This window comes from Methylomonas sp. Uni0011, assembly GCF_056850255.1.
Map to the genome: position 1 here is coordinate 1 of NZ_JBVVNO010000022.1, position 57,671 is coordinate 57,671.

Sequence of the window (57,671 nt, forward strand, 5' to 3'; positions counted from 1 at the left end):
GAATGCGCGAAGTCCATCAGGGCCCGAGGTCGTTTAATCCTCAATTACAGGCCGGATATATGGGCGCAATATTTTCTTTATGTTACTGGTGAATTTTTTCTTGCAATACGGGGCGGACCATATATGATCCCGTTCTGTTTAGGGTTGTTTCTCAATGGCGAATTGAAATATCCCGTTGCTATCTTCCGCCAACGACAGATAAAAGCCACTAAATAGGTAACGCGTACCCGGCTGAAAAACGAAACGGTCGCGTCGAGATCGAATGCCGGATACCGCCTCTCGTTCCAGCACGGGCAGACCAGTTGAGGTTATATCGACTATACGAAAACCAAATGTCTCACAAGACTCGCACTCTCTTTTCACGGAATCGAGATGCCTCACAGAAACCGCGTTCGCAGGTTCAAAGCGAACCGCGCCATCTTCTTTAACCTGATCCCCACTCAGCAATGCGTTAGTACGGTAAAGCGCGTTCTGAATCTGACCATGTTCATCAGCGGCAACGTATGAAATAGACCGAAGGTTGGTATCGCAGTTTACAATGCATCCAATAGAGCCCAGGAGAAGCCGTTTCCCGTTGACTGTTATCGTTGCATCGACGGGGATGCGTGTGTGTTGCGAAAATACTTTTCGGCCTACTCCAATGCCCCCAAACATTGTTGTCCTCTGATCGAATTGAAACCATTGTTCCTTAGTAGCAGCCGTATATTCGTATCCTTTCAATATAATTTCTCCCAGCTTGCCTTTTACCATTTTTCCGTCTGGATCCAATTGGGAGTATATTCGGGCGGTATCATTGCTTTCTTTAACAAAGTATGGCGTACCTACGCACCCTGAAAAAAATGATGTAAGGAGAGATAGTGCCACGCTACGCAATCTCATTTGCTAAGTACCTCGGCTTATACAGTTAACGGTGTCCTGGCAATTCTAAGTTATGTTTGATGTAATTGGTAAACCACCAAATCGCAAACATTGAATCAGATTAGCCGATAGACAGCAAGGCCGTAAGGCGCAATAACCAGCGGGCATTGCGCCGTATTTTCAAACTATTCAAACTCATATAAATCTCCGTCATTTCCTGCCCAATTTAAAGGATAAACGCCACGCTCGACCCACCGAGGAAAGGTCGAATAAGACCAATCTTTTACCTGGTTTACCCAACCATGTTTCACAGGGTTGTAGTGGATATAATTCAAGTGTGCTTGAAAATCCGCCTCATCTCTTATCAAGTGTTCCCAATAACGCCGCTGCCAAATACCGCGTTCGCCACGTTTGATTCTGATCGCGGATCTTCGCTCTGTTTTTGGTATTGCCTTGGAAAATCCAATTTTTATCAAACGTATTCTTGTCGCGTAATCGGTATCGTTTTCCGGCAATTCAATCAAACAATGCATATGTTCGGGCAATACCACCCAACCGTGAATTTTAAACGGGTGATTCGCCTTTACCGTTTTGATCGAGTCTCGTAAAAGTTGAATATGCCTTATCAATAAGTCGTTATTTTTTCTTTGTAACAAATTGATCGTAAAAAAATAGGTTCCGCCTGGATGCCAAATTCGCCGGTAATCCATTTTTTAATATCAATATCAGATTGATTAACTGCGGCGCAATGCCCGTTGGTTATTGCGCCCTACGCGGGCTAAAGCCAAGCTCACCCGACCAAAATCGCATCGCGGTTTTTGGTCGGGTGAAGCGATTGGTTAGCCATTAGCCCATTGCATGTAGGTTTCCCAATTTTTTTCAATGGTAGCAATGCACTGCACGTCATGGGAAGGAGCTCCGATTTTTAATTCTTGATGGAAAGATGCAACGTCAATCTCAGGCTTGGTGTAATAAACAAACTCTTTGAACGTGCCAGTTGTGATTGCCAAAGCTTGAACAGCAGAACCTTTTGATTTCAGCATATCTAACGCTTTGTCCTCAATAATACTGACAGTTTTATTCTCTTCCGGATCGGGCATTTCACCGAGGCGAGGATCAATTAACGGAATTGCAATTCCAATTTTCAATACGAGGTCGGATTTACCGGCAAACGGACGAAGATTTGCATTTATTCTGACGACGATGGGGTTGCCATCATATTCACCCTGAGCCACTTGCCAATTGTCATCCGCAAACATCAGCGATGGATCAGGCTTTTTCTTGAATAGTCCAAACATTGTGTATTTTCCTTTTGGCTCTTGATGGCTAACTAATTATTAGATGGTTCCGTATATCTACCGAAAATGCCCCCCGAAGCGATAATTTATCAATCAACATAGGCATTTCCCTTCTGCATATCATCGGAGCCAAGTAAACAAACATCAAATTGCGGTCATTGAATCAGATTGGCCGATAGACCGCAACGGGTCGAACTGCCTATTCGCAGCTGCCCCCAACTCACCTCTCCCCCAACACCGCATAACACACCGGCGTCAAAATCAAACTTGCCGCCATGCCGATCAGCAGGCCGGCGGAGAGGGACAGAGTCATCGGGATCAGGAATTGGGCTTGCGGGCTGGTTTCCAGCAGGGTAGGCAGGAAACCGGCGAAGTTGGTCAGGAAGGCCAGCAAGATGGGCCGGAAGCGGGAACAGCAGGCTTCGGCGATCAGCACGTCCACCGGGCGGTCGGCGCCGTCGTGCTGGCGCAGATAGTCCAGCAACACCAGGCTGTCGTTAACCACCACGCCGCTGGCGGCGATCATGCCGACCAAGGATTCCATCGACAACGGCAGGCCGGCGGCCCAGTGGGCCAGCACCGCGCCGCACCAGGCCACCGGCGCGGCCAGCAGAAAGATCAGTGGTTTGGCGTAGGAGCGGAACGGCACCGCGATCAAGGCGTAGATCACCAACAGCGCGATCAGCGTGTTTTTGCCGAATGCGGCCAGCAGCTCTTTCTGTTCCTGGCGTTGCTGGCCGATTTTGACGTTCAAGCCGGGAAAGCGGTTTTCCAGCGCCGGGAAAACGTCGCGTTCCAGCACCGCGTAAACTTCGTTGGCGTCGGCCAGGGTCGGATCGACCCTGGCCTGGACTTTCAAGACCCGTTGCCGGTCTTCGCGTATGATGCGGGCGTAGCCTTGCAGCACTTCAACGTCGGCCAAGCTGGCCAGCGGTGCGCTGGCGCCGTTGGGCAGGCGCACCGGCTGGGCCTTGAGTTGGTCCAGCGAACGCCGCTCGCGCAGCGGAAAACGCACCATCACCTTGACTTCCTTGCGGCCGCGCATGAAGCGATGCACTTCCTCGCCGTAATAGCCGTTGCGGACCTGCTCGGCCAGTTGTTCCAGGCGCATACCCAGCCTTTCGGCGTCGGGCTTTAGCGTCAAGTGAATTTCCGGCTTGCCGGGTTCGCCGGAATCGATCACGTCGTAGGCGCCGCGAAAGCCCTTGATCTGTTGCTTGAGCTGCTCGACCGCCGGGCCGAGTTGGGCCGGATTGTCGGCGCCGACCGTCAGTTCCAGGTCGTAGGGCTGGTCGCCCTCCTTGAAAATGAAATCGACCTGGCCGATTTGAATGTCGCCGATGCGCTGGCGCCAGTCGCGGATGAAGTCCTCGACCTTGATACGCTGGCGGCCGGCCGCCGACAGTTCCAGCCACAGGCCGGCGCCATGTTCCCAGACGATGGTTTCGACACCAACAATGACGCTGTGCTCGGGGTGTTGGCCGCGCTTGCCGGCGCCGGGCGGCACGCCGTCCAGTTCGTCGCGCAATTCAAACAAGGCATTTTCGACCCGGTTGGCCAAGGCTTGGGTTTCGCTGTACGGCGCGCTTTGCGGCAGCCGGATCGAGACCCAAAAACTGTCCTTGGACACGTCCGGATTGATCGACTGGCGCACCCGGTCGCTAGCCACCAGACCCCAGCAAATAATCAGCAGGGCGGCAAACAGGGCGACGGTCAGATAACGCCAGCGCAACGCGGCTGCCAGCAGCGGCCGGTAGACTCGCTCAACGAAACTATCCAGCCCCCCGTTCAGCCGGGCGCGCAGCCGCTGCAAGCCATTGGCGGCGGACGACGCCGGTACCGGCGCGACCAGATGCGAAGGCAGGATCAGCAGGGCTTCGACCAGCGAGAACACCAGCGTCAGGATCATAATGACGCAGATCGGCCGCATCATTTGCCCGGCCCAGCCCGGCAAATACAAGCCCGGCAGAAACGCCACCAACACAATCAGCACCGACAAGGTCACCGGCAAGGCCACCGCGCGCACACCGTTGACCGCTGCTTGCAGCGGGGTTTCGCCGCCTTCAAGCTGCCGGCTGTGCACGCTTTCGCCGATGATGATCGCATCGTCCACCAGCACGCCCATCGCCAGCAAAAAGCCGAACAAGGACAGCATGTTCAGCGAAATATCCAGCGCCGGCATCAGCCAGAACGCGCCCAGCACCGAAGTAAAAATGCCGACGCCGGCCCACAGCGCCACCCTCACTCGCAGGAACAGCGTCAACACCAGACACACCAGCAAAAAGCCGCTCAAGCCGTCTTCGAGCAAGGTGCCGATGCGTTCGTCGTAGGCCTGGGAATCGTCCCACCAGGTAATCAAACTCAAACCTTCCGGCAGGCCGGCGCGCATGGCCGCGATTTCCGATTTGACTTTGCGCGCCACCGCCACGCTGTCGCGTTCGGTATGCACCTCCCAGCCTTGCGCGGTTTCGCCGTTGTGGCGCCAGTCGTACAAACGTTCTTCCAGGCCGTCGCGGATCGTGGCGATTTGGTCCAGCCGCAGCCGGTTGCCGTCCGGCAAAGTCTTGACGACCAGCGCGCCGACCGCGTCGGCATCCTTGGCCCGGCCGGCCACCCGCAACAATAATTCGCCGTCGGGATTGCGGACCAGACCGCCGGGCAGATCGACCGACGCCGCCCGCACGGCCTGGGTGACATCGTCCAGCGTCAGCTGGTACTTGCGCATTTGTTCCGGCGCGACTTCGATACCGATCTCGTAATTGCGTTCGCCGTAATTGCGCACCCGGCTGACGCCCGGTATCGTCGACAATTGCTGTTGAATCCGGTCGCCGAATTGCTGCAGCTTAAAGGCATCGGTAGCGCCGTGCAGCGCCACCCAGATCACGCCGTCGTCGTCCTTGCGGTCGGCCGGCAATACGTCGATTTTTTCCAGTTGCTTGGGCAGGCGCGGAATGGCTTGCACCCTGGCCCGCAGCAAGGCCATCATTTGCTCGCGGTCCCGGTCGGGCATCATCTCGACCGCCAAGGTGCAGGTGTCGCCCTGGATTTCGCCGTGCAAATGCTTGATGCCGGTCAGATCGTGCACCGCTTCTTCGATTGGGATGCACACCGCTTCCTCGACTTCGGATGGCCCGGCGCCGGGGAAGACGGCGGTAATTTCGATCTGATGCGGACTGAAGCGCGGAAACACTTCCTTGTCGACGTCCAACATGCCGATCACGCCCCCGGCCAGGATCAGCAACATCAACAAATTGGCCGCGACCGGATTGCCGGCAAACCAGGCCAAAATCCCCCCCAGGCGGGCCGTGCCGGGCGCGCTGCTCATGGTTGGCTTGGCGCCGCTTCGACCCGCATGCCGGCCACCGGCAGCGGCAGGTCCGAAACCACCACCCGGTCGCCGGCCTGCAAACCGGACTTGACCACGACCCGGTCCGGCTCGCTGCGCAGGATCTCGACGTCGCGGAACACCAAGCGCTGCTCGGCATCGACCAGTTTGACCTGCTGCAGATTATTCAACGCGCTACGCGGCAAGGCATACAGCCCGGCGCGGGCTACACCCTCGATTTCGGCTTGGACGAACAAGCCGCTCAACAACGGCGCGGCGCCGTCGCGGCTGTGATCGGGTTGCTCGACTTGGGCGACCAGAAACAACTGGCCGCTGCTGCTGTCCAGCTCGGCTTCGCTGCGGACGATGCGCCCGCGCCAGGTTTGCAGTTGGCCGGCCACCTCCGCGCTCAAGGTCACCGCCGGCCAATGCGCCGCGCGGCCGGCTTGGCCCAGCGGCAAATCCAGAAACGCCAATTCGTTGATACCGACCGGCAACCGAATCTCGGCGATGTCGTTGGCGTAAATCCGGGCGATGGTCGCACCGGCCGGCAGAAACTGGCCGCGGCCGACTTGCTTGCTCAACACCCGGCCGGAGAACGGCGCCCGGATCTCGCAGCGGCTGCGGTCGAGTTTGGCCTTGGCCAGATCCGCTGCGGCGGCCTGCAATTTGGCTTCGGCTTCGGCCAGTTGCGGTTTGCGCAAGGCCAGATCGCTGGCTTCGCCCTGGCCCAGTGCCTGCCATTCGCTCAGCGCCTGTTCGGCCTGGGCGCGTTCGTTGATCAGTACCCGTTTGGCTTCGGCAATCTTGGCTTGGGTGGCGACGATGGCGTAATCGTAGTCGCGCGGGTCTATCGTCGCCAACAGTTCGTCGGCCTTGAAAAAACCGCCGGACACCAGCGCCGGATGCATCTGCTCGACTTTGCCGGAGACTTGGGCGATCAGGTCGATCGCTTCGCGCGGCGCAACCACGCCTTGCGAATGCACGTTCAGCTTCAAGGTTTGCGGTTGGGCATTGACGACCTCGACGCGCGGGATTGGCGGCTCGGCCGGCGCCGGCAAACTGCTCGGCCGCAAGGCGATCATGGCCCAGGCCGCACCAACGGCCGCGCTCAACACCGCAGCCGGCAAGATGATTTGTAACCAACGGGATTTTTCGTTCACACCGCGCCGCCCAAGGCTAAGTACAAGTTGATGCGATTGGCTAGTAATTGCCGCCGCACCGCCAGATGCGCGCTTTGCGCGTTCAAGGTGCTGCGGTAGCTGTCCAGCAGGGTCAAGATTTCGATCAAACCCTGCTGGTAGGAATACACCGCCAGTTTGCGGCTGGCTTCGGTTTGCTCGACGGCCTCGCGTAGCGCCTGTTCCTGCTCCCGCAAGCGAGTTTCGGCGGCCAGGGCTTGTTCGACTTCGCGGAACGCGTTCAACGCCACGCTCTGGTATTGTTGGTAGGCCTCGCGAACTCGGGCCTGATTCAAGCGAATCTCGGCTTGCAAACGGTCGCCGGTGAACAAGGGTTGAGCCAGGCCGGCCGCCAAGTTCCAGGCCGCTGCGCGCGGATCGACAATTTCGGCCAGGGCCGGGCTGGCGCTGCCGCCGGCAGCCGTTAACGTCAGCCGCGGCAATAGTGCTTTTTCGGCGCTTTCCAGGCCGGAGTCGGCAGCTTGCAAGCGTTGGAAAGCCGCAGTGATGTCGGGGCGGCGCAGCATCAGCTCGGCCGGCAATCCGGCAGCCAGACCGGGCGGCGGCTCCGGCAAGCTGTGCGGCGTCTGGCCGGCTGGGTCGTTCGCCGCGGTTTGAGCGATCCGGCCGTCCGGATAACGGCCGAGCAGGGTTTGCAGTAGCCGCGCCAACAATTGCACGTCGTTTTCGGCTTGGGCCAGTTGGGCTTGGGCATTCGCCAGATCGGTCAATGCCAGCCGCAAATCCAGACCGCGGGTCAAACCTCTATTAAATCGGCCGCGCACCAGATCGACGATCACGCCGCGGTCGTGGACCGATTGCGCCGCAACATGAGCCTGCAAGCGGGCTTCGGCCAGGGCGAAATAAGCTTGGGCAATCCGCGCCGCCAGCGAGAGCCGGGCCGCCCGATAATCGTCGGCGACCGCAGCGGCATTGAGGACGGCGGCCTGCTGCCCCGCCTTGATCCGGCCCCAGACATCCAGCTCCCAACTCAAGTTGAATAGCGCGGCAAAGCGGCCGGATTCGACGCCGAGATCGCGGCTGCGTTGGTAACCCGGATTGAAATAAGCTTGCGGCCAACGCCCGGCGCCGGCCACCACCGCTTGTTCGCGGGCCGCATCGATACGGGCCGCAGCGACCTGCAGATCGAAATTGCCGGCCAGACCATCGGCCACCAACGCCGTCAATTGCGTGTCGGCAAAGCGATCCAGCCACGCCGAGACCGACTGCTCCGGCGCCATCGGCTGTTCCGACCATTGCGGCGGCGGCGCAAAGGCGAGATCCTGGGGATCGCGGGGCGGTAGCGACTGGCAAGCGCACGCCGCCGCAACCAGCCCAGCGCAGAGCGTTAAAGTCGAGGCCGGTTTGCGGGGTAAGGGCATGCGTCGATGAATGAACGGTTTTGGACGGTGAGGCGGCCCTTTGCTTACAGGGCCTCTTCAGTTAAGACGTTTCAAAAGTCAAAATCCCCACCGACTCGCCAAAAAATTGGGCATATGCCGTATATACCGGGAACTCCAACCGGCCGCCGGCACCGAGTCCGCCCGGTAAAGTCAGGCGCTTGCGGGCGACTTACCTACTCCACGACCACCTTGATTTTGCCGATTTTCGCTTGCCACAGCTTAGGTGCGCTGTTGTGAATAGACTCGCCTCGGCTATCCACCGCCACGGTGACCGGCATATCCTCGACCACGAATTCGTGGATCGCTTCCATGCCCAATTCGGGAAAGGCCACGACCCGCGCCTGTTTGATGGCTTTGGATACCAGATAAGCGGCGCCGCCCACTGCAATCAAATACACCGCTTTGTGTTTGGCGATGGCCTCGATGGCTTGCGGGCCGCGTTCGGATTTGCCGATCATACCCAGCAGGCCGGTCTGTTCCAGCACGGTGTCGGTAAAACTGTCCATCCGCGTCGCGGTGGTCGGTCCGGCCGGACCAACCACTTCGTCGCGCACCGGATCGACCGGACCGACGTAATAAATGAACTTGTCTTTTAAATCGACCCCGTCCGGCAACGCTTCGCCTTTGTTCAGCAAATCGACGATGCGTTTGTGGGCGGCATCGCGGCCGGTCAACAAAGTGCCGCTGAGCAGCAGGGTTTCGCCGGGCTGCCAATCGGCAACATCCTGCTTGGTCAGGCCGTCGATGTTGACGCGACGGGCGGTGCTGGCCGATTGGGTAATGGCCGGCCAATCCGACAGTTTGGGCTGCGTCAAGATGGCCGGCCCGGAACCGTCCAACACGAAATGCGCGTGGCGGGTGGCGGCGCAATTGGGAATCATCGCCACCGGCTTGTTGGCGGCGTGGGTTGGGTAATCCAGGATTTTCACGTCCAGCACGGTGGTCAGGCCGCCCAGGCCCTGGGCGCCGATGCCGAGCGCGTTGACCTTATCGTAGAGTTCCAAACGCAGTTCTTCCAAGGCATTGCTCGGGCCGCGGGCGATCAGATCCTGAATATCGATCGAGCCCATGCAGGCCTGCTTCGCCAAAATCATGGCTTTTTCGGCAGTGCCGCCGATACCGATACCCAGGATACCCGGCGGACACCAGCCGGCACCCATGGTCGGCACGGTTTTCAACACCCAATCGACGATGTTGTCGGCCGGGTTCAACATCACGAACTTGGATTTGGCTTCCGAGCCGCCGCCTTTGGCCGCGACTTCGACGTCCACCTTATCCCCCGGCACCAACTCCATATGTACCACCGCCGGCGTGTTGTCCCTGGTATTGATACGTTTGCCGGCCGGATCGGACAGGATGGATGCCCTCAGCACATTATCCGGATGCAGATAAGCCTGGCGCACGCCGGCATTGACCATCTCGGTCACACTCAATTCGGCGTCCCAGCGCAGGTCCATGCCGATCTTCAAAAACACGGTGACGATGCCGGTATCCTGGCAAATCGGCCGCCGGCCTTCGGCGCACATCCTGGAGTTGATCAGAATCTGCGCCATTGCGTCTTTGGCCGCCGGGCTCTGTTCTTTCTGGTAAGCGGCGTACAGCGCGTCGATGAAGTCTTTAGGGTGGTAATAGGAAATGAACTGCAAGGCATCGGCGATGCTCTGAATGAAGTCGGCTTGGCGGATCGTAGTCATAATGGCTCTCGGCTTGGCGGGCAATCGCCGTTGCGCCTATGGCGTCAGGCGTTCCCGATGGCGGACGATGCGGCACAAGCGGCCGCGGCAATGAAGCCCGGATTGTACTTGAAACCGCGGCGCTACCGATCGGCAAAAATCGCGGCCTGCCGCTAGCCGGAACGGAGCGGCGCAGGCAATATTGGCGATTGGATCGACAATCAGCCGCGTCCAGGTTTGAAATCGAGGCCGCGTCGGCTATGCTCGGGGTTTGACCGGCCGCCGGCTTATCGGACCGGGTCGCCCTTTTCTGGAGGAGAATCGAGTGTTCAACGCCAAACCGTTTCAATTGTTGCGGCTGATATTGGCCTTGGCCTGCTTGCCCGGCCGCGTGCAGGCCGAGGCCATTTCGCCGTTGTACCGCCCGGCGCCGGCCCTAAGCGGCCACGATCTGGCGGTGATCGTCAACGATGCCGATCCGCTGAGCCGGCAGATCGGCGAATACTACAGCCAGCAGCGGCAAATTCCGGCCGAGCAAATCATCCATCTGCAGTTTCCGCCGCGGCAGGCGGTGATGTCGCAACGTACCTTCGAAGCCTTGAAACAGCAGGTCGACGCCAAAACCCCCGCCCACGTGCAGGCGTATGCCTTGACTTGGCTGCTGCCGTTTCGGGTGGACTGCATGTCGATCACGACGGCATTCGCGGCCGGTTACGATCCGGCGTTTTGCGCCAAAGGCTGCCAGACCACGCGCAACAGCCCCTATTTCACTTCCGAAACCGACAAACCGTTTAAGGCCCACGCCTGGCGGCCGACGATGGCGGTGGCCGGCAAAACCTTCGAAGAGGCCAAGAAATTGATCGATACCGGCGTCGCTGCCGATTATTCGCATCCGCAAGGTGCGGCATATTTACTGAAAACTTCGGACAAGGCGCGCAGCTCCCGCGCCCAGAATTTTCCGAAAGTGGCCGAGGCGCTGCAGAATTTTTGGCCGGTGCATTACCTGGAGCAGGACTACATCAGCGGTCGCCAGGACGTGATGTTTTACTTCACCGGCCTGACCCATGTACCGCATCTGGCCGATAACCGGTTTCTACCGGGGGCAATCGCCGATCATTTAACTTCGACCGGCGGAGTGCTATCCGGCGGCGGCCAAATGAGCATCACCGAATGGCTGAGCGCCGGGGCCACGGCCAGCTACGGCGCGGTGGTGGAACCGTGTAATTTTCCGGCCAAGTTTCCGAATCCCGGCGTGGTACTGTATTTTTACCTGCGCGGCAGCAGTTTGATCGAAGCGTACTGGAAGAGCGTGCAGCAGCCGGGACAAGGCATATTTGTCGGCGAACCGCTGGCCAAACCGTTCGCCTACCGGCCGAAGACTTGACCGCCGCTAGCCGGCTACGATCAGCCGGTTACGACCGGCTTCCTTGGCGACATACAGCGCCTGGTCGGCCCGGTTCAGCAGCTCGGTCCGGTTGCTGCCGTGATCCGGAAAAATTGCCACCCCGATCGAGACGCTCAGTTCCGGCAGTTGCTGATTGCCGAACTTGACATGCAGATGCTCCACTTCCATCCGTAAACGCTCCAGCCGGCGCAAAATTTTATCCGGATCCACTTCCGAAGTAACCACGACGAATTCCTCGCCGCCGTAGCGGCAAACGATGTCGCTACCCTCGCGAAAGCCGTTCATCAATTGGCCGGTTTTCGTCAAAACTTCGTCGCCGGCATCGTGGCCGTAGTTGTCGTTGAAAACCTTGAAATGGTCAATGTCGATCATCGCCACGGCCAACATTTTGTTACTACGCCCCATCCGCAAGATTTCCCGATCCAGCACTTCCTCTAGGAAGCGGCGATTGAACAAGCCGGTCAACGGATCGCGGATCGATAATTCGTGCAGTTCTTCGCGCAAGGTCAGATTGGCCAAAGCCAAGCGTGCGCTATCTGCCGCCGCTTCGGCGATAGATAGGGTGCGTTCAATGTCGTCGCCGTTGGGATCGGCGAAACGGGGCTCGATATAGATCAATCCCAGGCCGCGGGTGTGGGCCAACAACGGGATGCATAGATACGGAACGGATTCGGAGCAAACGTGGCCGCAGCTGGGATTGATCGAATTACCGCAACGGGCGATGTGGATACGGCCGCGGCGCATGCCCCAGCATTCGTCAGGGTTGAATACCGCTTCCAGCCGGGTATCGCCCCAAGAGTCTTCCAGTACCAACGAATTGCCGGCGGCGTCCAGCATGTACAGGCCGCCGCTGGATTCCGGGAACAGGCGGACGAACGCTGCCTTCATGATCGGATAGGCTTCGTCCATTTTCTGGCAGCTTTGCAGCAGATCGGTCATTTCCCGGACCAATTGCATGTGCAAGATCGCCGCTTCCAATTCGCGCTGAGCCTTATTCAAGGCCGTAATGTCGCGGGCAGCGGCAAAAATACCGGCGATATTGTCGTCTTCGTCGCGGTAGACCGAGGCGTTGTACAGCACCTCGGTAATCTTGCCGGAAACGTGGCAAATCGCCAGCGGATAATCGGTAACCTTGCCTTGCGAAAACGCCAGACGGTAGCCGTCGCGGGCTTTTTGCGGATCGGTGAAATAGTTGGAGAAATCGCTACCGATCAATTCCTTGCGCGGCACGCCGGTGACTTTTTCGGTGGCGCTGTTGACGTCCATGATTTTACCGTCGGCGCTGATGGTGACCAACGGATCGAGACTGGCCTCGATCAGGCTCCGCGCATACGATGTTTTTGCAGATTTCACCAACATGCCGAACCGCCGGATTGGATGTTAAGAGTACGGATTAGTCGAAGGTTTTGCCCCAGTGTCCGCAATAGAAGCGCTGCTCCAAAGCCGCCCGGCTGCGTTCGCCGCGCTCTCCGGCCTGAAAATCCTCGGGCAGGATCGCGGCGTCCGCCGGATAGCCCACCGCAATCATCGCCATCGGCGTGCAGTCATCCGGCAGACCGAAACTTTGCCGGGCCAGATCGGCATCGAAACCGCCCATTTGGTGAGCCGCCAAACCCAACGCCGTGGCCTGCAAGCAGATGCTCAACGCGGCCGCGCCGGTATCGTAGGCGGCCCAACGGTTCGGCTTACCGTTGTGATTAAAATTATTCATGGCTACTGCCAGCAGCAACACCGGCGCGTTTTGCGCCCATAGCCGGTTCTTTTCGGCAACGACATTCAGCGCGATTTGCCGTGCCGCCCCATCGCCGAATTTGTCGCACACGATAAATCGCCAGGGTTGGTCGTTGAAACAGGACGGCGCCCAGCGCGCCGCCTCCAGTAAAGCGGTCAGATCGCGCCGGCTGACCGGTTGGTCGGCGGCAAACGCGCGCGGGCTCCAGCGTTCGGCGATCAAGCCGCTAATTTCGACCGAGGTTTGGGCTGGTTTTCTATGCATAAGGATCACCCGAAATCAGGAATAAAAAAAGGTTTGCGCGTTCCGGTTTTGTCGCTAACATAATAGCGAATCAAAACTATAACAATAAATTCAACCGGGAGCCGTATCATGCCAAAAAAAAGCTTGTGGTGGTTATTCAGCATTTGCGCACTGGCCGCCGCGGCCGGACCGGGGCGTTCTTGGGCGGCAAACCTGCTGGCATTCGAGACGGTGTCCGCCGCAAGCGCTTCCGAATACGACCACCCGTTGGCGGCAATTGGCGTCAGCCTGCTGATCGGCGCGGTATACGGGCTGTACTGGCTGCGTAACCGGGCCTAAACCGCCGCCATCATCCGCCGCCGAAAATACCGATTCGGCGGCACTGCAAAGCTCTACCCTCGCCATTACGGTTCCCTGCTTCGCGCAGCCGGCGCTTTATAGCGCTTGCCGGTTGGTGCTAGAATCGCGCGTTTACCATTATTAAACCGTTCGGCAAATCGGCGCAAGCGTTCGGCTTCAGCGGCCGGTGTCGGCGATTACGCGCCGGAATGCTACGCAGAAAACACCATGACCATCGATTATAAACAAACCCTGAACCTGCCCAAGACCGAGTTTGCGATGAAAGCCAATCTGGCTCAGCGCGAACCGGAGATGCTGAAACAGTGGAACGAAAACCAACTGTATCAAAAGATTCGCGAGGCTTGCGCCGGCCGGCCTAAATTCATTCTGCACGACGGCCCGCCGTATGCGAACGGCGCGATTCACATCGGCCACGCGGTGAACAAGGTGTTGAAGGACATCATCGTCAAATCCAAAACCCTGGGCGGTTTCGACGCACCCTACGTGCCGGGCTGGGATTGCCACGGCTTGCCGATCGAATTGATGGTGGAAAAGTCGGTCGGCAAGGCCGGCGTCAAAGTATCGCCGGCCGAGTTTCGCAAGGAGTGCCGCGCTTACGCCAAGAAACAGGTCGGCATTCAAAAAGAAGAATTCATCCGCTTGGGCGTATTGGGCGATTGGGACAATCCTTATTTGACGATGGATTTCGCGTTCGAAGCCGACATCGTCCGCGCCCTGGGCCGGATCGCCGCCAAGGGCCATCTCAGCAAGGGCTTCAAGCCGGTGCATTGGTGTACCGATTGCGGCTCGGCGCTGGCCGAAGCGGAAGTGGAATACGAGGACAAGCATTCGCCGGCGATCGACGTGCGCTTTGCCGTCGTCGACGAGCATGCCTTCATGGAAAAGTGCCATCATGCCGGCGATCGCGAAGGCCAAGGCCCGCTGTCGGTGGTGATCTGGACCACCACGCCCTGGACACTGCCGGCCAACCAAGCGGTGGCATTGAATCCGGAACTGGAATATGCGGTGGTGCAATGCGACATCGACGGCCAAACCGAACGTTTGGTGTTAGCCGAGGCGTTATTGAAAGACGCCGTGTTGCGTTACGGCATCGGCGAGCACCACATCGTCGGCTACTGCAAGGGCAACGCGCTGGAAGGCCTGTTGTTGCAGCACCCGTTCTACGACCGACAGGTGCCGATCATCCTCGGCGACCACGTTACCACCGACGCCGGCACCGGCGCCGTGCATACCGCGCCCGGCCACGGCCAGGAAGACTATGTGGTCGGCATGAAATACGACCTGCCGGTCGACAACCCGGTCGGCAGCAATGGCGTGTTCCTGCCCGGTACCGAGTTATTCGCCGGCCTGCACGTATTCAGCGCCAACGACAAGGTCTTGGAAGTGTTACGCGAGCGCGGCCGCTTGCTGCACCACCACGCCTTGCTGCACAGCTATCCGCATTGCTGGCGCCACAAAACCCCGATCATTTTCCGCGCCACGCCGCAGTGGTTTATTTCGATGAACCAAAACGGTTTACGCGACACCGCCTTAAACGAAGTCAAACGCGTCGATTGGGTGCCGGAATGGGGCCAGGCGCGGATCGAGGCGATGATTTCCAACCGCCCGGACTGGTGCATCTCGCGCCAGCGTACCTGGGGCGTGCCGATCGCCTTTTTCGTGCATAAAGAAAGCGGCGAACTGCATCCGCGTAGCGCCGAATTGATCGAGCAAGTCGCGCAGCGCATCGAACAACAAGGCATCGATGCCTGGTTCGAACTGGATGCGGCCGAATTGCTGGGCGCCGACGCCGAGCACTACGAAAAAGTCGCCGACACGCTGGATGTCTGGTTCGACTCCGGCGTCACCCACGCCGCCGTGCTGGAACGCCGCGAGCAACTGCGCTTTCCGGCCGATTTGTATCTGGAAGGCTCGGACCAGCATCGCGGCTGGTTCCAGTCGTCGTTGATGGCGTCGGTGGCGATGAACGACGTCGCGCCGTATAAAGAAGTGCTGACCCACGGCTTCACCGTCGATGCCGAAGGCAAGAAAATGTCCAAATCCAAGGGCAACGTGGTACTGCCGCAGACGGTGATGAAATCGCTGGGTGCCGACGTGTTGCGCTTGTGGGTGGCCAGCACCGACTACCGCTACGAAATGTCGGTGTCCGACGAGATTCTGAAACGCACCTCCGACGCCTACCGCCGCTTGCGCAACACCGCGCGCTTTTTATTGGCGAACCTGGACGGCTTCGACCCGACGCAACATCTGGTCGGCAAGGACGATTTAGTGGCGCTGGACCGCTGGGTCGTCGACAAAGCCTGGCAATTGCAGGAAGAAATCAAGGTGGCTTATAACGAATACCAATTCCAGGTGATCTACCAAAAAGTGCTGAATTTTTGCAGCATCGACTTGGGCGGTTTTTATCTGGACATCGTCAAGGACCGCCAGTACACCGCCAAGGAAGATTGCCTGGCGCGCCGTTCCGGCCAGACCGCGATGTACCATGTCGTCGAGGCACTGGTACGCTGGCTGGCGCCAATCACCAGCTATACCGCCGACGAAATCTGGCACTTCATCCCCGGCCAACGCGGCGAGTCGGTATTCCTGGAAACCTGGTACCAAGGCTTGTTCCCGCTGGAAGCCGATGCCGCGATCAACCGCGACACCTGGGACAGGGTCATGGCGGTGCGCGCGGCGGTGTCGAAGGAACTTGAAGCCTTGCGCAAAGACGGCGCGATCGGCGCATCGTTGAATGCCGAAGTCGATTTGTATTGCAACGAAGTTTACGGCGCCGAATTGAACAAACTGGGCAAAGAGTTGCACTTTATTTTCATCACTTCCAATGCCGGCGTTTCCGATATGCAGTTCTGCCCGGACGATGCGGTTGCGACCGATATCGACGGTTTGAGAATAAAGGTGAGAGTATCCGAGCAGCAAAAATGCGTGCGCTGCTGGCACCAACGTTACGACATCGGCGAGCATCCGGAGCATCCGGAGTTGTGCGGTCGTTGCGTGGAAAACGTAGCCGGCAATGGTGAGACCCGTCGTTATGCTTAAGTGGCTTTGGGTTTCGGCGCTGGTGCTGATATTGGACCAAGCCAGCAAACTGACGGTCGACGCGACGATGCAACTCTATGAATCGATTCCGTTGCTGCCGAATTTCAATCTGACTTACGCCCGCAATACCGGCGCCGCCTTCAGTTTTCTGGCTCAGGCCGGCGGCTGGCAGCGCTGGCTGTTCGCCGGGCTGGCACTGGTGATGAGCGGCATCATCGGCGTCTGGTTGTACCGACTGAAACCATATGAAACCCTGATGGCCTGGGCCTTGTCGCTGGTACTTGGCGGCGCGATCGGCAATCTGATCGACCGGGTGGCTTACGGTTACGTGATCGATTTTCTCGACGTTTATTACCAAAGCTGGCATTGGCCAGCGTTCAATATCGCCGATTCGGCGATTTGCATCGGCGTCGGCCTGATGTTGCTGGAAAGCTTCGGCGTCGGCCGCAAAAGCGCCGATTCGCCGGCATAATCCACAACAGTTCCAATGCGCCGCCCGGCAATTCGGCGGCGCGCCCTCCATCTGCCTCAGCCAGCCCCGAGTCGGCGTCTGCGCCCGGCTCGCCCACCCGAAGTCCTGAAAAGTCCGCTCCCAGCCATTATCATGTCGCTTTTGCCGCGAGGAAACACAGCATGGCGCTCGAAGTGGAACACAAATTTTTATTGGCTAACGACGCTTGGCGTGACGAAGTCGAGGATTCGGTTTTATACAAACAAGGCTATCTGAGCGGGAGTCCGCTCAGCTCGATCCGAGTACGGATTTCCGACAGCCAAGCCTGGTTGAATATTAAAAGCGCGACGATCGGAACCCATCGCCTCGAATTCGAATACGAGATCCCGTTGGCCGATGCCGAGCAATTGCTGGCCGAGCTCTGCCATAAGCCGGTGATTGAAAAAGTCCGCCATTTCGTGCGCCGCGAGCCGCATCTGTGGGAAATCGACGAATTCCTCGGCGACAATCAAGGCTTGATCGTGGCTGAGATCGAGTTGTCGCAAATTGGCGAATCTTTTGCAAAACCGACCTGGCTGGGCCAGGAAGTGACGGACGATTTGCGCTATTACAACAATAATTTGGCAAAAAATCCGTTCAAGGATTGGGATAAATAACAATAATTTACGAGAAGTATTGAAAAGCGAGGTGCAATGCTCTATATTTTCTGTATGAGCAAAGCTACTGTTGTTGTTTTTTTGATACTTTTCGCGACCCCGATCTGGGCGTCGGAGCTGACCCATGCCATCGACAATTTGGAGGGCGAGTGGGCCAAGGTGTATTACCAGAACGACGAGAGCTTACAGCGCAAAGCCTATCCGGCTTTGATCGACAAAGCGGCCGAGTTGGGCAAACGCTTTCCGCGCGCCGCCGAACCAAAAATCTGGCAAGCAACCATCATCGCCACCAACGCCGAATTTCAGTCATCATTGGATGCATTGGCTAGCCTGAGAACTGCCAAAGGCTTGTTGGAAGAAGCGATTGCATTGCAACCCGAGGCATTGGATGGCGCCGCTTATGTCACGCTGGGCACCTTGTATTACATGGCGCCCGGCTGGCCCATTTCTTTCGGGGACAACCAATTGGCCGAACAAATGTTAAAGGCCAGCCTGAAAATCAATCCCAACGGCATTGACGCCAATTATTTCTACGCCGACTATTTGCTGCAGCAAGACCGCAGTGCCGAAGCGGAAGAATATTTGCGTAAAGCGGTGCAAGCACCGTTACGCAAAAACCAGTATTTTGCCGACAGCCAATTGCAGAACGAGGCCAAACTGGCCCTCACCAATACGCAACAACGAAAATCGAATACCGGCAAAAATAAATTTCAAGCGATATTTACGACCGCGACCTACAGCGCCGATTAAAACCGGCTGGGGCGTTCGATTTTTGGATGTAGAATAACCCTACTTTCATTCCGGCGTGCCGCCCCATGACAAAAAGCTTTATTCGGCTGGCAACGGTTTTTGCCGTGTCGTTCAATGCCGCAGCCCTCGCTGCCGGGCAGGCGCCGGAGCCGGTAACACTGCAGCTTAAGTGGTTTCATCAGTTTCAATTCGCCGGCTATTACGCCGCGCTCGAACAAGGCTACTATGCCGAGGAAGGCTTGCAGGTCGAGATCCGTGAACGCGATCCTGCGCAGGATTTCGTCGAACAAGTCGTTTCCGGCCAAGCCGATTACGGCATCGGCGACTCCGGCTTGGTCGTCCGGTACGCCAACGGCAAACCGATTGTCGCCTTGGCGGCCATCTTCCAGCACGACGCCCTGGCGTTGTTCAGCAAGCAATCTTCCGGCATCCTCAGCCCCTATGAAATGTCCGGCAAAAGAGTCATGTACGATCTGGCCGGCGAAAACAACGCCCAAATCCGCGCGCTGTTGGCCGAGGCCCATCTCGACGAAACCCGGCTTCAAAAAGTAGCCCACAACTTTGCCGACTCGGACTTGATCCGCAATAAAGTCGATGTGATGGCCGGCTACGTCACTGACCTGCCCTTTGGCTTGCGCCAAAAAGGGATCAAATTCAATCTGATCTCACCGCAAAACTACGGCATCGATTTTTACGGCGACATCCTGTTTACCAGTCAGGCCGAACTGGAAAAGCATCCCGGCCGCAGCGAGGCGTTTCGCCGCGCCAGCTTGAAAGGCTGGCAATATGCACTGGAGCATCCGGACGCCGTTATCGAACTAATCCGCAGCAAATACCACAGTAAGCTCAGCCGCGGACAACTCCGGTTCGAAGCCGAGGAAACCCGCAAACGGATTCAGGCCGACACGATTCCGCTCGGCCAAATCGAGGCGGCACGGCTCCAGCGGGTTGCGGAAATATTCTCCAATCTGAAATCAATGCCCAGCTTGAATCCGAAACAGCTGGACGGCTTCATTCTGAGCGGCGGCCGCTTGAACGGCATCTCCTTGACCGAGGCCGAACGCATCTGGCTGAACAAGCATCCGACGATTCGACTCGGCGTCGAGCGGAACTTACCACCCTATGAAACCCTGGACGCCGCAGGCCGCTACACCGGCGCTGTCCCGGATTTTCTGCAATTGATCGAAAAGCGGTTGGGCATCCAGTTCGTCCCAGTGCAGAACAAGACCTGGCAAGAGATAATGGAAATGGTCGAGCGCGGCGAACTCGACGCCGTCGCCGCAGCGCTTAAGACGCCGGAACGCGAACAATATCTATCCTTCACCGAGCCCTATCTGTCGATGCCGGCCGTCGTTATCGGCAACAAATTCCACGGCTTCATTACGTCGCTGCATATGCTGGCCGGACGGCGGATCGCCGTCGAACAGGGCTATTTCGTCCAGGAGTTGCTTAAACGCGACTATCCGAACTTGCAACTGACGGTTGGCGGTTCGGTAAATGACTGCCTGCGACTATTGGACGAGGGCAAAGTTGACGCATACATCGGCGATGCCGCTTCCGCCAGCTTCATCATCAAACAACAAGGCCTGTCCAACCTGCGCATCCTCGGCCAGACCGGCTACGTCGGCGAAAGTCGGCTGGCTGTGACCAAAGCTCACCCGGAATTGTTGAGTTTGCTGGAAAAAGCTTTGGCGGCGATCGAGCCAACCGAACGCGACAAGATCACCAACCGCTGGCTGGGAATCCAGGCCGACACCGGCGCCGACCTGAAAACCTTGGCCAAACCGGCGCTGGCCTTGCTATTGGCTTTGCTGTTCTGCTTTTACTGGGTTTACCGCTTACGCCGCGAGATCCGGGCCCGCAAAACCAGCGAAGCCGATCTGGCGCGCTTGTACACCAACATGTCTCTCGGATTTGCGCTGCACCAGGTGATTCGCGATCCCGGCGGCAAAATCGTCGACTACCGTTACCTGGACATTAATCCCGCTTTCGAAAAAATGACCGGCCTTGGCCGCGAAAATTGGATCGGCAAGACCGTCAAACAGGTGTTACCGCAAACCGAAGCGGCCTGGATCAACAGTTTCGACGGCCTGGACATCAGCGGCGAACCGAAACACTTCGAAAACCATGTGGCGCAGATCGACCGCTGGTACGCCATCGACAGCTACAAAGCCGGTCACGACCGCTTCGTCGTCCTGGTGCAAGATATTACCGAACGCAAGCAAACCGAACTGGCACTGAAGCAAAGCGAAGAGCGGTTTCGTATCAGCCAGTTCTACGGCGGCGTCGGCATTTGGGAATCGGATTTGCAAACCAACCGCCAGTTCTGGTCCGAGATCGTCACCTCCGAATTGGGTTTTCCGGTCAGAGACATTCATACCTGGGCCGATTTTCTGGCCGTGGTTTACCCGGAAGACCGGCCTTTATTGATTGAAGCGACGCGGCGCCATATCGAAACCGGTGCCAAATACGAGGTGGAATACCGGATTCAAGGCAACGGCGGCGAGCGACGCTGGATGCGCTCGGTGGGTCAGGCCGAACGCGACGCTTCCGGCAAACCGGTGCGCATGCGCGGTATCGTCCAGGATATCAGCGAACGTAAAAAGGCCGAGGAAAAACTGCGGCTGTCGGCGCGGGTATTTTCCGATGCCCACGAAGGCATCATGATTACCGATGTCGATGCGTTGATCATCGACGTCAACACCGCGTTCAGCGAAATCACCGGCTACAGCCGCGACGAAGCGATCGGCCGGAATCCGCGGTTTCTCAAATCCGGCCGCCAGTCCAACGAGTTTTATGCACAGATGTGGCAAACCCTGAGCCAAAACGGCCATTGGCGTGGCGAAATCTGGAACCGGCGTAAGAACGGCGACTTGTACGCCGAGCTGCTGACGGTCTCGGCATTGCGCGACGAATCCGGCGCCATCATCAATTACATTGGCTTGTTTTCCGACATCACCGAAACCAAAAAGCAACAGCAGGAACTGGAAGTACTGGCGCATTTCGATCCGTTAACCCAGTTACCGAACCGCGCGCTGTTTGCCGACCGATTCGCCCAGGCCATCGCCCACAGCAAGCGCGCCGACTCGCTGCTGGCGTTGTGTTACCTGGATCTGGACGGCTTCAAGCAGGTCAACGACCATTTCGGCCACGAAACCGGCGACCAGTTGTTGATCGAGGTCGCCAAACGCATCAAGATGAATCTGCGCGAAGGCGACACGGTCTGCCGCCTGGGCGGCGACGAATTCGCCTTGCTGTTCGAGAACCTGCAATCGATCCAACAATGCGAAGACACCCTGGGCCGGATTCACCAGGCCTTGGCCGAGCCGTTCGAATTGGTGGAACGCCACGTGCGTATCGCCGCCAGCAGCGGCGTGACGGTCTACCCGCTGGATATGGAAGACCCGGACATCCTGCTGCGTCATGCCGACCAGGCCATGTACCAGGCCAAGCTCGAAGGCCGCAACCGCTTCAAATTGTACGAACATCTGCCGCCGCCGAGCAGCGGCTACAGCCAGCGCCCCAGCCGGCTGGAACAGGCTTTGGCCGAAGTCGGCCAAGCCTTGGCCCAAAATCAGTTCCGCCTGTATTACCAGCCCAAGGTCAATTTGAAATCGGGCGAGATCGTCGGCATGGAAGCGTTGATTCGCTGGCGCCACCCCGAGCGCGGCCTGTTGCCGCCGGCCGAATTCCTGCCGATCATCGAAAATACGCCGCTGGAAATCGACGTCAGCAACTGGGTGCTGCGTCAGGCCTTCATCCAATTGCAAAGCTGGCGCGAACAAGGCTTGAACCAGCAAATCAGCGTCAATGTCTCGCCGCGGCATCTGCAATGGCCGGATTTCATCAAGAATCTGGAGACGCTGCTGGCCGAATTCCCGCAGCTATCGTCCCGGCAACTGGAACTGGAAGTACTGGAAAGCAGCGTGTTGGAAGATTTGATTTCGGTCGGCGAAGTCTTGAAGCAGTGCTACCACGAATTGGGCATACCCTGCGCGCTGGACGATTTCGGCACCGGCTATTCATCACTGGCCCATCTGCGCCACCTGACCATCAACACCGTCAAAATCGACCAGAGCTTCGTCCGCGATATGATCGACGATCCGGACGACATGGCCATCGTCGAGAGCGTGATCGCACTCGCCAAAGCCTTTAAACGCGAGGCGGTAGCGGAAGGCGTCGAAGACCTCGAACACGGCGTGTTTCTGATCGACTTGGGCTGCAGCGTCGCCCAAGGCTACGGCATTGCCCGGCCGATGCCGGCCGACGCCGTGTTGGGCTGGGTCGCCAATTACCGCCATCCGCCGGCCTGGAGCCGTTGCGCCGGAACCGAGCGCAGCGCCTGGCACAGACAGTTGGAATTGCTGAAATTGCAACAGCAATACTGGTTGCGCCGGCTGGAGCAATGCCTGCACGGCGAAGCTATCGACATCAAACCGCGCTGGCCGGTTGCCACGGCCAAAAAATCGCACCTCGGCCGCTGGCTGGAGCGGCAGAAAAACGAACGCAACGTCGATCGGCAATTACTGGAGCAGCTGGAACGCGCGCAACAGCAGCAACACCGGCTGGCGCAATTGATGTGGCGTAACCGGCAAGAGGGCCGCAACGCGGAAGCTGCCGAGCAGTTTAAACAGCTATTGGAAGTGAATCTGGAGATCGTCCAGTTACTGGAGCATTGCGAACTATCGTTCTGAACCGAACCGGCGGACGCTGGTTTCCAGCTTGGCGAAATCGCAGTGTTCGGCCAGGCAATCGGCCAGACGCTCGATCCCGGCCTCGCGCAGCGCATTGAAATCGACGGCCTGATTGGCGCTGTACCCGGCCCAGGCCAACAGTGCGTCGCAGGCTTCCGGCAAATCGAACAGGCCGTGCAGGTAACTGCCGGCGACTTGGCCGTCGGCGGCAACCGCGCCGTCCGGCCCGTCGGCCAGCTCGAATAATGGACTGAACAAGGCCGGACCGCGACTGATACCGAGATGGATTTCGTAGCCGGCCACCGGTGTATTCTGCCGGTAAAAACGGCCGGCCGTGCGCTTCAGGCATTTCTCGGCTTGCAACTCGGTCGCCATATCCAGCAAGCCCAACCCTTCGGCTTGGCCGGGGGCGCCTTCCAGACCGAGCGGATCGGCGATCGTCTGGCCCAGCATCTGGAAACCGCCGCAAATGCCCAGCAATTTGCCGCCGTAGCGCAAATGCCGGCGAATGAAGCCATCCCAGCCCCGCTCGCGCAATTGCGCCAGATCGCTACGCACGGCCTTACTGCCCGGCAGCACGACCAGATCGGCGCCGTCGACCTGGTCCGGCCGCTTGGCGAAGCTGACTTTGACGCCGGGATGCAATTGCAGCGGGTCGAAATCGGTATGGTTGCTGAAACTGGGCAAATGCGGCACGACAACCTGAAAACCGCCGGCGCCGGCTGCGGCATGGCGGGTGGACAGCGCGTCCTCCGCTTCCAGGTACAAGTCGTGCAGATAAGGCAACACCGCCAGCACCGGCTTGCCGGTTTTGGTTTCCAGCCAGTCCAGGCCGGGCTGCAGCAAACCGATGTCGCCGCGGAAACGGTTGATAACGAATCCCACTACCCGCCGCCGCTCGCTGTCCGACAGCAATTCCAGCGTACCGACCAGATGGGCGAACACGCCGCCGCGGTCGATATCGGCGATCAAAATCACCGGACAATCCACCGCTTCGGCAAAGCCCATGTTGGCGATATCGCCGGCGCGCAAATTGATTTCGGCCGGACTGCCGGCGCCTTCGACGATGACCATCGCGTATTGTTCGGTCAAGCGCCGCCACGACGCCAGCACGGCTTGTTTCGCCACTTTTTTATAGTCGTGGTACTGGGCCGCAGACTGGTTTTGCAGGACCTTACCATGGATGATGACTTGGGCCGTGGTATCGGAATTGGGCTTCAGCAATACCGGATTCATATCGCTATGCGGCGGCAGACCGCAGGCGGCGGCCTGTGCCGCCTGCGCCCGGCCGATTTCGCCACCGTCTAAGGTCACGGCACTGTTCAAGGCCATGTTTTGCGGTTTGAATGGCGCTACGCTGACGCCCTGGCGCCGGTAGTAACGGCATAAGGCCGTGACCAGCGTGCTTTTGCCGGCATCGGAGGTGGTGCCCTGCACCATCAAGGCCGGAAACGGCGACTTAGGTGTCATCGGGCCAGCTATTTTCGTAAACGAATGCCGACAACGGCTGCGGCGCGGCCCAATTTTCCAATTCCAGCATCGGCTTCGGGTAAAACTCGGCGACGTGGCCCAAACATAAAATCGCTATCGGCCGGCTGCCGGCCGGCATGTTCAACAAATTTGCCAGCGCCTGCGGCTCGAACAACGATACCCAGCCCAAGCCCAGACCTTCGGCGCGGGCCGCCAGCCACAGATTCTGGATCGCACAAGAGGCCGAGGCCAAATCCATTTCCGGCAGGGTGCGGCGACCGAAGACGTGACGTTCACGCCGGTCCGGCAACGCGACGACCAACAGCTCGCCGCAATCGAGGATGCCTTCCACTTTCAGCTTCATGAATTCGTCGTGGCGTTCGGCTAACGCCTCTGCGGTAGCGCGGCGCTCGGCTTCCACCAGCTCATGGATCTGCCGGCGCAGTTCGCGGTCGCTGATCCGCAAAAACCGCCAGGGTTGCATCAGGCCGACACTGCCGGCCTGATGCGCGGCTTGCAGCAAGCGCGTCAAGACTTGCGGATCGACCGGGATATCCAGGAAATGGCGCATGTCGCGGCGTTCGGCGATAGCGCGGTAGACGCCGTTCAGTTCCGGCTCGGAAAAGCGGTAAGGCGACTGCGTCATCAAAATGCGGCGGCGACAATCACGGCGGTTTCCACCAACTCCACCGCCGCGCCGTAGACGTCGCCGGTGCAGCCGCCCAAGCGGGCGATGGCGGTGCGGCGCAGCCAAAACAGCAGTAGCCCGGCGGCCAATAGCGCCGGCCAACCCGCCAGCGCCACGCCCAATAGCGCACTGGCCGCGATCGGCCAACGCGCCGCGTCTGCCGGAAACTGTCCCAGCAGTTTGGCAGCCAGGCCGTGAGGATTGACGTAAGCGGTGCTGCACATCAACAGCAAAATCGCCGCCCGGCCCAATACCGGCGCCAACACCAGCGGCGCATAGCGTTGTTCGGCCAGCAGCGCTTCGATCGCAGCGAATTTCAGCAGCAACACCAGTAGCAAAACGCACACCGCAATCGGGCCGGAGCTAGGGTCTTTCATAATCCGCAAGCTGCGCTCGCGGTCGCCGTAGCCACCGACCCAGGCGTCGGCGCAATCGGCCAAACCGTCCAGATGCAGGCCGCCGGTCAGTAACACCCAGGCGGCCAGCACCAGCGCGGCACCGGCCAAGTGCGGGCCGCCGGCCAGCATTGCCGCCAGCAGCGCCAGCAGCAAACCCAGCAGCAGGCCCACCGCCGGATAATACAGTGCGGATTGACCCAGCCGGCGCGGGTCGGCCGGACCGGTGTCCGGGACCGGAATGCGGGTCAGAAACTGTAAGGCCAGCCAGAATGCCTGCACGGTTATTTCAGATGCCGGCCCTTGGCGTCTTTATCGATATGGCCGGTAAAAATCAGTACGCCTTCGATAAAACCCCACATCACGCCGAAACCGCCGGTGCCCAGCGTGACCAGGGTTTGCAACAGACCCAACATATAAAACCCCAGATAGATCCGGTGCAAACCGATCGCGCCGAAAGCAATACCCAGCAAGGCCGCCAACATCCGGCTCTTTACCGGTTTGACTTCCATCAAGTAGGCACCGACCGGACTGACTTCGGTGACTTTGCCGTCGTCCTGATCGAAATCGACGTCGTCGCCGGCTTTAGGCGGCTCTTGGGAGGTCCATTGGTCGATATGGAATTCGTAAAACTGGTTTTGGTATTTGATAACACCGGTTTGGCAGCGTTCGTCGTAACTTTCGATATGTCCTAGCATGGGCTAATCCGCATTGGTTTGAGTTGTTTTTATTATTCTGCCGCGCCGGAGCGATTCGGATATTTGCAGCGCCGGCCATGATACGGGAAAGCGCCATGGCCTGCCATCGTCCGCAACGCTCGCTGCCGGCGTCAGCCTGCGGATACTCCGGCTTCGGCAAAGGTCGCCATTTCGTTGTGCAGCCGGCAGGCGATTTGCAGGATAGGTACCGCCAACGCCGCACCGCTGCCTTCGCCCAGACGCATGTCCATCGTCAGCAGTGGCCGGGCTTGCAACGCCTGCAGCACCCGGCCGTGACCCATTTCCGCCGAACAATGGCCGAAGAAAAACCAGGCCGTGCAGCCGGGGTTGAGCCGCGCCGCCAGCAAGGCGGCGACGCTACTGATGAAACCGTCGACCAAAACCGGCAATCCCTGTTGGGCCGCGGCGATATAAGCGCCGGCCAGTGCGGCAATTTCGAAACCGCCCAAGGTTTGCAGAATGGCGAACGGCGTGTCCAACAGCGGCCGGTGGCGTTGCAGCGCGGCCTCGATCACCGCGGCTTTGCGGCCGATTTGTTCCGGCAGCAAACCGGTCCCGGCGCCGGTAATCTCCACGGCCGGCAGACCCAAACAGGCCGCGGCCAACGCGCTGGCGCTAGTGGTATTGGCGATGCCCATTTCGCCGCCGACGAACAGTTGCGCGCCGTTCGATAGCGCCCGCGCCACGGCACGGCGGCCGGCAGCCAGCGCGAATTCCAGTTGGGCGGCGGTCATCGCCGGGCTATCGACGAAATTGGCCGTGCCGGAACCGGCGCGGTCGGCAATCACGTTCGGCAGCGCCACCGGCTGCAGTAAGCCGGTATCGACCACTTCGAAATCAGCGCCGATATGGCGAGCCAACACATTGACCGCGGCGCCCCCGGCGGCGAAGTTTTTCACCATTTCCGCGGTAACCGCTTGCGGAAAGGCCGATACGCCCTCGGCGGCGATACCGTGGTCGGCGGCAAACACGCTGATATGAATGCGGTCTAAGCCCGGCGCTGCGCTGCGTTGCATCGCCGCCAGCCGGGCAGCGCAGTCCTCCAACACGCCCAAGGAACCGGGCGGTTTGGTCAGTTGCTGCTGGCGTTGTTGGGCTTGCAGGTAATAGTCGGCCGCGGGCGCGGCAATCGGCTCGAAGATCCAATTCATCGGCGGGATTAAACCTGTTTCAGGATTTGCGGCAAACCGGCGGTGACCAGCACCACTTTATCGCAGAGTTGGGCCAGTTTTTGGTGGAGGAAGCCGGCTTCGTCGACGAAGCGGCGTGTCATCGGATCGGCGGCGACCACGCCCAAGCCGACTTCGTTACTGACCAGAATCACCCGCTGGCCGCCGATACTCAGCGCCTTGCACAAGGCATCGCTAAGGTCGCGGTAACGCTCCGCCTGCAGATTCCCTTGCCGGTCGAACAGCGCATTACACAGCCACAAGGTCAGACAATCCACCAGCAAACATTGGCCACGGCCGGCCGATTCGGTAATGACCCGCGCCAAATCCAGCGGCTCTTCCACGGTTGCCCACTCGGCCGGCCGCCGCTGCCGATGGTGCTCGATCCGCGCTCGCATTTCGGCGTCGCCGGCTTCGGCGGTCGCCACATAAACCACCGGCAGTCCGCTGGCCAGCGCCTGCTGTTCGGCATAGCGGCTCTTGCCGGAACGGGCGCCGCCCAGCACCAATTCAATCATCGGCCAGGCGCACCGCCAGCACATCGCATTGGGCATGGTGCAACACGCCGTTGGCGGTAGAACCCAATAACAAAGCCAGGCCGTGGCGGCCGTGCGAGCCGACCACGATCAAATCGACTTGGTTTTCCGCGGCGACGCGGACGATTTCCAGTTTCGGGCTGCCCATCTCCAACCATTGCCGCTCGGCCGGCACGCCCAATTTTTCGCCCAATTCGGCCAGCCGTTTTTTAGTGGCTTCGATCAGTTCCTGGGTCAAATCGACATCGAACGGAATCATCGGCCCGTAAGCCGGATCGGTAATCGGCAGATTGTCGACCACATGTACCAGGCTGAGTTGGGCCTGGTTTTGTTCGGCAAGGCGTTTGGCTTTTTCCGCGACTTGGCCGCCGTGTTCGAAAAAATCGGCGGCCAGCAAGATATGTTGGTACAGCGTCATAAATAAGCTCCAGGTTAATCGGCGGCAGATCCGGCGAATAATAAGGTCATTACTTGCGAGGAAATCAGTATATATAAAAACGCCAACGCCAAGCCGAATAGCAAGGGCCGATCCAGCGCATTCCGGAAGATGTGGCCGTTGACCAGCCAATGCCAGATCATCATGCCCATCACCACGATGAAAGCAACGTCGCCGATTTGGGTTTGCAGGCTGGCCACGGCCGGAATTGCGCATAAGCTGATCAGGGCGTCGGTGCCCAGCAAGGCGGTAAAGGTCTGCGGAAACCGGGCGGTTTTGCCGGCGAAATACAGCAGCGGATAACAAAACCCGACCAGTAACGCCGTTTCCACTGCGATCTGAGCGATGGCTTTGCTCCAGGAGCCGTCCAGCAGCAGAATCAAAAGATTGACGCCGATATAGGGTAAGAAAACCAGCCGGTACAACACCGGAGCGGCCGGTACATCCTGCGGACCTTTGCGCAGGATGGCAATCTCGAAAAACAACACAATCAGTTGGTACATGGTCACTCCGCTTGTTGTAGGTTTTCCTCCGCGGCCAGCCAATCCATCTCGGCTTGTTCCAGCGCGCTGTCGATCTGGCTTTTGCGGCTTAGCAGTTGTTTTAATTGTTCCTTGTGTTCGTCGGCATAAATCGCCGGATCCGCCAGCATCTCTTCCAGATCCCGTTGTTGCTGGTGAAACTTTTCCACCGCCGCTTCGGCCTTTTTGACCGCATCCAGCAGCGGCTTCAGCCGTTGCCGGCGTTCGGCATCCTGCTTGCGTTGGTCTTTGCGCGATACGTTGCCGGTCGAGTCGCTACCGGCGGCCGGTTCGTCCGCAGCCCTCTTCTGTTCCGCCAGCCATTGCTTGTAATCGTCCAGATCGCCGTCGAAAGGCTGCAGCCGGCCACCCGCCACCAACAGCAACTGGTCGGTGACCGAACGCAGCAAGTGCCGATCGTGCGACACCACCACCAGCGCGCCCTGGTAGTCCTGCAAGGCCACGCTCAACGCGTGGCGCATTTCCAGATCCAGGTGGTTGGTCGGTTCGTCCAGCAACAACAGATTCGGATTTTGATAGACCAGCATCGCCAGCACCAGCCGGGCTTTTTCACCGCCGGAAAACGGCCCGACCGGATCGTTGACCTTGTCGCCGCGAAAATCGAAGCCGCCCAGAAAATTGCGCAAATCCTTCTCGGTGGCCTGTTTGTCCAGTTGCTGCAAATGCCACAGCGGGCTTTCCTCCAGTCGCAGCAATTCGAGCTGGTGCTGAGCGAAATAGCCGATGTTCAAATCCTGGGCGGTCTGCAGCTTACCAGCCAACGCCGGCATTTGCCCGGATAAAACTTTGATTAAGCTGGACTTGCCGGCGCCGTTAGGGCCGAGCAGGCCGATCCTGTCGCCGGGCGAGATCGACAGGCTGGCGTTTTTGATCACCACCTTGTCGCCGTAGCCGATGTCGGCTTCCTCGATCTTCAATAGCGGATTCGGCATCCGCTTCGGCGGCGGGAAGGCGAATCCGAACGGCGAATCGATGTGGGCCTGGGCGATGATTTCCATCCGCTCCAGCGCCTTGATCCGGCTTTGCGCCTGGCGGGCCTTGGTGGCTTTAGCCTTGAAGCGGTCGATGAAGCTCTGGATGTGGGCAATCTCGCGCTGTTGCTTTTCGAAGGCGGATTGCTGCTGCGCCAGTTTCTCGGCCCGCATCCGCTCGAAGTCGGAATAATTGCCGGTATAAATCTCGGCCTTGCCTTGTTCGATATGGACGATGTGGTCGGTGATCGCATCCAGAAAATCGCGGTCGTGCGAAATCAGCAACAGCGTGCCGGGATATTTGACCAGCCAGTCCTGCAAATAAATCACGGCGTCCAGATCCAGGTGGTTGGTGGGTTCGTCCAGCAACAACACGTCGGAGCGGCACATCAGGGCCTGGGCCAGATTCAGTCGCATCCGCCAGCCGCCGGAAAACGAACTGACCGGCCGGGCTTCCTGCTCGCTGGTAAAACCCAGACCGTTCAACAACCGCGAGGCGCGGGCCTGGGCGGTGTAGCCGCCGGCGTGCTCCAGTGCCGCATGCAATTCCGCCAGTTTCAAACCGTCGTGCGCCTGCTCCGCCGCAACCAACTCGGCCTGCAGCCGGCGCAAGGCCTGATCGCCGTCCAGCACATAATCGATCGCCGAACACGGCAATGCCGGAGTTTCCTGGGCGACATGGGCGATTTCCAGATTCGGCGGCAACGAGAACTCGCCTTCGTCGGCATGCAACTCGCCGCGCAACAGCGCGAACAAGCTGGATTTGCCGGCACCGTTGGCGCCGGTCAAGCCGATTTTCTGGCCCTTATGAATGGTGAAAGACGCCCCGCTGAACAGTTGGCGGCTGCCGCGGCGAATCGCGATGTTTTTGAAATTGAGCATGGTGGCGATAAAACGTTCGGCTCGGCGACATGCCGCACCGGGATCGCGATTTTAGCGCGGGATGGGGTTCGGTGGGTGACGGATTTTGTGCCGCCCGTCCGAAGCCGGAGCGGGCGGCGGGGGGAGTCCCGTGGTGGCGGCTTAGCGCCGGTAAACTTCGATACCGGCCTTGATCGCCCGTTTGGCAATGGCTGCATAAGCACCGGATTTGCACAACACGAACAGGTTTTGCGGCAGCTGGAGTTCGGAAATCAGCTGCTGCGTCAGTTTTTTTTCGTTGGCAAAGCGGGTTTTGGCAAACGCTACGACATAGGTTTTGGCCTCGGGATAATGCTGCATCGGTTTTTCCGCCAGCCAAATACGCTTGACGCCGGACAAGTTTTGGCCGGCTGCGCGCAACACGGCCAAGGTGTCGTCGTCGGCATCGGGCATGATCAACACGTCTTTGCGCGTCAGGTTTTGCCGCTCGATAGCCGCGGCATGGTTGACGTCGATTTGCCGCTCCGCCCGGCGTATCCACTGCTCCGCGGCAGCGTCCTCGCCCCGGCTGCGGTAAAAGTATTCCAGCCAGCGACAACCGTCGAGCGCCAATTCCGGCTTGGCCTGCATCGCCGCCTGGATTGCGTCGATACCGGCCGCATCGCCGCGTTTCAACAGCAATCGTCCGATCACGAAGTCGGCGTTGGCGTCGATATGGGCGGCGCGGTAACGTTGAAACAGCGGCAGCGGATCGATATCGGGCGCAAATTCCTCGGTCAGCGTCGCCAAACGCCATTGCTGGTCGCGGCTCAGGGTTTCGGCCGGCAATGGCGTCAATTCCGCGAGTTGGCTGCGGCCTTGTTGACAATAATTAAAGCGCTCCTGCCACTTATCGCCGTGGCGTTGCAGCCAAAGCCGGTCGAAGTCGGTCAATACGTTGGTCAAGCGTTCGCCCAACCAGGCATGAGCCGCCGACAGCGCCGGCATTTTCGGCAGCGGGGTTCCGGCCTGCAGCGCCTGCAACCGGTCGCTCAGCGCCGGGTGGGTATCGTAGTGGCCGGTCGCCACCGCCATCGCTTCGGCGGATTTGCGCTGCAATTCGTCGGCTGCAAACGGGGCCTGGCTCAGGAAATCGCGCAACGGGCCGAACGGCGCAGCCGGCTGCTCGTTGCAATCGGCCTGCTGGAAAAACGGCGCCCAGAACCGCTCGTTGACCAGACCGCTGACCACGTAGCTGTTGACCAAAGCCTGCGCCGCATCGGCGCGGCTGGTCAGTTGCGCGGCGACGGCGTCGGCGGCGAATTCGTTGCTGCGGGCCAACGCGAACGAATAGGCGGCAAAGGTCGGCGCATACCAATCGAAAAAGCGCCGCATCAAGGATGCGCCGATGTTTTGTTGTTGCTCCAAGCCGTCGACGATGCGTTGCCAACCCAGCCTGACCCGGTAAATCCAGCCGCCGAAACGGCCATGCGCGGCCGACAAATGCCCCAGTTCGTGGGCGATCACGGCTTCGGCCTGAGCCGGAGACAGACTCATCAACAATTCCAGACCGAGTATCAATGTGTTTTTCGGAAAGCCGAATACACCCAGCCGCGGAGTTTGTACGATGGCGGCGTTGGCTTCCGGCGTCAGAATCACTTGGTGAATTCGCGGCGCGCGCAGTTGCCGGCTCAGGGTTTTCAGACGGTCGAACAGTTGCGGATACTGCTTGGCGGTCAAGCGGTATCCGTCGGGCGCGTCGAACTTGACCCACAGCGCCCTTAGCAGCACGTAGATCATGCCCAGAATCACGAAGATCAATTTCTTCTTCAGCAACAGAATCGCAAAGGTGGTGCTGGCCAACGCGGCCCAGCCGATACCGACGCTGAGCGCCAACAAGGTAAACAGCACGCCGAAGATCACCAGATAACCCAATAGTGCCATCAGGCCGACTTTGGCCCGGTACAGATCGGGCCGTTGCTGCGCTTCCCGTTCCGCGCGGCAGATCAGGGCTTCCAGGTGTTCGCGGCGTTCGGTCGTGGATTTCATCGCAAGCTCCGTGCAGAGAAGGTTGAGTTAGTGGCATCGGCAAAAAAGCCGCCGGCATGGCGGCCCGGATATCATAACCAACCTAACGGAAAGATTGTGCGGTTAATCTTGAAGGAACCGGCGATGGACAGCGGCCGGGAAGCGCTTGCGCCCGATGCCGCCTAGCCCCACCGGCAACCGCCGGCGCGAAACGGATACTCCGACCGTTTAAACCTCGGCCGCACACCGGCTGCACGGCCGGTTGCGACGGAAGCTGCCGGCCCAGGTGGCGGCAATGCCGGTCAAAAATAACGGCAACGCCGCCGGCAAGGGCACCGGTTGGATCGGAATGCCGAACGTGCCTGACTCGGAGGCGGCGATCGTCACACCCTGCGGCAGAATCAGATTCAGCGTCGCGGTGTTATTCAAGGCGCCGGTGATGATGGCGTTCTGATCGACCGCGAATATCGTGAAGCTCAACAAGGCGCCGATATCGGCGTCGACGTTGCCGGTAAAAGTTTTGGTCACCGACAAGGTATCGCTGAAGGCGCCGTCGCTACTATAAAAGCTGGAGTCGAAAGCATCGGCGCCGCTGGTCGGTCCGAAATTGATCGAAGCGAAGCCGTTGGCGCTGCCGCCTACGATGCTCAAGATGCCGTCCACTTGCAGTTCGAAAGTCACCTCGTAAGGCGTAGCCAGGTCGGAATGCAGAGAGATCACGTCGTCCAATTCGGCGCGAGCGCTGAGTACGCCGATTTCACCGTTGGCTTTAGCGTCTTGCGCCGTATTGTCGATTTGGCCGAACACTTTCAACTCCAGCAGGCCGATATCAGCTGAGGCGCTGTAATAGAAGGCGCCGTTCGGATCGCCGGCCTGGACCGCGACGACCGAGCGGTCGAACGGCGTACCGGGCGGGCTGGGTTCGGCATCCGCGGTCACGTTTTCGCGAACGAAGTTGCCGTCCAAATCGGTATAACCGGCCGCCCCGATTTGGGAGACGGCGTGGGCGGATAAACTGAAGCAGGCTAGCAAGCCGCCGTAAAGCAGGGAATAAGCGCTAGGGTTTCGCATCGGGAATCCTCCTGAAAGTTGCAGGTAAAGGCCAAACGGCAGCGATAGTCTAACGCGCGGGAATAGCGAATAATATGTTAGCTATTTCACATTTTATGTCCGAATTTGCTGACTTGATCTATGCCTTGAGTGGGCCCGAAATCGATCGGAAATAGACCGAGGGCAAAACCGGTGGGAATGGGATTGGACGCGAAAAATTAGTGAAAAGACTAAGTGCGTTTTGATCCGTTTAGCTCTCTTCTAATTCGCTGAAAATTAACGCTCTAAAACGAACTTGGCATTCAGTTCCCGCAGAAACTGAAACGTGTCCAGGCACTGCACGCCGAATTGGCGGCAAATATTCGGAACTTTAACTTTCTTGGTATTCGGCGCCAACAAAGCTTCATGAGTGACCACTGACGCCCCCAGGGTTTTAGCTTTGGCGATGAGCCAGGGATCAGCTTTCGCTAAGAAGTTATCGCGGTTGCCGGGATTGTAATCGCCGGTTGCGACACTTCGGACAATTTCGGAAAACACCCACTGAGTTTCGGTGTCGTCGTTGTCGATGAAGTGTGCCGGACGGAGCTTGACCCATTCTGCCAAATCGTCGTCACCGTCTCTGAGTTCTTTTCCGATCATCTGCACACTGGCGACCAAGCCCAATTGAAATTGCCGATCCAACCAATCCCAGTAGGCCGGGCAGATATCCATACCGTAATAGAAGTTCTTGGCTTGAATGTAGGTATTGGAATCCAAAAGATATTTCAAACGCCCAACTCCTTGGCAAAGGTAGCGATTTTGTGAGGTTTGATACCGCCCAATAACTGGCTGGCTTCACGGAGTAAAAGTTGACCGCAGAGCGCCTGGCTAACGACGGCACGAGAAAAACGCAGGCTGATTTGAGCTTTTTTGGTGCGGTAGTAACCAGGGCCGCCACTATCTTCGCGATCCCGATAGGCTGCTTGTTGGGCGCTAATGTGGCGCTGGTATTCGTCCAGGGTGATGAAATTCAGTGTCAGCGCGCGTCGAGCCAAGGTCCAGGTGCTGACGTGGAAATGTGCTTCCAGCGTCGCCAAATTGGCCTGCCAGCTTTCCAGGTCGGGTTGCCATAGCATTTCAAATTCAGACGCAGGCACTAAAAATTCTGCGGCGACGGCATTGCAAAGTATTTCTTCTTCACGATGCGCGTGGGTACTGGCATCAGAAATGCCGGACTGGCCGATCCAAATATGGCAGAGTTCGTGGATCAGGGTGAATAGCCGTGCACCTAAGGCATCTGCATGGTTGACGAAAATGATCGGCGCGTAATCATCAGCAATTGCAAAACCTCTAAACTCTTCGACGCGCAACGGTCGCGTGTAGTGGCCCACATCGCTTTGGCGCATTACCAAAACCCCGACAGACTCGATACGGCTGACCAAATCGCGGTAGTAATCTTCCCAACTGCCGCGTTGCGGATGATTGCCGACACCAAGCGCGATGCGCATATCTCGGACGATGGCTCTGACTCCATCTTTGACAGCAAAGCGGCCAACGATAGGATTTGGACCGACAAAATGTTGTTGCAAATAGTCTTTGTACCATTCCTGGCGCTGTTGCATCAGCTTGATCAGGTCGAGCAATTCTGCGCTAAGGTTCCGGCCGATTTGGCCTTCGATCGTTCTCAAATCGGGAATGGGCAAATCGTCGATTGGAGGCTGGACTAGGAACAAATAACCGAACGGGATATGGGCCTTTTCAGCGTAGGTCATGGCCTGCTTGAAGGTCAACGGCCGGTGGCCGGATTCCCACTCTCTGAGTTTATCTTCGCTGACACCGCATTTCCGGGCAAATTCAGACACGGCAATGCCGGAGCGCTCGCGCGCCCAGGTCAGCATGGTCGTGTTGATGTTTGCGACGGTCATAAGTCTATTTTTTCTTCTAAAAGGAGTACTAAAACATAACGCATACCAAGATCAGTAAGGTCTTATTACAGACAACGCGATAAGGTGCGTTCTTAGCGCATCAGTCTAGTCCGAATCATAGCATGACAGCCTTATACGCTATGCGTACGTCAGGATCATTGAGACAACCCAAAAAACCAGTTACGGCTCACCCCTTCGCAAAATCACTCTCCGCCTCGACTTCAATCCCACCCGAATACACCCCGCCGGCAAACCTTTGCCCACAGTCCGGAAACAGTCCTATCATGTGCCGGCGGCGTAAAGGCCGGCGCTGTTGCCGAGACCGGCCGTTTAACCGAGGTTGACGTATGGATGGCCTGTCTGCAATTTTCCACAGTCTGAGTCTGCGGGCGCGACTGGTATTTGCCGGCGGCCTGTGCGGCCCCTGGGTGGTCGACCATAATTCCGAACAGGCGATCTGGTTTCATTTGGTGACCAAAGGGTGCGGCTGGGTCCACTCGCCGGCCTGGCCCGAGCCGTTGCGGCTGGAAACCGGCGATCTGGTGTTGTTTTTGCCGCACGCCCGCAAGCACTATCTCAGTTACAGCCCGAGCGACGTGAGGCCGGATTTGCCCGGCGCCCGCACCGCGCACTGGCCGCAAGGCGACAGCGGCATGGTCTGCGGCCTGATCGAACCAGGGGTTGCGCCGTTGCCGGTCTGGCGGACCTTGCCGACCGAGATCGTGGTCAGGCAGCGGCAGGCCGGGCCGATTCTGGCGCAATTGATCGAATTGATCACGGCCGAATCCGACAGCGGCCGCTTCGGCAGCTTTGCCGTGATCGAACGCCTGTGCGACGGCATTTTCCTGTTGGCGGTGCGCCACTGCATCGAGTCCGGTTCGGTTCGGGGCGGCGTGTTCGGCGCCATGGCGGACGCCCGGCTGGAAAAGGCTTTGGCTCTGATTCACCAAGAGCCGTGGCGGGATTGGACTTTGAACGGGCTGTGCGCCCAGGTCGGTTTGTCGAAAACCGCATTGATCCAAAAATTCGACCGCCATTTCCAATTGCCGCCGATGGAGTATCTGACGCGCTGGCGGATGCAGATCGCCGCCGACTGGCTCAGCGAAAGCGGCATGACGGTCGAGAAAGTCGCCAGCCGCTGCGGCTACGACTCGCTATCGTCGTTCAGCCGCGCCTTCAAACGCTGCCTGGGCACCAGCCCCGGCCGCTACCGCCGGTCGCACAGCGGCGCCGAATATCCGTTGATTCCGATTCCGGAGTGATCAGGCCGAGCCTCACCACTGGATGACCAGTAGCTCCGGCACCTGCGCTTCAATTCAGCGCGCAACGCTCCAGGCTACACAGCGAAATCAACTTACGGGCATCCTGGGCGGTGATCGTGCCGTCGTAATCCAAATCTTTCGGATCGCCGATGGCCGCCGCCGTATTTTTGCTTGCCAACAGCAAACTCAAGTCGTTTTTATCGACATCGCCGGTCGTAACGAAGGCGCGGGATTTGCCGGGACCGGCAAAAACGATGTCGCGCGGCTCGTCCCCAACCAACAGGGTCCGGGTCACTCGGCCGCTGCCGTTCTCGTCCAGATTGACGATACTGACGCTATCGGAGAGATGGTTGACGACCCAGATTTCCTTGTCGTTCCTGACCGCCAAGGCGACCGGCTCCAACCCGACCTGTACCGATCCCAACGGCACTGCACTGCGGTCGCCGACCCGGAACAATTCCAGCCGGTTATCCGGCGTGTTCAAGGCAAACAGTAACTTGCCGTCCGGCGACAGCGCCAACGGCCGGACTTGGCCGCTTTCGAACAGGGTAAAACCGGATTGGGCGTTTGCCGGCAGCGGACACCATGCCGGCAACAGCATGACAAAGCAGAGCCCACGCACGGTCGCGCGGCGAATCGATCCCAACATTTTGATCTCCTCCTGACGGGTAAACGCGGTGCCTATCCGCCGATACTTGCCTTTCACAGCACGGCCGGACGAATAACACCCTCGGGTAATGCACAAGACACGGCAGCGGCAAGAAGCGTAGCGACGGCCACCCTTCCCGCGCGTAAACGCATTCGCGGCAAGATAAAGGAATATCGAAACCCGGCCGGCCAGATGCGCGGCCGAGTCGAAACGGCACTAAGTGCGGCGCCGGTACAACAGCCCCAAGCCGGCGGCCATCAAGGCAAAAGCCGGCGGCAAGGGTACGGAAGTGACAGAGATCGGCGTCGCGGCGGCCTGCAGCGGATCGCCGTTGGCATCCCCTAGCGCGTTGATGTTCAGGCTCAATTGGCTGCTGCCGGCCATCAGAAAATCGAAATTGAGCACGGCCAGGATGAAACTGTCCGCCTGCAATTGGTTTAGTGTCGCCGCACTATCCAGAGACAATTCGAACAGATTCAACCGGCCGGCGCCGGCCAGTGCCGCCGCCGACGGATTCAAACCCAAATCCAGCAGGTCCAATGCCTTACCCGAAACCGGATCGCCGAATACCGCGCCGACATACGCTAAATGATCGCCGTCGAAAACCAGGTCCAAATCGTAGGCTCCCAACGACGGCGCCGCAGCGTTACCCAAGCCGGATATCGAAACGCCGACGCTAAGCGACGAAGCGGTCTGCGTGATCGGCACCAGGCTCAATTCGATCGCGGCCCCCGCCGTTCCCGATATCGATAATAACCACGCAGTGAGCAGAGTCAGGCTAAAACGGTTTTTCATTTGCGGTATCTCCTTATGTTTGATGGGCTGGTCAACGGTCTGTGGAAATTTGTTCAGTTGGTCGCGCACTGCGGCCGGGTACAGGACTGCACCAGTTTGCGGGCATCGAGAAGGTTGACGACGCCGTTACGGTCGATGTCGCGCGGGTCGCCGGCGGCGATCTTGCTGCCGCGAGCCGCCAGAATCCGGTTAATGTCGACTTGATCGACATCGCGGTCGCCGTCAAGATCGCCGGCCACCGTGATGGCCTCGCACACGTCCGGTACATGGTTGGTGTTGGTGTCGCCGACCCGGCGCCGCTCGATGTCGGTTACATCCGATTGGCCGTTTTGGTTACAGTCCGGAAACACGTTTAGGTAGTACACGTCCTGCTCGCCGTTATAGGTTGCCGTGTAGGCCAGGCTGGCCCCGTCCTTGCCCGACACCAAGGTGGAATAGTCGCCGATCTTGGTGGAGCCGTGCGGGTAAGCGATTGTGGTGTCGAATGCCGGGCTGACCGGAACGTTTTTGCTCCAGGTTTGCCCGCCGTCCCAGGAATAGCTGTAATACAGCCGCGACACCTTGTAATTGCCGCTATCGCGGGTGTCGTACCAGACGGCATCGATGCGCGAGTTGGGCGCCACGCCCATCATGCCGAACCAATTCCAGTTATTTTTGCTCTGCGCGTCGTCGTTGACGCGTATCGGCGCGCTCCAGGTGTCGCCGCCGTCGCTGCTGCGGACGAAGGTAATGTCGAGATTGTCCGCTCCCGGCGGATCGACCGCCGCCAAAACGTAAAGCTGGCCGCGCATCGCGCCGGCCGAGCTATCGACACCGACTTGGACGTCGCCGGTAGGCCCGTATTGGTTGGGGTTTTGCTTAAACAAAAATAGCGGAGCCAGACCGCCCAAGTCGATTTCGCGGGTATCGAAGGTCGGGGTTTGCGCCGGATCGCGGGCATTCAATGACCGGGAAAACAGGTGGTGATGCAGGTTACGGTCTTGGTGTTCCTCGTCGAATTCCGGCGGCTCCCGTCTGCCAGCCAGATACAGCTCGCCGTCGTTGCCGACCCGCATCGTGCCGAAGGTCGGGGTCTCCGGGATTGCCAGCGGCGGCTGGAAGCTGGCGCCTCTGTCGATCGAGCGGACGAAGCATTTTTCCGCCAGACAGTCGCGCCAATTCAGGTAGACGTGGCCGTCGCTGGTGCCGCCGCTGCGGTCCACGGCCATTTGGGCCTTGTCGCCGCCTTGGCCGTAAGCGAACACCGGCGCTTCCCAACTACGGCCGCCGTCTAATGATTTGATGACCTGGATGTCTTGGACGAAGGTATAACTCGGATCGAAATGCAGGCTCTGGTAGTAAAAATTGCCCAAGGCGTCGACATCCAAGGTCGGATTGCTGCGGCCTTCGCCCGGGGTGATCGTGCCGTTGAAATGCCAATGCGCACCGGCATCGGCGGTATAAGCCCATCCGCCTTGCCGAAACGACGAGTCCACCGAATCGAACTGGCGCCAGGAAACCACCATATTGGCCGGGTCCAGCGGATTGATCGCCAGGCTCGGCTCGTTGGCGGCATCGCCGACGATATTTTTGCCGTCGGCGGTGACATTGACTTGGGTACTGATATAAGCGCCCTGGCTGTATTGATTCGCGATCGCGGACTCCGTCCAGCCGGCGGTCAGCATCGAAGCCGCCAACGCCGTCACCAAGCGCTTCGCCGGGGGCGCGTAACGGCGCGGACAGGTGCTAGCCGCTTGTCCTAGGTCGATTTTCATAACATGTGTCCTCTTGGCTTGCGGCAAAAGCCGAAGCCGGCCAAGCCGGCCGCGAACAACGCGAATGCCGGCGGCAGCGGCACCACCGCGGTTTGCAGATTGAAATTGCCGACAATCGCATCGCGGGTACCGTTCAGGTGGTCGTAGCCCTCTCCCAAACCCAGATCGCCCGACAGACTGAAGCGGCTGGAATCGAGTCCCATCACGACGTTGAACAGGTTGTAAGACTGCGAGCGGAAAGAAACGTGGTTGTACAGGCTCCAGGCCGAGCGGCCGCTAGCAAGGTCGATATTGGCGGCGTCGTATTCCAAGGTGTAATCGCCGGATAAAATGCGATTGAAGTCCGAGCCGGTATCGACCCGAAACCGGAACACCCCGGCCAAGCCGATAGCACCCGTCACCGTGGCCTCGAAATCGGCCGGATCGAAATCGATGGTCGTCGGCTTGCTCCGCCGGTTGGTTAAGTTGGTGACCGAGCTGCCGTTAACGGCAAACGTCAATCCGGTTGCGGGAATCTCCGCCACGCCGGGCACCAGGTGGTCTTCCAAAATTTGGCTATAGCTCCGGCTGCGCGAGGCTTGCGCGTCGAAAAACTCTTCCAGGTACATCGACCGGGCAGGCGTTTCGTCGATATCCACGGCGGCGGCCAACGCGTCGCGATCCAAGTTCACGATCAACGAGCCGCCGGATACCGTGGCGGCCTCCGCCGGGGATAACAACGCCGTGGCCAGCAACATACCCCAGCCGAAGCGGAGCGCCGAAAATCTAGCTAAATGAATACTCATAGTCATGCTGAGGGAAATAATCTCGAAAGGCGGTGCCAGCCAAGCCGAAGCACCCGGGTATGCCCGGGTGCGAAAGCCGGCTTAGGCCGGAATGGCTGTGCGTTTACGGCGAGTGGAGGCCATCACGCCGAACAAACCGCTACCGAACAACCAGACCGCTGCCGGCACCGGAACCGCGGCCGGAGCCGGAGAAATCAGGCTGAAGGTACCGGCGCGGCCGGCTTGGCTGACGCCGTCGCCGCCGAACAGGAAGGCGCTGGTGCTGGCGGAATACCACAGTTCGCCGGTAAACAGCAGTTTGTCGCCGTCGGTGGTGACGCTGATGTTGCGGGTATCGTAGGTGGTGGACGAGAAGCTGACGTTGTTGGTCAGAGCCCAACCGCTGTTGACGCCATTATTGCGAGCGGCGACGTAGCCGAATTGGTAATCGCCGGATAGCAGCGTACCGGTGAAACTGCCGCGACTCATTACCACACCGTTTAGCCCGGCAACACCGCTGGCGGTAAAGGTCGACGAGTTGGTCAACGCGTCCTGACTGCTTCCCCACGTTAACGTGGTCGCTTTGTTGTTGCGGCCGCCGCTACCGAACGGAATGCCGGTACCGGCCAAACTGGACGGGTTGATGTCGAACGACAGCGTCGCAGGCGCCGGGTAGGTATCGTTTGCCACGCCAAGCATTTGCGACACATTCATATTGTCCGCCAACGACTTGTCGAAATAATTGGCGACATAATACGAAGTGATCGCGCCGTCGCCCAAGGTCAAGCCCGACAACAAATCATCGGGATTGTCATAGGAAATTTGGAACACCCCGCCGTTCAGCGTGCCCGCACTTGCCACGTTAGCGATTGCCAGCGCGCCGACAGCCAGGACGCAGCGTAGCCGCAGCGATTTCGATCCGATCTTTTGCATACTTTTTTCCTAAATGAAAGATATAAACGCTATAAGCGGCTTGAACGACTCAAGCCGTCGATGACTCTCGCACGAGAGGCGGCCCGGCTGTCTCGAGCTGGCGAGATCCGCGGCTTTCCGGCTCCACCTTGCGGCGGATGTGGCGAAGTGCTCCCTCCTTGAAAACCGGACGGCTGGACCCCGAACGGCATATTCCTTTAGTGAGCGGCGGTTGCTAACGCACCGGTCGGGCGGGCCACAGCCGCCACCAGAACGCTGGCAAACGCTACAACAGGAGTTCAGCAGATACCATGCCAGTCCTAACAAATAAAACCCGATGCCGATTCAGCAGGCTGGAGCGGGAAGCCGAGCGGCTGAAATATCAGGAACGGCGGGGCCGGACAGGGTGGACGGGAGATTCGAGTCGCGATTGAGAGAATGGATGTCCGCTCCAGCTTGGTCTGATGACGACAAGCCCAAGCGATGAAACGGACGGCGGAAGCTAGGGGATTTAACCCAAACACCCCCTAAGCGGCAAATGGTAACTTATTGTATTGGTTGACTATTTGGTTTGATATCGGCAAATCCCGATACCGGCCTGGGTGATTTAACATATTTAGATTGTCCCTGGCCGGATCGATGCCGCCAAGCCACCACGAGAATAGGCAAAATCGGATTTTTAAATCATAGCAGCGCTGAAAATCGGCTAGGTACCGAAGAACACATCGGCCAGATCGCCAAGCAGACCTTGCTCCGGGCAGTCGGCGAACACACCGCTTGCCGGCCGCTCGGGCTCCATGCCGCGCACGAACAAGTACTTGACGCCGCCGAAATGACGGGCGTAATCGTAGTCCGGCAGGCGTTGGCCCAGGTATGCGTGCAATACCAGACTGTACAGCCAATATTGCAGGCCGTAATTGTGTTCGCGCATGGCCTGCAGCAGGCTGGCCTGGCTATAGTCCGCCAAGGCGTTGGTTTTGTAATCCATTACAAAGTAGCGGCCGCCGTAACAACAGACCAGATCGATGAAGCCGGTCAGATAGCCGCTGATTTGTTTGGCGTCCAGCGCCTGGTAGGCCGGACAGGCGGCCAGGATCCGGTTGATGCGGGCGGTATCCACCCGGCCCGGCATGGACAGGTAAAACGGCATTTCCTTGATGCACTGGGCCGGCGCCAGATTTTTCAGGCAAAACCCCGGATCTTCGCTGAGCGGTGTGGCCGTTACCCGGTACAGCACCTCGCTCAAAATTTGCGGTTGCGCCAACTGCAGACCGTAGCGCAGGCAGGCTTGGGCGCTGGCGCGGCCGATGTCGCGGCGCCCGGCCAAGTCGGCAAACGCCACGGTCTCCAGCAGGCTGTGGATCACGTTGCCGGTGTGGGCGCCGCGCGGCAGTGCTTCATCGCCGGCCGGTTGGCCGTGGCTTTCTTCGGCTTTATCCGCCGGCAGTTCCGGCGTCTGCTCCAGGCTCAGCGCCGCCAACGCGGTGTAGCTGCTCATTTGCCAGATGCTGTGCAGACTGCGGGTTTGGCGGCGATGCGCCAACGCCAGGTCGGCAGCACGGCGGTCGGCGGGCAATTCGGCCGGCTCGCCGGCCGCTTCGGCCGGTAGCAGGCGGTACTCGAATAAATCCGGTTCGGCGCTTGCCAGCTGTTGCAGCACCCGCTGCTGGCCGGCGAAATCGCAGTCGGCGAATTCGAATAAATAGGCCATGGCCGAATCGTTGGCCCGCTCCTTGGTGCGGACGTCGGCCCAATTCAGATAACAACGGTACTTGGCGCGAGTCAACGCGACGTAAAACAAACGCAGGTCCTCGGCCAATTCTTCGAACAAGGCTTGTTCGCGGCGTGCGGCGAATTGTGCCGAACCCAGGTCGGCGACCATCGTCCCGTGTTCGTGGCATTGCACCAAAGCGGTTTCGGTTTTCAGCCGGTCGCTGCGCCGCCATAGATCGGGACAGAACACCAGCGGGTACTCCAGGCCTTTGGAACTGTGCAGCGTGACGATCTTGACCGCGTCCTCGTCGCTTTCCAGCCGCAATTGGCGGTCTTCGCTACTGTCTTGCGCTGATTGCTGAATCGCCCGCCGCAGCCAGTCCAGCGTCTTGTTGATCGCCAGATGCTCGTCGATCGCCGCTTGCTGCAGTCGCTCGGCCAAATGGTGGATATTGGTCAGCACCCGTTCGGCTTGGGGTTGCGCCGACAGGTGTTGTTCGATCCGTTCTCGCCGCAGCAGTTGCTGCAGCGTCGCCAGCAGGCCCTGGTTGCGCCAGCATTGCAGATAGTCCTGAAAGCGCGACACCCAAGCGTCCAGCTCCGCCTCGTCCTGGCTCAGCCGATACAATTGCTGGCCGTCCAATCCGAACCACGGCGTGGCCAAAGCCTGCTTCAACAGATCGATTTGGCCGGCGCCGGCCACCGCCCGCAGCACGTGGTACAACTCGAAAGCTTGGATGGAGGCGAATACCGACTGCTTGCTGTTCAATACTGCCGGTATGCCGGCTGCCAGCAACGCCTGTTGATAGGCGGCGGCAGCGGCATTGCTCCGCACCAGAATCGCGATGTCGCTAGCTTGCACCGGCCGTTCCGCACCGTGCTTTTCGGCGATGCGGCCGGCCGTCAGTAGCCGGCTGATTTCGGCGACGACGGCGTACTCGATCAGCGCCGAGACTTCCCCGCAACTACCTTTGCGCGCGGTCCAATGCTCCTGCTTGCCGGGATTTTTATCGAGCTGCCACAGGACCAGCGGCGCGCCGGCGATACTGCCGTCGCCGGGCTGGCGGCCGGCCATGACCGGCGTGAAATCCAATTGATCGAACAAAAACGGTTTTTGCCGGCGGAACAAGCGGTTCACCGCCTGCACCAGATGCGGATGCGAGCGCCAATTGTGCAGCAACGTGTAATGCCGGTCGGCGCGTTGTTGGGCGGCAAAGTAGGAAAAAATATCGGCGCCGCGGAATTTGTATATCGCCTGCTTCGGATCGCCGATCAGATATAAATAATGTTCCGCGCTGGCAAATACGCCGGAAAAGATCCGCCATTGCTTGGCGTCGGTGTCCTGAAATTCGTCGATCAACGCCGCGCGGAAGCGCAGGCGCAATTCCGCCGCCAGCAAGGCACCGTTGTCGCCGTCCAGCGCCGCCGCCAAGCGGGTGATCAGGTCGTCGAAGGACAACACGTTCTCCCGCAACAGGCGTTGGTCGAGCTCCGTGCGCAAGCTGGCCAGCAACGCGGCGCGCAACGCGACCGGCAGCCGCCGCACTGCGTCGGCCAGAGCCTCGAACGGCGCGCAATCGATATTCAGGCCAGCCAAGTACTGCTGCTTCTGCTCCTCGGCCGGCAACGGCTTGTTCTTGCTGCTGCGGAATTTGATGCCGTTCAGACCGGCCAGCAACGTGACTTGGTTCAGACAGTCGAAATCCGGCAAATCCTGCTCCGGGTCTTGCAGCCACTCTGCCAGGGTTTGCAGCCGTTGCGGCAAGTTGGCGGCGAAGCTTGCGCTAAAGTAGCCGGCTTCTAGCGCATCGATCAAGGTTGCCGCTACCGTCGGCAATTGCGCTGCGGCGGCCGCGCGCAAGGCCGGCAGCGCCGCCAAATCGGCGTCCAGATCGGTATCCAGCGGGTAGGCGTTTTGCTGCAGATCGATGCGCAGCACGCTATCCAGCAAGGCGTCCGGAGTCGGATAGGCACGCAGCAGCAATGCGGCTTGCCAGGCCGGGCGTTGGTAGATTTGCCGACGCCAGAAGTCGTCGGCGCACTGCAATTTCAATTCGGCCACGTCACCGCTCAATTCGCAATCGAACAACTGCCCGCTTTCCAGCGCGTGTTCGGCCAACACCCGTTGGCAGAAACCGTGGATGGTGAAAATCGCCGCCTGGTCGATATCGAGCAGCGCCAGTTCCAGGCGTTGGCGAATGCTGGCGCTATCCTGCGTCAAGCCTGCCAGCCAAGCGGTAATCGCCGGATCGTCGCCCGGCGCCGGATGCAGCAGAATTTGCCGGGCCTCGACCAGGCGGGCGCGGATGCGGTCCTTCAGTTCCTCGCTGGCGGCTTTGGTGAAGGTCACCACCAGCAGTTGCTTGATGTCGAGCCGGCATTCGACCACAAAGCGCAGTACCAGCATCGCAATGGTGTAAGTCTTGCCGGTACCGGCACTGGCTTCTATCAAATTGATGCCGGTTTCCAGTGCACCGCGGATCGCGTCGAAGGCTTTACTCGCCATGCGCCGCCCTCCAGGCCGGTTCCAGCCAATCCCGGCAGAACCCGCTAAATGCGTCGCCGAGCAAATCGCTCAAGTCGCGGTAGGCGAACAGTTGGCCGATTTCCGCTTCGTAACCCTGCTCGATAGCGTCGGCCAGGCGTTTGGCCGTTGCCGCCAGCGCCGTTTCCGGGTCGTTATGACGCACGAAATCCAGCGCCGCTTCGGTAAAAAACGCGTCGGGCCGGGTTTGGCCGCTCCGGAAAATCGCCAGTAATTGCGGTAGCGCGTCGTCGGAGTCGGATTGAGCCGGAAACCGTAAATCGGCATCGGCACAAACCAAATGGGTGGCTTGCGGCGCGATGCGGTTGGCAATCAAATGCTGCAACCAGGCGCCGAAAAAATCGCGGCCTTTCAGTTTGCCGAAGCGGTAAATCAGTCCGCCGTGTTGGTGTAAACGCCCCAGTTTGCCGACCAGCCGGCAATCGCCGATAGCCAGATCGATAGCCTCGGGCGGTAGCGGCTCTCCCAGTTGTTTGCCGACGATAATCGCGGCGAATTCGGCGATCGCCGGCTGGCGACGGCGCCAGGCAATTTCGCCGGCGACTCCGGCCGGCCACAAACCGCGGGCTTGCAATTTTGCCAGCGAAAATACTTTGCCCTGCAGTTCGGCATCGAGCCACTCCTGGGCTAACAAATAATCTTCCAGGCTGTTCAAGGCAAACGGTTCGCGCTCTTCGGCGTCGACTATCAAACTGGGAAGCTGCAGTTCCAGGCAGTGGCGGAAAAAATAGCGTTGCGGGTGGTGGAAAAACTGGCGTAAGCGGTCGATTTCGATCACGGTGTCGGTTTCGGCCGGCAACGCGCCGGACCACCACGGCTGCGGCGCCGGTTTCTCGCCGCGCAGGCGGCGGGCGGTGTTGCAATCGTGGCGGGCGTAGCTGAACAGGTTGGGATCGTGGCCGAGGAAATAACGCGGACTGAACGGGTGCAACGGGTGGCGAACCACGATGCCATCCAGGCCGTAACCGTCGCGCAGTACCTCGAGCAATTCGCTGACGATGGGAGACGGCGGAATTTCGCTATTGTCGCGCAGCGATTGGCCCAGATAGGTAACGATCAATTGCCGGCGGGCGGACAGCAGTATTTCCAGAAATTGGTAGCGGTCGTCGGCGCGGCGCGAACGGTCGCCCAAGCGCGGATGCGCCGCCAGCAGGTCGAAAGTCGGCTGGCGTTCGATTTTCGGGAATTCGCCGTCGTTCATACCCAACAAGGCGATGATCTGAAACGGGATCGACCGCATCGGCAGCATCGAGCAAAAAGTCAGTTGGCCGCGCAGAAAGCCGGCGCCGGATTTGGTTTCGTCCATCCGGCCTTGCAGCCAGGCGACGATCACGGCCAAAGCCAGCGGCCGGTCGTGAATCGCGGCCATCTCCGCCATTTCGGCCAGTAGCTCATTCAGCGCTTGGCGTTGCGCCGTTTCGACGCCGGCCAACAGGCCGTCGGCATAGCGGCTCAGGCAGGTTTGCCATTCGCTCAGGGTTTTCGCGGCCGCCAACTCGTCGCCGGCCCGGAACAGTAGTTGCAGGAAGGCGTTCAGGCCGCCCAGCGCCTGCGCCGAAGAGCCTTCGATATCCGGGTAGGGCAGGATGTCGTCGACGAACTCGTCTTCGGCCAGGGCATAACCCATGAACAACCGCTCCAGGCCGGCCTGCCAGGTATTCTGCGGCGTCGGCGGCAGGCCCTGCGCTTGCTTGGCCTCACCCGACCGGCCCCAGCGCACGTGCAGTTCCTGCAACCAATACGCGATCAATTCCAGATCGGCAGCCGCCAAACCGAAGCCTGTGTGAATCTGCGGTTGCTCCAGTAAATCCATGACCGCGCGCCAGCCCAGCCGGCTTTGCGACAGTTTCAGAAAACGGATGAAAGCGTCCAGCAGCGGATCGCTGATTTTCAGGCTGCGGTCGGCGACGGCGTGCTGGATGTCGTCGAATACCGCGCTGATGAACGGGGCGTAGGCCTGGATGTCCGGCGCCATCACGACAATGTCGCGCAGATCCAGATCGGGGTGTTGTTCCAGGGTTTGCAATAGCTGGTCTTTCAACACTTGCACTTCGCGCAGGCGGGAGTGGCAGGCGTGAATACCGATCGAAGCGTCGGCCGCCAGCCGGATTTGCTGCGGTACCCGGTTGGCGAGGACGTCGTTTTGCAGACATTGCAGCACGGTCTCGGGCTCAGCCGGCTCGAAGCTGCTGGGTTCGAAGGCGAATTCGGCCTGCTCCAGCAACATTTGCTGGAATTCGCGGCCTTGCTGACCCAGCCGGACCAGTAAGGGATGGCCGTCGAACTGTTGCAATTCGGCCAGCAGCCGCTTCGGCGGCAGGTCGGCCCAGTAACCCTGGACCGGATTTAGTAGATACAGGTGGACATGGCAATGGCGGGACAAGGCCTGCAGGTAGTTCAGCATCAGCGGCGGCAAGCTGTTGACGCCGAATACCGAAACCCGTTCCGGCAATTGCCCGGCGAACGCACCCGGTTCCGCTTGCTGCAGTTTGGCGATCGCTTGCAGCCAGTGCGCGCCGCGGTGACGCTGGCCGATTTCGGCAACGACGGCTCGCCACAACTGGGCTTGCCAGGCTTCCGCCGGGCTACCGTACAACAGGCGCCGCGCTTGCCAGGCCTCGAGCAGGTCCGGCCGCAGCATCTGGTATTGGTCGTAGACCCGCGCCAATTGTTGCGCCAATTGGTAACGCTTAAGCTCGGCGTTTTCGCCGACTAGATATTGCCGCAAAGCCTGATACACTTCGGCGTCGAGATCGCGCAATAAGGCTTCGAAGCGCCATAGCATCCAATGGCGGTCGAAGGCCGGCTCGTAGAGTTCGTCGTGCAGCGTCGCGGCGATTTCGGCGAAGAATTTGGCCGGGAACAGATAGCTGAAATGGCCCCAAACCTTCAGCCGCGCTGCCAGTTGCTGCGATAGCCAGCGTTCCATACCCTGACTTTGAATCAAGAACAACTCGGCGGCGAACGGCGACGATAACGGTGCGGCGCTAATGACCGTGACCAAGTGCTCCAGCAGATTTTCGGTTTTGTTGGAGCTGTGCAGGACGAACATCGGCGGATTGAAAAATCTGTTTACAGTAAGGGCAAGCTAAGTGATAGTTTTACAGTAGCGTTTAACCAACAGGAATACAATGAAAAATCTGTTCTTTGTTTTTGCCCTGTGTCTGTCTTGCGACAGCTGGGCAGGCGTTTATAAATGCACCGATGCCAGCGGCCATACTAACTATCAGTCGTCGCCGTGCACCGAGCAACATAAAGCGGTGCAAATGAATCCCAAGACCGGCAGCAGCGTCGACATCACCGCACAAGAGAAGAAGCAAGCCGACGAAGCCGAGTTGAAGAAATTGCAGTCAGAGCAGGAGCGCGCGGCGCAGCAGGCCAAACTGGACTTGATAGCGCAAACCAAGCAGGCGGCCAAATCGGAAAGCGAGCAAACCCAAAGTCTGATCAAGCAAAATCCGCTGCAGTTTTCCGCTTTTGCCGTCCCGCCCTACGATCCCGATAAATTACCGGTTGAAATCAAACCGTTCGAAACCCGGCTGCCGGATGTCGAGAAATTTCGGCGTTTAGCAGCTCAGAAAGCCTTGGCCGGCGGCGAATGCCAACGGGTCGAAGCCGACGAACTGAACGGCAAAAGCAAATTGGACCAGTTGGTGTTCTCGATCAACTGCAGCAGCGGTAAAACCTATACCTTCAGCGAAAGCGACCTGAGCCAGCCATGACCCAAGGCAAAATCATTTTTATTACCGGTTGCTCGTCGGGCATCGGTTACAGCACCGCGCTTTATCTGAAATTACGCGGCCACCGGGTGATCTGCTCGGCGCGCAAAGCGGAGGATGTCGAACGCTTGCGCGGCGAGGGCTACGAATGCCTGCAACTCGATCTGGCCGACTCGCAAAGCATTCGGGTTGCTGTAGACGACTTATTGAGGTTAACCGACGGCAAGCTCGATGCGGTGTTTCACAACGGCGCTTTCGGCCAACCCGGCGCAGTGGAGGATCTGAGCCGGGACGTGTTACGCAACCAGTTCGAAACCAACTTTTTCGGCGTCCACGAGTTAACCAATTTGTTGTTGCCGGTGATGCGTCGGCAAGGCCACGGCCGGATCATTTACAACAGTTCGGTGCTGGGTTTTGTAGCGATGAAATTCCGCGGCGCCTATAACGCCAGCAAGTTCGCGCTGGAGGGTTTGGTCGATACTTTGCGTCTGGAATTGCGCGGCAGCGGCGTGCATGTGGTATTGATCGAGCCGGGGCCGATCGAGAGCCGTTTCCGGCAGAACGCGTTTGCCTTGTACCGGCAAAACATCGGCCCGGAACGCAGCGTCCACAAAGAAACCTATCGAGCCATGGAGGCTCGCCTGCAAAAGCAAGGCCCGGCGGCGCCGTTTACCTTGCCGGCCACGGCGGTCGCCGAAAAAGTCGCGGCGGCATTGGAGTCCGCGCGACCTAAAATCCGTTACCGGGTGACCGTCCCGACTCATCTGTTTGCCTGGCTGAAACGCCTGCTGCCGACAGCGTGGTTGGATAAGTTACTGGTCAGCGTCGAATGAGGCGAAACGGGCCGGAAAAACCCTGATTTTCGCCAATAAACTCGCTAGCAAAGCGCATGAACTATGCTATTATCCCGGCCCAACATGTGGTGGCTAAATCGGTTGGATTAGCAGCTATATGTTCTTATAAAAATAACTGTGAGGTTCAATACATGAAAATTTTAAAAAGTGCTGTTATCGCGTTCTCTTTGGCTGCCGCTATGGGTTCTTTTTCGACTGCTGCGGTTGCCGAAGCCGGCAGAACGTCCTACAAACCTATTGATGCGATCAATGGCGTTTTAGAGCGTATCGCTGCTGCCGAGACTGCGATTAACAACGGCGCTGAAGACGCTGAAGTTGCAGCCCTGATCAAAAAAGCCGCTGATTTTTCCGAAGAAATCAATGCCAACGACAAAGTTGCCAGAGAAAATTCAAAAGTCAGATCTCACCTGAAAGCCGCTATCACCGCTGCTAAAGCCGCCAACCTGCAAGAATCTAAAGAGCACTTGGCAAAAGCGAAAGCCGGCATCGATGGCTTGAAAAAATTGCTGTAATCGTTTCGCGGCAGGGCGCTTCGGCGCCCTGTTTTTTATCCCGTCTGCTCTACCGTTCCAGAACGGCCTTCCCGTTACAAATAAAATTGCTTTTCAGCCACTAAGGCCTCCAGTTGCGCAATCAAGTCTTTTGCGTTTTTGGCATCGATTTTCGCTAAATCCACCGATACCCCATTCATCAAACGCCACCGGTTCAATAGCGATTGTAATTTTGCAGCATTGCTCGCGGTGAAATGAAATCGACTCAGGATGCCTTGACAATCCCGCCCGTCAGGCACCGCTATTACAGCTCTCAACTCCCTCAGCGCAACTATCAGGTCTGCCACAACCGAAAGCCGGCCGTCAATCCAGTTTGTTACCGCATCCTCAGTGATGTTCGCCAGCGGCGAGTCGGCGTTATCGGATACCACCTTCAAGCAATGAACCAGTTCGCTGGAACTGAATTTAACCGCGGTTTCGAAAAAGGCGGAGGCTTCCATATCGCGGATGTAGCCGTCACTGTATGCCTCATCTGCTTGGGACATTGTTTTTAAAGCGTGGGTCGGACAAGGCACCGAGAAAGGCAACTGCGGATAAAAGCGCCGGCCGCTGTCGGCGTCAATGATTTGATCAGCCAAAACGCAACTGCCTAGCGGAAGATTGCGATGTCCGGCCACGCCCAAATTCAACAACAAGGGGTGCGCGACATCCGGGTGGCGCGCCAGCGTGTAGGCCACTGCTGCGGCCATCGCTACTTTTCCCAGGCCGCTAACCGTAAGAACGCTGTTTTGATTCTGGTAAGTGGCAAACGCTTGTATTTGCGTGTTTTTTTTAAGCTTCCAGGCGGCAACCAGGGGCTTTGCTTCACAGGGCAGGGCCACAAAAACAAAAACCTCAGGTGCTGAGTCGTTCACATTTTTCATTAAAAAATGCTTTGTTTTTAATGTGTTGTTGAATATTGTTAATAAGTGACTTAAATTTAAGGCTCGTCATTTTATTTAGGGAGAACTTCAGTGATCGAGTCTAACGTCTACCGCGCCGAAAAAAGCGCCAGCGCCCGGCATTGGGTCGAAACATTATTGGCCGAACGCTCTGCGGTTTGGGAGTTGTATTGCCAGATAGGGAAAATGCTGCCATTCAATGGCGACAGTCATTTGCGCTCCGTGCTATCCGAATTCTCTCAGCTACTGATCGATTATATTTCACTCGGCCATTTCGGCATTTACGAGCATCTATTAACCGAAACACAGGACGAATCTACGGCGCTGAACTATGCGGAACGGATTTATCCGGCGTTCTCCAAGATCACAGCCTCTGCGGTTTCGTTCAGCGATACCTACGACGAAGGCCGGCGCAAATTCAAAACCGATAATCTGGCACAAGACTTATCGGTACTCGGCGAGCACTTGGCAGAACGCATGGAGCTGGAAGACCAGCTTTGCTCCATGCTGCTGCATTGAACCGCAGAAACCACCAAAGGCTTATTTGCCGCCGACTGCCGAAATGCCGGAGGCCGGGCCGTTAGCCCCTTTGATAAACTGCGCTTTCAAATGGTCGAATGCCGCCTGCAGCGTCTTATCCATCACCACTTGATTGCCGATCGAGACGATAACTCGGGCTAACTCGGGCATTTTGGTTTTGGTCGCCAGCATGTAAATCGGCTGCACGTACAAAATCGAATTGCCCATCGGCAAAATCACCATGCGGCCTTTTTTCACTTCAGAACCCTGTTGGTTCCACAGCGTGAATTGGGCGGCGATTTCCGGATTCTGGTCGATCAAGGCATTGACCTGCGACGGACCGTTGACCTGTACATCCTTCGGAAATTTGAAGATGGTAATACCCGGTTTGTAACCGCGGCCGCAATCGGCTTCGTCCAAAGTGCCGGCCAGGCCGACCATGCTCAGATTGTCGCGGCGAATCGGCGTCATCGGATTGATCATGACGAATTCTTCGGTGTCGTTACAACGATTGAAATCCATCGTAATGAAATAGGGCAAAACCGATTGGCCGTCGACCGTGGCGTATTGCCAGGTTTCGGCCTGCTCGTAAAACAACTCCGGCGTGTTTTGGTGGTACTTGGCGTAAATCTTCATTTGCATGAAGTACAAATCGCGCGGATAACGCAAATGTTTCAGCAAGTGGTCCGGCATCTCCTTCAGGTTTTTCAACAGCCCGGGGTAGGCGCGGCTGTATGCCTTGATAATCGGGTCGTCCGGGTTGGCGATGTAATAGTCGACGCTGCCGTCGTAAGCGTCGACCACCACTTTGACCGAATTGCGGATGTAATTGAACTGGTGGCTGCCGTCCAGATAATCGTCGGCGGCCGGTTTCGAGACCGGATAGTACTTCGATAGCGTATAGGCGTCCTGGATCCAGTAAAACCGGTCTTTGTCGATGACCAGATACGGGTCTTTGTCCAGATGCAGGAACGGAGTCAACGCGCTGATGCGTTCGTCGATATTGCGGCGCAGCAATAATTTGCTGTCGCCCGAGATACTTGGCGAGAAAAAGATTTTTTCGTCTTTCAAATAAAAGGCAAACAACAGCTTTCTAAACAGCGATGGGATCGGGATGCCGGTATTGCCGCGGTAATCTTTGCCTTCGTCGGGTGCCGACGTGGAGATATCGGATACCGCCAGTTGGTTAGGCACAATGGCATAACGGTACTTTTCCAGACCGTAATAAATATCCGGATATTTGACCGAAAAGCCGACGTCGGAGCTCATGTTCAAATCGCGCAGATACCAGACGATTGGAATACCGGCGTCTTGCGCCGCCGGCGAAACCACCGCACCGTAACCGTGGGTAAAGCGCAGATGGGTGTTCTCCCAGTTTTGGGCTTCCTTCGGCATGCGCTCGATGTTGACTTCCCGCGCCGCCAGATTGACTTGCTGAAAATGGTCGTTGATGAAATAGCGGTCTTCGTCGACAGTCGGAAACACGTAGTACGAGCGCAAGCCCTGCAACTGCATGTAGCTGTCGATCAAAAACTCGCGATCCCAGACCGGAATGTTTTCGAAATGCTTGACGTTGGACCAGGCCTCGATATCTTTGGTCGCGTCGAGATTGACTTTGAAATCGACGACTTTGATGTTGTTCAGGTCGTAAGCCGCCATCGTCGCATCGATGTTGTGCAGCATCGAATCGCCCTCTGTCCGGGTAAAATTAGGCTTGACGATAAACTTTTCGATCATTTCCGGAATGGTATGCGAGCCGCTCAGCCCCCAGACCGCCAGATAACCGAGCACGGCAACGATGGTCGGGGTTTTGCTGCGGTGCCGTTCCGAAAATGCATAAAACACGATAGAGACCGCGATCGCGGCGATGAAAAATATTTCCAGCCAAATCAACGGCAATTGGTAATGCAATTCGACAAAGCCGGGGCCGAAAAACACCGGTTCGTTTTGGTCGGAATACAGCAGCGAAAACCGGTCTAGCAGAAAGCCCCAGATCACGAACAGCACGACAAAGCCGAACAGAACCGCCAGATGGATTTTGGCGCCGAGCGGAAACTCCTTACTTTGGTTGGGTACAAACACGTGTTCCAGCCAATACAACACGCCTGTCGCCAACAGCACCAGCGCGGCCGTAGTCAGTAATTCCTTTTGAATCAACATGTAAATCGGATACGAAAACATGTAGAAGCTGACATCGTTGCCGTATACCGGGTCGGTGATGCCGGCGGCTTCGCCGAAGAAGAACAGTAGCGCTTGTTCCCATTGCAAGTAGAAAGGGACCGCGATCGCGATGGCCAACACTAGCGAGACCGGCGTGTAAACCTTAGCCGAGCCGGTCATAAACACATCGGCAAAACGCTGAAAACGGCGGCGTTTGCCGTCGTCCATCAAGATGTCGTCAGGCGGGTTAAGGCCCAGGTAACGGGAGGCGATCCAGAAATGAAACAGGAAGATTGCAAAGAAGAATGCGGTAACCGCCCCGGAAAAGATAAAGCGATAGAGCAGCTTCAACCAAAAGTAGGTTTCGAATTCCAGCGAGCGAAACCACCATAAATCGACGAAAAAATCGAGAAACACGAAGTAGAACGCCACGTACAAAACAGCAGCTACTACCAGGGTTGCCGCCATCAGCGCCGGCAACAGTTTCCAGTTACGCATAATGTCCTCTTTTAATAGTTTTACGCTTGCCCGCCGTGGCCCCGACCGGAGTTAAATCGGCCCGGTTAGGCGTTTGCATATCGCTCGCCGAGCATTCTAACACCCAATTCCGGATTGTGATTGGGTTGCCGCGGGCTGGCGGTCAAGGCCTAAGGGCAAGTTGTTCGGCACTGGAATTTGGAGTATGTTCAAACCCAATAATTATGAGCTTTTTCAAAGGGCCAACAGGGGGAGAGGAAAATGACGCATCAAACCAACCACAGCAGACGGCGGTTTTTGCAGACTTCGGCAGCGGGAGCAGCCTTCGCGGCGCTGCCTGGATTGTCGGCGGCGACCGGCAGCAGCCTGCTGCGCAAAGCCACGCCGGGATTTAATGCCGATGTCGAAATCGAGTTTTCCGCGCAAACGTCGCAAGTACGCGTTTTTGCAGACGGCCCGGCCACACGGGTACAAACCTACAGCGCCTCGCTTTTAAAGGGGCCGGCGAGCACATTGCGGACACTGCCGGACAATTATCTCGGCCCGATCCTAAACTTGCAGCAGGGCCAGAAGGTACGGATATTTTTCAATAACCGCCTGCAGGAACCGTCCATCATTCATTGGCACGGTCTGCATGTGCCGCAGCACAGCGACGGCCACCCGATGTATTCGATACAGCCCGGCGAGCAATACGTTTACGAATTCGAAGTACGGAATCGGGCAGGCACCAGTTTGTACCATTCGCACGCCCACGACTTGACCGCCGAACAAGTTTATCGCGGTTTGGCCGGCTTGATCGTGGTCAACGACGCCGACGAAGCCAAGCTCGATTTGCCGCGCGGCGAATTCGATCTGCCGCTTGTCATTCAAGACCGGCGTTTCGACGAGCGAAACCAATTGCAATATCTGCAGGCGATGCCGGAGCGGATGATGGGCTTTTTGGGCGACACGATATTGGTCAACGGCAAACCGCAGGCCGAATTCAACGTCAAATCCCGCGCATACCGGTTTCGTGCCGTCAACGGCTCCAATTCCAGAATCTACAAACTCGGTTGGGACGACGGCACGCCATTGACAGCGATCGGTACCGATGCCGGATTGCTGGCGCAGCCGGAAACCCGGCCCTACATCATGCTGGCTCCGGGCGAGCGGGTCGATTTGTGGCTGGATTTCAGCGGCAGAGCCGTTGGCACGCGCTTGACCCTAAACAGCCTGGCCTATTCCGGCGCCTTGCCGGGGATGCATGGCGGCATGGGCATGATGCATGGCAAGTTGGCGCAGGGCGCGAAATTTCCGATCGCGGCGTTCAAGGTCAGCGAAAAAGTTGCCGACTCGCCGAAGTTGCCGAAAACCCTGGTGCCGTTGCAGCGCCTAAGCGAAGCCAATGTCGACAACCGGGACAACCCGATTCCGATAGCTTTGTCGATTCGCCATATGCGGCCGCTATTGAACGGACTTTCGTTCTCGATGGACAGGGTCATGGATTACGAGAAAGTGGCGCTGGGCTCGATCAAAAAAATCAGAATCTTCCACGACCATGGTGGCGCGGACGGCCAACACAGCGGCGGTATGGGCATGGGCCGGATGGGCGGCATGCGCGGCGGCGCGGAATCGGACCGCAGGGGCATGGGCGGAATGGGGGGCATGATGATGGAAATGGCCCATCCGATACACCTGCATGGCCAGCAGTACCAGATCCTGTCCCGCAACGGTGCAAATACCAAAGCCGCAGACTATGCAACGGTGAAAGACGGGTTTATCGATTCGGGCTGGAAGGATACGGTATTGGTGATGCCGGGAGAAGAGGTGAACATCATCAAGCCGTTCCAGGATTACAAGGGCTTATTCCTGTATCACTGCCACAATCTGGAGCACGAAGATTTGGGCATGATGCGCCAATATTACATCGGCTGAAAACAAAACGCCGGTGCCGAGACAAGCTCGACACCGGCGTGTTTAGCGGCTAGTGCGGATTACTTTTTCCCGAATAAATCCAGGATACGTTGCCGATTGGCAAAACCGACATAAGCCAAACCGCCTAAAATCAGGCCGGTAACCAATTGGCCGAAAAATGACGATTGTTCCGCGGACGCCGGTTGCCCAGCGACATCGGTTTTAGCCGGTGCAGGCGGTGGCGGTACGAATGCAGCTTGTTTCTTGTTGGAAATGTCCGGTAAACCCAGGCTTTTCCAGGCATCGTAATCCTGCCAAGCGGGGAATTTGCCTTGCCAGAATTCCTTGGTGAAATAAGGCGCCAAGCTCATGCCGTGAACTTTGGGGATGCCGCGCTCATCCATGTA

Annotated in this window: 45 protein-coding genes and 1 riboswitch (1 of these 46 running past the window's edge); of the genes, 13 read left to right on the top strand and 32 right to left on the bottom strand. The window is 58.4% G+C overall.

Annotation, left to right across the window (positions count from 1 at the left end):
- Positions 1-138: 138 nt before the first annotated feature.
- The 7 genes from AC0IM9_RS17930 to AC0IM9_RS17960 form a co-directional block, all read right to left on the bottom strand.
- Positions 139-879 (bottom strand): hypothetical protein, encoded by a 741-nt coding sequence (locus AC0IM9_RS17930; protein WP_482804896.1) that lies wholly within the window; start codon positions 877-879, stop codon positions 139-141.
- 164 nt (positions 880-1,043) lie between these two features.
- Complete coding sequence (locus AC0IM9_RS17935) at positions 1,044-1,568, bottom strand: REP-associated tyrosine transposase (protein WP_445372192.1); 525 nt, start codon at positions 1,566-1,568, stop codon at positions 1,044-1,046.
- A gap of 129 nt (positions 1,569-1,697) precedes the next feature.
- The gene (locus AC0IM9_RS17940; RefSeq protein ID WP_140913968.1) at positions 1,698-2,156 is read right to left on the bottom strand and encodes a DUF695 domain-containing protein; all 459 of its coding nucleotides are present in this window, start codon (positions 2,154-2,156) and stop codon (positions 1,698-1,700) included.
- Positions 2,157-2,376: 220 nt separating this feature from the next.
- Positions 2,377-5,481, bottom strand: a complete 3,105-nt coding sequence (locus tag AC0IM9_RS17945; protein ID WP_482804897.1) for an efflux RND transporter permease subunit — start codon at positions 5,479-5,481, stop codon at positions 2,377-2,379.
- Positions 5,478-6,644 (bottom strand): efflux RND transporter periplasmic adaptor subunit, encoded by a 1,167-nt coding sequence (locus AC0IM9_RS17950; protein WP_482804898.1) that lies wholly within the window; start codon positions 6,642-6,644, stop codon positions 5,478-5,480. The genes AC0IM9_RS17945 and AC0IM9_RS17950 overlap by 4 nt, the downstream gene beginning before the upstream one ends.
- Positions 6,641-8,044, bottom strand: a complete 1,404-nt coding sequence (locus tag AC0IM9_RS17955) for an efflux transporter outer membrane subunit (RefSeq protein ID WP_482804899.1) — start codon at positions 8,042-8,044, stop codon at positions 6,641-6,643. Before AC0IM9_RS17955 ends, AC0IM9_RS17950 begins: the two co-directional genes overlap by 4 nt.
- A 194-nt stretch (positions 8,045-8,238) precedes the next feature.
- The gene (locus AC0IM9_RS17960) at positions 8,239-9,759 is read right to left on the bottom strand and encodes a fumarate hydratase (protein WP_482804900.1); all 1,521 of its coding nucleotides are present in this window, start codon (positions 9,757-9,759) and stop codon (positions 8,239-8,241) included.
- Between the two features lie 304 nt (positions 9,760-10,063).
- Between AC0IM9_RS17960 and AC0IM9_RS17965 the strand changes: the two genes are divergently transcribed.
- Entirely contained in the window at positions 10,064-11,122 is a 1,059-nt protein-coding gene (locus tag AC0IM9_RS17965) for a TIGR03790 family protein (RefSeq protein ID WP_140913828.1), read from the top strand.
- A gap of 6 nt (positions 11,123-11,128) precedes the next feature.
- On the opposite strand, the gene AC0IM9_RS17970 is transcribed toward AC0IM9_RS17965, so the two are convergent.
- Entirely contained in the window at positions 11,129-12,502 is a 1,374-nt protein-coding gene (locus AC0IM9_RS17970; protein ID WP_140913827.1) for a sensor domain-containing diguanylate cyclase, read from the bottom strand.
- A gap of 34 nt (positions 12,503-12,536) precedes the next feature.
- Complete coding sequence (locus tag AC0IM9_RS17975; RefSeq protein ID WP_482804901.1) at positions 12,537-13,139, bottom strand: nitroreductase family protein; 603 nt, start codon at positions 13,137-13,139, stop codon at positions 12,537-12,539.
- 108 nt (positions 13,140-13,247) lie between these two features.
- Between AC0IM9_RS17975 and AC0IM9_RS17980 the strand changes: the two genes are divergently transcribed.
- The 6 genes from AC0IM9_RS17980 to AC0IM9_RS18005 all read left to right on the top strand — a co-directional run bounded on the left by AC0IM9_RS17980 (position 13,248) and on the right by AC0IM9_RS18005 (position 23,068).
- Positions 13,248-13,457: a hypothetical protein gene (locus AC0IM9_RS17980; protein ID WP_482804902.1), complete on the top strand. Its 210-nt coding sequence runs from the start codon at positions 13,248-13,250 to the stop codon at positions 13,455-13,457.
- 228 nt (positions 13,458-13,685) lie between these two features.
- Positions 13,686-16,517, top strand: coding sequence for an isoleucine--tRNA ligase (ileS, locus tag AC0IM9_RS17985; RefSeq protein WP_482804903.1), 2,832 nt, complete (start codon positions 13,686-13,688; stop codon positions 16,515-16,517).
- A complete protein-coding gene (lspA, locus tag AC0IM9_RS17990) occupies positions 16,510-16,989 on the top strand; it encodes a signal peptidase II (RefSeq protein WP_482804904.1) in 480 nt (159 codons plus the stop codon). Before ileS ends, lspA begins: the two co-directional genes overlap by 8 nt.
- Before the next feature lie 161 nt (positions 16,990-17,150).
- A complete protein-coding gene (locus AC0IM9_RS17995; protein ID WP_140913822.1) occupies positions 17,151-17,624 on the top strand; it encodes a CYTH domain-containing protein in 474 nt (157 codons plus the stop codon).
- An 81-nt stretch (positions 17,625-17,705) separates the two neighbouring features.
- A complete protein-coding gene (locus AC0IM9_RS18000) occupies positions 17,706-18,374 on the top strand; it encodes a tetratricopeptide repeat protein (RefSeq protein WP_278209858.1) in 669 nt (222 codons plus the stop codon).
- Positions 18,375-18,439: 65 nt separating this feature from the next.
- On the top strand, positions 18,440-23,068 hold the full coding sequence (locus AC0IM9_RS18005) for an EAL domain-containing protein (protein ID WP_482804905.1): 4,629 nt from the start codon (positions 18,440-18,442) through the stop codon (positions 23,066-23,068).
- On the opposite strand, the gene AC0IM9_RS18010 is transcribed toward AC0IM9_RS18005, so the two are convergent.
- The 13 genes from AC0IM9_RS18010 to AC0IM9_RS18070 all read right to left on the bottom strand — a co-directional run bounded on the left by AC0IM9_RS18010 (position 23,057) and on the right by AC0IM9_RS18070 (position 35,816).
- Positions 23,057-24,538, bottom strand: a complete 1,482-nt coding sequence (locus AC0IM9_RS18010) for a cobyric acid synthase (RefSeq protein ID WP_482804906.1) — start codon at positions 24,536-24,538, stop codon at positions 23,057-23,059. The genes AC0IM9_RS18005 and AC0IM9_RS18010 overlap by 12 nt on opposite strands.
- Positions 24,528-25,184, bottom strand: coding sequence for a 5,6-dimethylbenzimidazole synthase (bluB, locus tag AC0IM9_RS18015; protein ID WP_482804907.1), 657 nt, complete (start codon positions 25,182-25,184; stop codon positions 24,528-24,530). Before bluB ends, AC0IM9_RS18010 begins: the two co-directional genes overlap by 11 nt.
- On the bottom strand, positions 25,184-25,903 hold the full coding sequence (locus tag AC0IM9_RS18020; RefSeq protein ID WP_482804908.1) for an adenosylcobinamide-GDP ribazoletransferase: 720 nt from the start codon (positions 25,901-25,903) through the stop codon (positions 25,184-25,186). Before AC0IM9_RS18020 ends, bluB begins: the two co-directional genes overlap by 1 nt.
- Positions 25,904-25,905: 2 nt before the next feature.
- Complete coding sequence (locus AC0IM9_RS18025; protein ID WP_140914376.1) at positions 25,906-26,319, bottom strand: TM2 domain-containing protein; 414 nt, start codon at positions 26,317-26,319, stop codon at positions 25,906-25,908.
- A gap of 131 nt (positions 26,320-26,450) precedes the next feature.
- Positions 26,451-27,491 carry a nicotinate-nucleotide--dimethylbenzimidazole phosphoribosyltransferase gene (cobT, locus tag AC0IM9_RS18030; RefSeq protein WP_482804909.1) on the bottom strand — a complete coding sequence of 347 codons (1,041 nt, stop codon included), beginning with the start codon at positions 27,489-27,491 and terminating at the stop codon, positions 26,451-26,453.
- Between the two features lie 8 nt (positions 27,492-27,499).
- Complete coding sequence (gene cobU, locus AC0IM9_RS18035) at positions 27,500-28,027, bottom strand: bifunctional adenosylcobinamide kinase/adenosylcobinamide-phosphate guanylyltransferase (protein ID WP_482804910.1); 528 nt, start codon at positions 28,025-28,027, stop codon at positions 27,500-27,502.
- Positions 28,020-28,463 (bottom strand): universal stress protein, encoded by a 444-nt coding sequence (locus AC0IM9_RS18040; RefSeq protein WP_140914373.1) that lies wholly within the window; start codon positions 28,461-28,463, stop codon positions 28,020-28,022. The genes cobU and AC0IM9_RS18040 overlap by 8 nt, the downstream gene beginning before the upstream one ends.
- Before the next feature lie 14 nt (positions 28,464-28,477).
- Entirely contained in the window at positions 28,478-28,984 is a 507-nt protein-coding gene (locus AC0IM9_RS18045; protein WP_482804911.1) for a hypothetical protein, read from the bottom strand.
- A gap of 2 nt (positions 28,985-28,986) precedes the next feature.
- Positions 28,987-30,876: an ATP-binding cassette domain-containing protein gene (locus AC0IM9_RS18050; RefSeq protein WP_482804912.1), complete on the bottom strand. Its 1,890-nt coding sequence runs from the start codon at positions 30,874-30,876 to the stop codon at positions 28,987-28,989.
- Between the two features lie 141 nt (positions 30,877-31,017).
- Positions 31,018-32,883 (bottom strand): M48 family metallopeptidase, encoded by a 1,866-nt coding sequence (locus AC0IM9_RS18055; protein WP_482804913.1) that lies wholly within the window; start codon positions 32,881-32,883, stop codon positions 31,018-31,020.
- Between the two features lie 207 nt (positions 32,884-33,090).
- On the bottom strand, positions 33,091-33,933 hold the full coding sequence (locus tag AC0IM9_RS18060; protein WP_482804914.1) for a hypothetical protein: 843 nt from the start codon (positions 33,931-33,933) through the stop codon (positions 33,091-33,093).
- 255 nt (positions 33,934-34,188) lie between these two features.
- The gene (locus tag AC0IM9_RS18065; protein ID WP_445372171.1) at positions 34,189-34,680 is read right to left on the bottom strand and encodes a DUF4411 family protein; all 492 of its coding nucleotides are present in this window, start codon (positions 34,678-34,680) and stop codon (positions 34,189-34,191) included.
- On the bottom strand, positions 34,677-35,816 hold the full coding sequence (locus tag AC0IM9_RS18070; RefSeq protein WP_445372170.1) for an XRE family transcriptional regulator: 1,140 nt from the start codon (positions 35,814-35,816) through the stop codon (positions 34,677-34,679). Before AC0IM9_RS18070 ends, AC0IM9_RS18065 begins: the two co-directional genes overlap by 4 nt.
- 347 nt (positions 35,817-36,163) lie before the next feature.
- Between AC0IM9_RS18070 and AC0IM9_RS18075 the strand changes: the two genes are divergently transcribed.
- Positions 36,164-37,078: an AraC family transcriptional regulator gene (locus AC0IM9_RS18075; protein WP_445372169.1), complete on the top strand. Its 915-nt coding sequence runs from the start codon at positions 36,164-36,166 to the stop codon at positions 37,076-37,078.
- A gap of 49 nt (positions 37,079-37,127) precedes the next feature.
- On the opposite strand, the gene AC0IM9_RS18080 is transcribed toward AC0IM9_RS18075, so the two are convergent.
- From AC0IM9_RS18080 to recC, 7 genes are all read right to left on the bottom strand, one after another.
- Positions 37,128-37,727 (bottom strand): YncE family protein, encoded by a 600-nt coding sequence (locus AC0IM9_RS18080; protein ID WP_482804915.1) that lies wholly within the window; start codon positions 37,725-37,727, stop codon positions 37,128-37,130.
- 216 nt (positions 37,728-37,943) lie between these two features.
- On the bottom strand, positions 37,944-38,522 hold the full coding sequence (locus AC0IM9_RS18085; RefSeq protein ID WP_482804916.1) for a hypothetical protein: 579 nt from the start codon (positions 38,520-38,522) through the stop codon (positions 37,944-37,946).
- Between the two features lie 53 nt (positions 38,523-38,575).
- Complete coding sequence (locus tag AC0IM9_RS18090; protein ID WP_482804917.1) at positions 38,576-40,276, bottom strand: beta propeller repeat protein; 1,701 nt, start codon at positions 40,274-40,276, stop codon at positions 38,576-38,578.
- Positions 40,273-41,061: a hypothetical protein gene (locus tag AC0IM9_RS18095; protein ID WP_482804918.1), complete on the bottom strand. Its 789-nt coding sequence runs from the start codon at positions 41,059-41,061 to the stop codon at positions 40,273-40,275. The genes AC0IM9_RS18090 and AC0IM9_RS18095 overlap by 4 nt, the downstream gene beginning before the upstream one ends.
- An 81-nt stretch (positions 41,062-41,142) precedes the next feature.
- Entirely contained in the window at positions 41,143-41,973 is an 831-nt protein-coding gene (locus AC0IM9_RS18100) for a hypothetical protein (protein ID WP_482804919.1), read from the bottom strand.
- A gap of 74 nt (positions 41,974-42,047) precedes the next feature.
- A riboswitch (cyclic di-GMP riboswitch) is annotated at positions 42,048-42,127 on the bottom strand.
- Positions 42,128-42,658: 531 nt separating this feature from the next.
- Positions 42,659-46,171, bottom strand: a complete 3,513-nt coding sequence (recB, locus tag AC0IM9_RS18105; protein WP_482804920.1) for an exodeoxyribonuclease V subunit beta — start codon at positions 46,169-46,171, stop codon at positions 42,659-42,661.
- Positions 46,161-49,262, bottom strand: a complete 3,102-nt coding sequence (gene recC / locus AC0IM9_RS18110; RefSeq protein ID WP_482804921.1) for an exodeoxyribonuclease V subunit gamma — start codon at positions 49,260-49,262, stop codon at positions 46,161-46,163. The genes recB and recC overlap by 11 nt, the downstream gene beginning before the upstream one ends.
- A gap of 79 nt (positions 49,263-49,341) precedes the next feature.
- Here recC and AC0IM9_RS18115 point away from each other — a divergent pair, with 79 nt between their 5' ends.
- Genes AC0IM9_RS18115 through AC0IM9_RS18125 form a run of 3 tightly spaced genes read left to right on the top strand, consistent with a single transcriptional unit; the run spans position 49,342 to position 51,295 of the window.
- Positions 49,342-49,932, top strand: a complete 591-nt coding sequence (locus AC0IM9_RS18115) for a DUF4124 domain-containing protein (RefSeq protein WP_445372161.1) — start codon at positions 49,342-49,344, stop codon at positions 49,930-49,932.
- Positions 49,929-50,762 (top strand): SDR family oxidoreductase, encoded by an 834-nt coding sequence (locus AC0IM9_RS18120; RefSeq protein ID WP_482804922.1) that lies wholly within the window; start codon positions 49,929-49,931, stop codon positions 50,760-50,762. Before AC0IM9_RS18115 ends, AC0IM9_RS18120 begins: the two co-directional genes overlap by 4 nt.
- Positions 50,763-50,818: 56 nt before the next feature.
- Positions 50,819-51,295: a hypothetical protein gene (locus tag AC0IM9_RS18125; RefSeq protein ID WP_260839378.1), complete on the top strand. Its 477-nt coding sequence runs from the start codon at positions 50,819-50,821 to the stop codon at positions 51,293-51,295.
- 74 nt (positions 51,296-51,369) lie between these two features.
- Here AC0IM9_RS18125 and AC0IM9_RS18130 read toward each other — a convergent pair whose 3' ends face one another.
- On the bottom strand, positions 51,370-52,197 hold the full coding sequence (locus AC0IM9_RS18130; RefSeq protein WP_482804923.1) for a 5'-methylthioadenosine/S-adenosylhomocysteine nucleosidase family protein: 828 nt from the start codon (positions 52,195-52,197) through the stop codon (positions 51,370-51,372).
- Between the two features lie 90 nt (positions 52,198-52,287).
- On the opposite strand from AC0IM9_RS18130, the gene AC0IM9_RS18135 reads away from it, so the two are divergent.
- Entirely contained in the window at positions 52,288-52,734 is a 447-nt protein-coding gene (locus tag AC0IM9_RS18135) for an Rsd/AlgQ family anti-sigma factor (RefSeq protein WP_260839377.1), read from the top strand.
- Between the two features lie 21 nt (positions 52,735-52,755).
- Here the strand turns inward: AC0IM9_RS18135 and AC0IM9_RS18140 are convergent, their stop codons facing one another.
- Positions 52,756-55,392, bottom strand: a complete 2,637-nt coding sequence (locus AC0IM9_RS18140; RefSeq protein WP_140913585.1) for a UPF0182 family protein — start codon at positions 55,390-55,392, stop codon at positions 52,756-52,758.
- Between the two features lie 240 nt (positions 55,393-55,632).
- Between AC0IM9_RS18140 and AC0IM9_RS18145 the strand changes: the two genes are divergently transcribed.
- Positions 55,633-57,285, top strand: coding sequence for a multicopper oxidase family protein (locus AC0IM9_RS18145; RefSeq protein WP_482804924.1), 1,653 nt, complete (start codon positions 55,633-55,635; stop codon positions 57,283-57,285).
- A 59-nt stretch (positions 57,286-57,344) separates the two neighbouring features.
- Here the strand turns inward: AC0IM9_RS18145 and AC0IM9_RS18150 are convergent, their stop codons facing one another.
- Positions 57,345-57,671, bottom strand: partial view of a multicopper oxidase domain-containing protein gene (locus AC0IM9_RS18150; protein WP_445372158.1) — the 3' end only. The gene runs 1,401 nt beyond the window's last position; the window shows 327 of its 1,728 coding nt (coding positions 1,402-1,728); the start codon falls outside the window, past its right edge — the gene reads right to left on this strand; its stop codon occupies positions 57,345-57,347.

Excerpts from the sequence above, each read along its gene's own strand:
- AC0IM9_RS18130 (WP_482804923.1), bottom strand. The coding sequence starts at position 52,197 with ATGAAAAATGTGAACGACTCAGCACCTGAGGTTTTTGTTTTTGTGGCC.
- AC0IM9_RS17955 (WP_482804899.1), bottom strand. The coding sequence starts at position 8,044 with ATGCCCTTACCCCGCAAACCGGCCTCGACTTTAACGCTCTGCGCTGGG.
- cobT (WP_482804909.1), bottom strand. The coding sequence starts at position 27,491 with ATGAATTGGATCTTCGAGCCGATTGCCGCGCCCGCGGCCGACTATTAC.
- AC0IM9_RS18095 (WP_482804918.1), bottom strand. The coding sequence starts at position 41,061 with ATGAGTATTCATTTAGCTAGATTTTCGGCGCTCCGCTTCGGCTGGGGT.
- AC0IM9_RS17980 (WP_482804902.1), top strand. The coding sequence starts at position 13,248 with ATGCCAAAAAAAAGCTTGTGGTGGTTATTCAGCATTTGCGCACTGGCC.
- AC0IM9_RS17935 (WP_445372192.1), bottom strand. The coding sequence starts at position 1,568 with ATGGATTACCGGCGAATTTGGCATCCAGGCGGAACCTATTTTTTTACG.
- AC0IM9_RS17940 (WP_140913968.1), bottom strand. The coding sequence starts at position 2,156 with ATGTTTGGACTATTCAAGAAAAAGCCTGATCCATCGCTGATGTTTGCG.
- ileS (WP_482804903.1), top strand. The coding sequence starts at position 13,686 with ATGACCATCGATTATAAACAAACCCTGAACCTGCCCAAGACCGAGTTT.
- AC0IM9_RS18040 (WP_140914373.1), bottom strand. The coding sequence starts at position 28,463 with ATGACGCTGTACCAACATATCTTGCTGGCCGCCGATTTTTTCGAACAC.
- AC0IM9_RS18085 (WP_482804916.1), bottom strand. The coding sequence starts at position 38,522 with ATGAAAAACCGTTTTAGCCTGACTCTGCTCACTGCGTGGTTATTATCG.
- recB (WP_482804920.1), bottom strand. The coding sequence starts at position 46,171 with ATGGCGAGTAAAGCCTTCGACGCGATCCGCGGTGCACTGGAAACCGGC.
- AC0IM9_RS18055 (WP_482804913.1), bottom strand. The coding sequence starts at position 32,883 with ATGAAATCCACGACCGAACGCCGCGAACACCTGGAAGCCCTGATCTGC.
- AC0IM9_RS18060 (WP_482804914.1), bottom strand. The coding sequence starts at position 33,933 with ATGCGAAACCCTAGCGCTTATTCCCTGCTTTACGGCGGCTTGCTAGCC.
- AC0IM9_RS17970 (WP_140913827.1), bottom strand. The coding sequence starts at position 12,502 with ATGTTGGTGAAATCTGCAAAAACATCGTATGCGCGGAGCCTGATCGAG.
- AC0IM9_RS17995 (WP_140913822.1), top strand. The coding sequence starts at position 17,151 with ATGGCGCTCGAAGTGGAACACAAATTTTTATTGGCTAACGACGCTTGG.
- AC0IM9_RS18100 (WP_482804919.1), bottom strand. The coding sequence starts at position 41,973 with ATGCAAAAGATCGGATCGAAATCGCTGCGGCTACGCTGCGTCCTGGCT.
- AC0IM9_RS18080 (WP_482804915.1), bottom strand. The coding sequence starts at position 37,727 with ATGTTGGGATCGATTCGCCGCGCGACCGTGCGTGGGCTCTGCTTTGTC.
- cobU (WP_482804910.1), bottom strand. The coding sequence starts at position 28,027 with ATGATTGAATTGGTGCTGGGCGGCGCCCGTTCCGGCAAGAGCCGCTAT.
- AC0IM9_RS18115 (WP_445372161.1), top strand. The coding sequence starts at position 49,342 with ATGAAAAATCTGTTCTTTGTTTTTGCCCTGTGTCTGTCTTGCGACAGC.
- AC0IM9_RS18090 (WP_482804917.1), bottom strand. The coding sequence starts at position 40,276 with ATGAAAATCGACCTAGGACAAGCGGCTAGCACCTGTCCGCGCCGTTAC.
- AC0IM9_RS18120 (WP_482804922.1), top strand. The coding sequence starts at position 49,929 with ATGACCCAAGGCAAAATCATTTTTATTACCGGTTGCTCGTCGGGCATC.
- AC0IM9_RS18010 (WP_482804906.1), bottom strand. The coding sequence starts at position 24,538 with ATGACACCTAAGTCGCCGTTTCCGGCCTTGATGGTGCAGGGCACCACC.
- AC0IM9_RS17975 (WP_482804901.1), bottom strand. The coding sequence starts at position 13,139 with ATGCATAGAAAACCAGCCCAAACCTCGGTCGAAATTAGCGGCTTGATC.
- AC0IM9_RS17930 (WP_482804896.1), bottom strand. The coding sequence starts at position 879 with ATGAGATTGCGTAGCGTGGCACTATCTCTCCTTACATCATTTTTTTCA.
- AC0IM9_RS18125 (WP_260839378.1), top strand. The coding sequence starts at position 50,819 with ATGAACTATGCTATTATCCCGGCCCAACATGTGGTGGCTAAATCGGTT.
- AC0IM9_RS18140 (WP_140913585.1), bottom strand. The coding sequence starts at position 55,392 with ATGCGTAACTGGAAACTGTTGCCGGCGCTGATGGCGGCAACCCTGGTA.
- recC (WP_482804921.1), bottom strand. The coding sequence starts at position 49,262 with ATGTTCGTCCTGCACAGCTCCAACAAAACCGAAAATCTGCTGGAGCAC.
- lspA (WP_482804904.1), top strand. The coding sequence starts at position 16,510 with ATGCTTAAGTGGCTTTGGGTTTCGGCGCTGGTGCTGATATTGGACCAA.
- AC0IM9_RS18075 (WP_445372169.1), top strand. The coding sequence starts at position 36,164 with ATGGATGGCCTGTCTGCAATTTTCCACAGTCTGAGTCTGCGGGCGCGA.
- AC0IM9_RS18005 (WP_482804905.1), top strand. The coding sequence starts at position 18,440 with ATGACAAAAAGCTTTATTCGGCTGGCAACGGTTTTTGCCGTGTCGTTC.
- AC0IM9_RS18145 (WP_482804924.1), top strand. The coding sequence starts at position 55,633 with ATGACGCATCAAACCAACCACAGCAGACGGCGGTTTTTGCAGACTTCG.
- AC0IM9_RS18050 (WP_482804912.1), bottom strand. The coding sequence starts at position 30,876 with ATGCTCAATTTCAAAAACATCGCGATTCGCCGCGGCAGCCGCCAACTG.
- AC0IM9_RS18025 (WP_140914376.1), bottom strand. The coding sequence starts at position 26,319 with ATGCTAGGACATATCGAAAGTTACGACGAACGCTGCCAAACCGGTGTT.
- AC0IM9_RS17945 (WP_482804897.1), bottom strand. The coding sequence starts at position 5,481 with ATGAGCAGCGCGCCCGGCACGGCCCGCCTGGGGGGGATTTTGGCCTGG.
- AC0IM9_RS18070 (WP_445372170.1), bottom strand. The coding sequence starts at position 35,816 with ATGACCGTCGCAAACATCAACACGACCATGCTGACCTGGGCGCGCGAG.
- bluB (WP_482804907.1), bottom strand. The coding sequence starts at position 25,184 with ATGACGCAGTCGCCTTACCGCTTTTCCGAGCCGGAACTGAACGGCGTC.
- AC0IM9_RS17960 (WP_482804900.1), bottom strand. The coding sequence starts at position 9,759 with ATGACTACGATCCGCCAAGCCGACTTCATTCAGAGCATCGCCGATGCC.
- AC0IM9_RS18045 (WP_482804911.1), bottom strand. The coding sequence starts at position 28,984 with ATGTACCAACTGATTGTGTTGTTTTTCGAGATTGCCATCCTGCGCAAA.